The sequence below is a fragment of the Actinomadura verrucosospora genome, assembly GCF_039540335.1.
GTDB lineage: Bacteria > Actinomycetota > Actinomycetes > Streptosporangiales > Streptosporangiaceae > Spirillospora > Spirillospora verrucosospora.
This window is the reverse complement of sequence record NZ_BAABEV010000007.1, coordinates 113,436-169,646: the sequence shown is the minus strand read 5'-3', so window position 1 is coordinate 169,646 and position 56,211 is coordinate 113,436. Positions and strand designations below refer to the sequence as shown.

The window sequence follows — 56,211 nt, the reverse complement described above, 5'->3', positions numbered from 1 at the left end:
GAGCATGGCCCCGACGGTCGGGGTCTCGGAGCGTCCCGCAAGGGGCGACCGGCAGTTCACCGTTCTGAGCACGGTCGGGATGAGCCGCCAGCGAATGCCTACGGTCGAACTGTACGAGGACGACGTCGCCCCATACGGACGCATAGAACTGGCCGTCGCCAGCACGCTGCCCAGTCAGCGGTCAGGCAGCATCTTCCCGTGGCTGGCGCAGTACCCGTGGCGGTCGGTGACGTGGTTCGCGCCTGGGGACGTCGTCAAGTGGTACCACGAGGCTCGCACGTTCCCCCTCGGCAACGGCGAGTCGTCCTGGGAGGGTGTGCTTCTTCTGGACGACCCGAACCGTCTCGCGGGTCCTGAGGCGCCTGGCATGACCGGACTGACACTCGCCGGCGACGCCGTCCGATGGCTGTGGCTCGTGCCCATCACGGGCGAGGAGCACCGGTTCGCCAAGAGCGAGGGGTCGGACGCGCTCATCCGGCGTCTGGCCCAGCAGGGCCGTTCCTGGGTCGTTTCCTAAGGCGGCCTGTCTCTCAGGGGCGGTCCGCAGTCGAGCCGCGGAACGCCCCCAGGACGTCCTAGCTGGGGACGAACAGTTCCAGCAGCAGCCAGACGACGGGGGCCGTCGCGACGAGGGAGTCGAGGCGGTCCATCACTCCCCCGTGGCCGGGCAGGAGCGTTCCCATGTCCTTGATCCCGAGATCCCGCTTGATCATCGATTCGACGAGGTCGCCTGCGGTCGCGGTGACCACGGCGGCGAGTCCGATGATCACGCCCTGCCAGATGTGACCGCCGTCCAGAAGCCACCACACCAGCCACCCGCCCACGATCATGCAGGTGACGGCGGACCCGGTGACGCCCTCCCAGGTCTTCTTCGGGCTGATCGTGGGCGCGAGCTTGTGCCGGCCCAGGAAGGACCCGGCGAAATACCCGCCGATGTCGCTGGCGACGGTCGTGGCGATGAAGATGACGATGCGGTGGTCGCCGTCGTCGGGACGCATCAGCAGCGCGACGATCCCGCCCATCAGCACCAGGTAGCCGGCCACCAGCGACCCGGCGGTGACGTCCCGCACGTATCCGGAGGCGCCCTCGGTCAGGCGCGTCATCAGCAGCGCGAGGACCGTCAGCGAGACCGCGGCGATGGTGGCGGTGGAGCCCCACACGTAGGCGACGACCGGCGTTCCGACCATTCCCGTCGCGACAGGGATGAACGGGACACGGATGTCGCGGCTCTTGAAAGCCTCGGTCAGTTCCCGCATACCGAGGAACAGGAACACGACCATCACGCCAAGGAAGATCTCCTTGATCGTGTACAGCGAGAGCAGCACGAGAGCGCCGAGCGCGACGCCCACGCCTATGGCGAGCGGGAGGTTTCGCCCCGTCTTGCTCTCGGGCTTCCCAGCGGGCGTCGCGCCGCCGGAAGGCGAGGGGCCATCGGAAGACGGGGGGTCGCCGGAGCCGTCCCGCCCCTGCCCAGGGGGCGAGGCCAGTGCTTCTCCGGGGGGTGGGCCGGCCATGTCGACCTCCGGCTCGTCCGGGGAGCCCGAGGGCTCCCCGGCGTCGTCAAGTCTCATCAAACTTCGAGCAGTTCGGCCTTCTTGTGCTCAAGGAGCTCGTCGATCTGCGCCACGTAGCGGTGCGTCGTGTCGTCGAGATCCTTCTCGGCACGCCTGACGTCGTCCTCGCCGACCTCGCCGTCCTTGGCGAGCTTGTCGAGGGCGTCCTTCGCGCGGCGCCGGATGTTGCGGATGGAGACCCGGCTCTCCTCCGCCTTGGTGCCGGCGACCTTGATGAACTCCTTGCGGCGCTCTTCCGACAGGTCCGGGAAGACGACCCGGATGACGTTGCCGTCGTTGGTGGGGTTCACACCGAGGTCGCTGTCGCGAATGGCCCTCTCCACCGCCTGCATGGACGACTTGTCGAAGACCTGGACGACGACCATCCGCGGCTCGGGGAGCGTGAAGGACGCGAGCTGGTTGATCGGCGTCGGCGTCCCGTAGTACTCGGCCGTGATCTTGTTGAACATCGCGGGGGTGACCCGGCCCGTGCGGATGGCCTGGAAGTCCTCCTTGGCGACCGCGACCGCCTTCTCCATCTTCTCCTCGGCTTCGAGGAGGGTCTCGTCGATCACTGTGACTCCCGTGTCATCTGGTCGGCCCTGATCCTGCGGTTCCGCGCCGCGTCCGGCGCGGCCGTGGGCTGCGGTCAGCCCTCCGCCGGGCTGACCAGCGTGCCGATCTTCTCACCCCGGACGGCCCGGACGATGTTGCCCTGCCCCATGAGGTCGAAGACCACGATGGGGAGCGCGTTGTCCATGCAGAGGCTGATGGCCGTGGCGTCCATGACCTTCAGGCTCCGCTGTAGAACTTCACCGTATTCCAAACGGTCGAACTTGACCGCGTCTGGATTCTTTCGGGGATCGGCATCGTAGACACCGTCCACTTGCGTGGCCTTCAGGACCGCCTCCGCACCGATCTCCAGCGCGCGCTGGGCGGCGGTGGTGTCCGTGGAGAAGAACGGCTGACCGAGCCCGGCACCGAAGATGACCACGCGGCCCTTCTCCAGGTGCCGCATGGCGCGGCGCGGGATGTAGGGCTCGGCCACCTGGCTCATGGTGATGGCGGTCTGCACCCGCGTGTCGAGCCCGAGCTTCTCCAGGAAGTCCTGCAGGGCCAGGCAGTTGATGACGGTGCCGATCATCCCCATGTAGTCGGCGCGCCCGCGGTCCATGCCGCGCTCCGCCATGACGGCGCCGCGGAACATGTTCCCGCCGCCGCACACGACCGCCACCTGCACGCCGTCCCGGACGGCTTCGGCGATCGCCTCGGCGACGTGCTGGACGACCTCCGGGTCGATGCCGAGCGGGTCGCGTCCGGCGAAGGCCTCGCCCGAGAGCTTCAGGAGCACCCTCTTCCAGCCCGCGCGCGGCGCGTGCTGGCCGGACGACGAGGCCGCCGTCGCGCTACTGGTCGTCTTGTCCGGCACGTCGGCGGCCTCCTCGTTGCGTTCGCTATGTCTCGGGTACTCGTCTCCAGAGTGCCCTTAAGCCTGCCCGACCTTGAAGCGGGCGAAGCGGACGACCTTCACGCCGGCCTCGTCGAGGACCTTCGCGATCGTCTTCTTGTTGTCCTTCACGAACGCCTGCTCCACGAGCACGAAGTCGCGGAAGTAGGCGTTCACCCGGCCCTCGACGATCTTCGGGATCGCCTGCTCGGGCTTGCCCTCGTCGCGGGTGAGCTGCTCGGCGAGCGCCCGCTCCTTCTCGATCGCCTCGGCGGGGATCTCCTCGCGGGTGAGGTACTTCGGAGCCATCGCCGCGATCTGCTGGGCGACGTCCTTGGCGACCTCGGCGTTCTCGCTGTCCAGCTCGACCAGCACGCCGGTGGTCGGCGGCAGCGACGGGTCGGACTTGTGCAGGTAGCTGGCCACGTAGGCGCCCTGGAAGTGGGCGAACCGGCGCAGCTCCAGCTTCTCGCCGATCTTGGCGCTGTTCTCCTCGATCAGGGCCTGGACGGTCTTGCCGGGCTCGATCTCGGTGGTCAGCAGGCCGGCGGCGTCCGTGACGCCGTTGGCGGCCGCGAACTCGACCAGGCGCTGGGCGAGCTCGATGAACTGCGCGTTCTTGGCGACGAAGTCGGTCTCGCAGTTGAGCTCCAGGAGCGCCCCGTCACCGGAGTTCGCAAAGTGCTCGGCGACCAGGCCGTTGGCGGCGGTGCGCTCAGCGCGCTTGCCGACGTCCTTGGCGCCCTTGAGACGCAGCAGCTCGGTCGCCTTCTCGAAGTCGCCGTCCGCCTCGGTGAGGGCGTTCTTCACGGCCATCATGCCGGAGCCGGTCAGGTCGCGCAGCCGCTTGACGTCAGCGGCGGTGAAGTTGGCCATCGCTCTCTTCGCTTCTCTCGTCGTTGGTCGTGTGACCCGCGACGGTCCCGGCGGCGTCCGCGCGGACGCCGCCGGGACCGCGGGATCAAGCCTGCTCGGCCTCGGCGGCCTTCGGGGCCTCCTCGGCCGGAGCGGCCTCGGTGTCCGCGGCGGCCTCCGCCGGAGCTTCGGCCGGAGCCTCGGACGGCGCCTCGGCGGGGGCCTCGGACGGAGCTTCGGCGGCGGCCTCGGCGGGAGCCTCGGTCTCGGCCGGGGCCTCCGCGGCGCCGTCGGCCTCGCCGGGCTTCAGCAGGTTGCGCTCCCACTCGGCCAGGGGCTCGCTGCCGGCGGCCGCCGCACCCTCCGCGGGCTTCTCGTCGCCACCGGGCGCGGCGCCCGCACGGGCGATGAGGCCGTCCGCGACGGAGTCGGCCACGACGCGGGTCAGCAGGCTGACGCTGCGGATGGCGTCGTCGTTGCCCGGGACCGGGTAGTCGACCTCGTCGGGGTCGCAGTTGGTGTCGAGGATGGCCACGACCGGGATGCCGAGCTTCTTGGCCTCGTTGACCGCGATGTGCTCCTTCTTGGTGTCCACGATCCAGATGGCGCTGGGAACCTTCGCCATGTCGCGGATACCGCCGAGGGTGCGCTCCAGCTTGTCCTTCTCGCGGCGCAGGCCGAGGAGCTCCTTCTTGGTCATGCCGGAACCGGCCACGTCGTCGTAGTTGATCTCCTCCAGCTCCTTGAGCCGGGTGAGCCGCTTGTGGACGGTGGAGAAGTTCGTGAGCATGCCGCCCAGCCAGCGCTGGTTGACGTAGGGCATGCCGACCCGGGTCGCCTGCTCGGCGATGGACTCCTGGGCCTGCTTCTTGGTGCCGACGAACAGGATCGTCCCGCCGTGGGCGACCGTGGCCTTGACGAACTCGAACGCGCGGTCGATGTAGGACAGCGACTGCTGCAGGTCGATGATGTAGATGCCGTTGCGCTCGGTGAGGATGAAGCGCTTCATCTTCGGGTTCCACCGGCGGGTCTGGTGGCCGAAGTGGACGCCGCTCTCGAGGAGCTGCCGCATGGTGACGACGGGTGCCATTGCCCGTGTTCTCCTTCTCTGACCCTGTCGGGCCACATTTGGTTGTCTGCCTGCGCCCGGGTGCTGCCCCACCGTCGCCGAGGCGACGGACCGAGGGACTGCGCCCCACCAGTTCGCGGTGGCATGCGGACGCGTGAAATCAGCCGCCGGGATACCTCCAGGCGGCTGTGACCCGTTGCCGAGTCTGGGTCCGTTCCGCTCTGGGAGCGGCTTCTCGCCGCCCGCCCTAGAGCGGAACGACGACGGCCTGGCCCTGACCGGTGCCCTCTCGGACACACCTACAGATTATCAGGGCGCGAAGGTGGCCGGGCCTCATCGATTCCCGCGGTTATCCACAGTTGGCGAACCCCGTCGACGAGCGGTGGCGTCGCCGGGCAGGGTTCGGTCCATGACCGTGTTCTCGCTGCTCCTCACGTGCATGATCGCCATCGGGTCGCCCGGCCTGGACGCCTGGCGGTGGCCTTTAGGCCCGCCGGCCCCACGGGTGGTGCGCGCCTTCTCGCCCCCAGCAGTCCCATGGGGCGCGGGCCACCGCGGCGTCGATCTCGCGGCGCGTCCGGGGCAGGCCGTCTACGCCGCCGGGCCCGGTCGCGTCGCGTACGCCGACGATCTGGCGGGCCGAGGCGTCGTGACGATCGACCACGGCGTCCTGCGGACCACGTACCTGCCCGTCCGGCCCAGCGTCCGCACTGGTCGCCGCGTCACGTCCGGCACGCGGATCGGCGTCCTGGAGCGGGGGATGCTCCACTGCCCCGTGACGTGCCTGCACTGGGGTCTGCGCCGTGGTGCCCTGTACCTGAATCCGCTCAACCTCGTCCAGCGCCAGGTACGTCTCCTGCCTCTCTGGCGACCGCCCACACCCACGGCGCCCCCTCCCCTTGCTTCGCCGTCTCCGCAGCCCAGAATGGCTCTGCGCGACGCTGCCACAGCCACGGGCGGAGCACTTTCGGGCATGCTTCTGTCCCTCGCCCTGGCCTTCGTCTGGCGTCGGACCCGCCTCCGCTTCCGACTGCACCGGCGCCGCCGTCAGCCGCCGGGCGTCATCAACCTTTCCCAGGAACGCCACCTACGCCGCGCTCCCTGACCGATCCCGTCCCGCCGCCCGGCTCCCCCCGAGCCGGGCGGCCCCAGGTGTCCCACCCAGGACGATCGACAACTCACAGCAATACACCCGCCTTGCGCTCCGCCGGAGGTGCCGCGCCGGCCCAAGCCCCCCGCCCGGCTCCACGCGTGCCGGGCGGCCAGGCTTCCCTACGTAGGCCGGGCGAAGAGTCGCAGGATCGGCGCCGCACACGCTTTCCCGGAGGTACCGCACCAGCGCTTCCCCGCCGCCGACTCTCCAAGAGGTGGACGCAAGCCGTGCCGCATGGGTGGAAGTGGGACGCAGTGCGCCGCCTGCTCGAGTTGCTAGTCGGAGCGGGAGCCGCGGGGGTGGGCTTGGCGGTGGACTTGCTTCAGGCGTTCGGCTGATACGTGCGTGTAGATCTGGGTCGTCTGCAAGGACGCGTGACCGAGGATCTCTTGCACGCTGCGCAGATCGGCGCCGCCTTCGAGAAGGTGGGTGGCGGCCGAGTGGCGTAGGCCGTGCGGAGCGAGGTCGGGAATCTGCCCTACCTCGGAGATCCGCGTGTGGACGATTCGCCGGGCGCTCGTGGGATGCAAGCGGCCTCCGCGTGCCCCAAGGAAGAGGGCGGGGCCGCTGTTCTGGGTCACCAGCTCCGGTCGTCCGGCGCGTAGCCAATCCTGAACGGCGCGGACGGCGGGCTCTCCTAGAGGAACCGTGCGCTCACGTCCGCCTTTACCCAGCACTCGAACGGTCCTGCGCCCGGTGTCCAGGTCGTCGACATCGAGCCCGCACAGTTCGCTCACACGGACTCCCGTGCCATAGAGAACCTCTAGGACGGCCAGGTCACGAAGCCCCATGGGCCCTTCGGCATCCACTGTGTCCAGAAGATGCGCCGCATCGTCCTGGGTGAGGACGGTAGGCAGATCACGCCGTCGTTTAGGCGTGCCCAGCAGCAAACCGGGGTCGTTTTCAAGAAGCCGCCGCCGGTGCAGATGGCGGGTGAACGCGCGGACTGCCGCCGTCCGTCGGGCCAGGGTCGCCCGGGATCGGCCAAGCGCATGCTGACGGGCGAGCCATGCCCGCAGCACCGAGACATCAAGTTCGGTCGGCTCCGTCAGGCCGGCAAGGGCGGCGTAAGCGCAGAAGTCCGCGAGATCCCCGAGATAAGCCCGCAGGGTATGGGGCGAGACGTCCCGCTCGGAGCGCAGGTGACGGCCGAACTCGGCGACGGCGTCCTCCAGCGCGTTGGTCACAGGCGTCACGCTGCGGTAAGGCCCCGTCCGAAGCAAGCACCGAACCCCGGTTTCGAGCGAATCACCCGGAAGCTCCCCCGTGTTATCCACAGAACGTCATTCTCTGACTACGCTCCGCGAGACTCCGGCACTGTCGAAGTCCGGAGGTGAGGCTTATGACTGCCCACATCAACCTCGGCCGCCGCGGCGAGGACGCCGCCGTCCGGTACCTGACCGGACTCGGCTGGACGATCCTCGACCGCAACTGGCGGTGCCCCGAAGGGGAACTGGACATCATCGCCCATGACGGCCGACGGCACGTCGTGTGCGAGGTGAAGACCCGCCGGTCGGCCCGCTTCGGTGATCCCTTCGACGCGATCACCGTCGACAAGGCCGCCCGGTTACGGCGGCTGGCCTGGCGGTGGGCCGCAGCGCACGGCGTCAGCGGCGCCCCCATGCGGGTGGACGCGCTCGGCCTGATCGGCGACGGCGACGACTTCGCGATCGATCATCTGAAGGAGGTGTGCTAGATGACGCTGGCCAGAACGCGCTCGGTCTCCCTCGTCGGCGTGGACGGGTTCGTCGTGGACGTCGAGGCGGCCATCACCAGCGGCGTCCCGGGCCTGCACCTCGTCGGCCTTCCGGACACGGCCCTCAGCGAGGCCCGCGACCGCGTCAGGGCGGCGATCTTCAACTCCGGCGAGGACTGGCCCAACCGCCACGTCACCGTCTCGCTGTTCCCGGCGAGCATGCCGAAGAAAGGAGCGACCTTCGATCTGGCCATCGCGATAGCGCTGCTCGGGGCGGCGGAGGTGGTCCCTCCGCGCAGCTGCGCGGAGATGGTGCTGATCGGCGAGCTGGGCCTGGACGGGCGCGTACGCCCCGCCCAAGGCGTGCTGCCCGCGGTGCTGGCCGCCGTGAACGGCGGGTACCGCACGGTCGTCGTCCCGCGCGCCAACGCCGAGGAGGCCGAACTCGTCCCTGACACGAAGGTGGTCCCCGCGAGCACGCTCCGCGGGCTGCTGTGCTTACTGCGCGACGAGCCACCGCCCTTCGAGGAGGAAGAGGAGGACTCCCCCTCACCTCCCAAAGGCTTCGGCCTTCGGCAACAGGACATCCCGCCCGATCTGGATCTGGCCGATGTCCGGGGTCAGGCCGAGGCCCGCCGCGCCCTGGAGATCAGCGCCGCGGGAGGGCACCACCTGTTCTTCGCCGGCCCGCCGGGCTGCGGGAAGACGATGCTCGCGGAGCGGCTCCCGACGCTGATGCCGCCCCTCGAACCGGAGGTCGCCCTGGAGGTCACCGCGATCCACTCCGTCGCCGGGACCCTCCGGCCAGGCCAGCCCTTGATCACGCAACCCCCGTTCTACGCACCGCACCACACGGCCTCCCGAGCCTCGATGGTCGGCGGAGGCTCGGGCCGCGTGCTCCAACCGGGCGCGGTCTCCCTGGCCCACCGGGGAATCCTCTTTCTGGACGAGGCGCCGGAGTTCATCGCCGGGACACTCGACGCCCTGCGGCAACCGCTCGAAGAAGGCGAGGTGCGAATCAGCCGCATCGAGGGCATCGCACACTTCCCCGCCCGGTTCACCCTCGTCCTCGCGGCGAATCCGTGCCCGTGCGCCGCGGCGAAACAGATCGACTGCTCCTGCGCCCCAGGGGTCCGCCGCAAGTACGCCAGCCGGGTGTCCGGCCCGCTGCTCGACCGCATCGACCTCAAACTGGAGCTCACCCCGGCCAGCCGCGCCGAACTCCGCTACGACCTGGAGTTCGCCGAGTCGAGCAAGGTGGTGGCCGAACGGGTCATGCTGGCCCGCGAACGGACGATGAGACGCCTGGCCGGCACCCCATGGCGGTCCAACTCCGAGGTCCCCGGCCCGGAACTGCGCCGCCGCTTCACGCCACCTCAGGAGGCGATGCACGGCGCCGACGAAGCCCTCCAACGCGGCACGCTCAGCGCACGCGGCCTCGACCGGATCCTCCGGGTGGCCTGGACCATCGCCGACCTGGCAGGCCACGACGAGCCCGGGCCGGACGACGTCGGCGGCGCGCTCACCCTCTGGTCCGCGGGGCGCCAATGAGCGACGAGCGAACCGCCCGCGCCACCCTGACCGCGGTCGCGGAACCCGGCGACGACTTCCTCAACCGGATGATCGACCACTGCGGCCCCGAGGGCGCGCTGGAGGCCATCCGGACCACCCGGCTCCCCCAGGGCATGTCAGCCACCCCTCAGGAGGTCCGGCGTCTGGACAACTGGCGGATCCGGCTCATCGCAGCGGAGCCCGATCAGGACATGGCCGTCTGCGCACGGTTCCGCGGCCGCCTCATCTGCCCGGGAGACCCCGAATGGCCGACGACCCTCTACGATCTCGGCGCCGGCCGCCCGTACGCCCTGTGGCTGCACGGCCCCGGCGACCTGCGGTACAGCTGCCTGCGTTCGGTCGCCATCGTCGGTTCCCGCGCCGCGTCCCCCTACGGGCTGCGCGCCGCCGCCGACTTCGCCTCCGAACTCGCCGACCAGGGCTGGTCGGTGATCTCCGGCGGCGCCCTCGGCATCGACGCGGCGGCCCACCGCGGCTCCCTGGCCGCCGACGGCCCGACCGTCGCGGTCCTGGCGAACGGCGTGGACGTCCCCTACCCGGCGTCCAATGAGGGGCTCTTCGCCGAGATGGCGCGGCGCTCTCTCCTCGTGAGCGAGTCGCCGCCGGGCACCCACCCGCATCGCCTCCGCTTCCTCGTCCGCAACCGGGTGATCGCGGCCCTCTCCCGGGGCACGGTCGTCGTCGAGGCGGAGGCGCGCAGCGGCGCCCTCAACACGGCCGGATGGGCGGCCAAACTCGGCCGTGTGGTCATGGCGGTGCCGGGCCCGATCACCTCTCGCTCCTCGATCGGCTGCCACCGTCTTCTGCGTGAGGAGGGCGCCACCCTCGTGACCCGCCCCGAGGAGATCGTGGAGGCCGTCGGCCGCATCGGCACCGACCTGGCCCCGCCGCCGGCCACTCCCGTCCTGCCTCGCGACCGTCTGGAACGGGTCACCCGCTCCGTCCTGGAGGCGTTTCCAGCCCGCGGCGCGGCCGGACCCGCCCAGCTCGCCGTCAAGGCGGGTGTTGACCTGAACACCGTCAACGCCAAGCTCGGCCTGCTCGCCGCAGGCGGATTCATAGAGCGCACGTCCGCCGGCTGGCGCCTGACGAAGTCCGGCAGGTCGAACAGCCCGCCACCCACACAGGCGGTCGACCCTCCCGACCTCCCCCGCATCGGAAACGACCATCCACTGGAGCCCCGATGACTCTGACCTCCGGCCGCGTTGCCTCCACCCTTCAGCGAAGACCAAATCCCCTGAAGCGCGTCCCGCGCCGCGCCTCAGCGAAAGGCACAAAGCGCCTGCACGGCGACAAGGGCGTGGTGGTGCGGTCCCCCGCCAGCGTGCTCCCGACGGTCACCGGCGAGGCCGGGTCGGGCAACAGGCGGACCTGCAACTCCGGCTCCTCACCAACCGGCCACCGCAGTGCCCGGGGTGCCTGCGGTGTCAGCGCTGTCGCCGACCCTGGCGGCCTCGCCGGTGGCGGCGGTGACGACGGCTCGCCAGCATCGACAGCCTCGGCAGTGTCGGCGCTGTCGACGGCCTCGGCGGTATCGGCGACCTCGGTGGTATCGACGACCTCGGTGGTATCGACGACCTCGGTGGTATGGCGACCTCGGTGATGCGACGACCTCGACGGTGTCGGCGACTTCGGCGATGCCGGCGACCTCGGCGGCCTCGCCGGTGGCGGCGGTATCGACGGCCTCGCCAGCATCGACAGCCTCGGCAGTGTCGGCAGTGTCGGCAGTGTCGACGGCCTCGGCGATATCGGCGACCTCGGCGGTATCGACGGTCTCGGTGGTATCGGCGACCTCGGTGATGTCGACGACCTCGACGGTGTCGGCGACTTCGGCGATGCCGGCGACCTCGGCGGCCTCGGCGGTGGCGGCGGTGGCGGCGACCTCGGCGGCCTCGCCGGTGGCGGCGGTGGCGGACGGCGACCGCGTCTGGGGCGGCCTCGGGAAGTGGAAGGGGTGCTTGCGCGGCTTGTTATGCCAGGGCGGCCAGGCGACGGCTTTTCGTGGGTCAAGACCCGCCGGGGGTCGGCCGTTCCCACCCGCGGCGATGTTTCCGAGGGGTGTCGGCGATCGCACGGTGAGGCGTCGACCTGGCTGGACGAGGGCGTCCTCTTGCTCCAGCGATCACCAACTCAGCGGAAGCGGTCGTGCTTGTGGGTGGCTACTGCTCGGCGGGGAGTTCGAACTCGCTCTTCGCCAACTCCTCGACGTTGACGTCCTTGAACGTCACGACTCGAACGTTCTTGACGAAGCGGGCCGGGCGGTACATGTCCCAGACCCACGCGTCCTGCATGGTGACCTCGAAGAAGACCTCGCCGTTGTCGACGCTGCGCACCTGGAGGTCGACCGAGTTCGTGAGGTAGAACCGCCGCTCGGTCTCGACGACGTAGCTGAACAGCCCGAGGACGTCGCGGTACTCGCGATAGAGCTGCAACTCCATCTCGGTCTCGTACTTCTCGAGATCCTCCGCGCTCACGCTCGTGCCCCTTCCGTGCGGTCCTCATCGGGGAGCTCCCCCTCGGTCTCCTCCTCCAGGACCACCTCTCCATTGTTGCGCAAGGCACGCCCGACATTGACGTAGGAGAAACGATGCTCCGGACACGGACCGTGCACTTCCAGCGCCCTGCCGTGCGCACGGGTCACGTAGCCCTTGTGAACATCGAAGCCGTACTCGGGATAACGCTCATGGAGCTCCACCATGATCCGGTCCCTGGTGACCTTCGCGATGATGGAGGCCGCCGCGACGCAGGCCGCGACCTGGTCGCCTTTGATCATGGGGAGGCCGGGCACGTCCAGCCCCGGCACCGCGAATCCGTCGCTGATCACGTAGGCGGGCCGCTTGTCGAGGGCGGCCAGCGCCCGCCGCATCCCGGTGATGTTGCACCGGTGCAGGCCCAACCGGTCGATGTCATGGCATGGGATGACGATCGCGCTCCACGCGTACGCACGCTCGGTGATCTCCGCGTACAGCCGCTCCCGGCGCGCCGGTGTGAGCAGCTTGGAATCCGTGAGGCCGTCGATCTTCCCTCGTCCGCCCTGGAGGATCACCGCGCCGACGACCATCGGCCCCGCGCAGGCCCCCCGACCCGCCTCGTCGACGCCGGCGACAGGGCTGAAGCCCGCGTGGGCGAGAGCCCGCTCGTACGCGAACAGTCCTGCGTCCCGGCGCGGCGTGAAGCGGAGTGGACGACCGTTCATGCTCCGCAGCGTACGTCCCACCGAGCCCCGGCCGCTCCCCGAACGCCACGCTTACTGCCGTATGCCGCACCACACCGGAAACCACCCAAGTCAGAAAGCAGCCCCCGCGTTCTCTCCGCCCCAATGGCGCACCATCCCCACCCGGTCAGGCTGAGGGACATGGGCGGCAAAGGGCCCGGCAGCCTGAAGGGGTTTGCTGGTCCAGCCACCGCAGCATCGCCATCAGCGGCCCCGACCGGCTTGAGCGGTCAGGGGGTGATTGATGCCGGGGTTTGGTCAGGGTTTGTGGTGGTGGCGGCGTCTGAGGTAGGCGAGAGGCAGGGAGCAGAGGATGCCCAGGGCGTAGGGGGCAGCAGGGAGAGCGGCTGCGCCGGCCTTTTCCAGGGCGGGTTGTTTGAAGGTGGCCGGGATCGGCAGGGTGCCCAGGCGGTCCAGAGGCCAGACGATGACGAAGGCGCGGCCGATGACGCGGTCGATCGGGATGGTGCCGCCGCCCGGGTCGCCGCGGTGGGAGCGCGAGTCGTAGGACAGTTCGCGGTGGTCGCCCATCACCCAGAGCTGACCCGGCTTCACAGTGACGTCGAAGGGGTCGTTGGAGGGCTTGTTCTGCTCATGGGTGATCGGGTCAGTGAAGATGTAGGACTTCTCGTCCAGGGGGACCCCGTTGACGGTGACGCGGCCTTGCGCGTCGCAGCACTTGACGTGGTCGCCGGGGATGCCGATGACGCGCTTGATGTAGTCCTTCTCGTTGGGCGCGACGCCGAAGGCGGTGCCGACGGCGCGCAGGGCCTTGGAGACGGGATTGCTGGGCTCGTTGACCTGGACCTCGGGGTCCCAGGAGTCGAGGCCGTTGAAAACGATGACGTCACCGCGGGCGATGTCCCGGGTGTGGTAGACGATCTTGTTGACCAGGACGCGGTCGCCGACCTGGAGGGTGTTCTCCATGGAGCCGGACGGGATGTAGAACGCCTGGACCGCGAACGCCTTGATGACGAGGGCCAGCACGACGGCGACCACGATGAGGACGGGAAGCTCTTTCCAGAAGGAGCCCTGCTTCTTCTTTCGCTTGCCGTCTTCTTCGGAGTCGTCGGCCGTTTCATCGGCCGAGTCCACGGGCTCCTTCTCTTCGGGCACCGCGCCCTCGGCTTCGGATCGCACGTCTCTCCGATCGTCCTCGTCAGTCATCAGAGCGAAAGCCTAGCGGCGCGATGCCCGTGGGACGCCGCGCGTGGGCGTGTCGCCGACGGCCAAGCCGATCATCTCCGTCCAGAACGGGCAACGCCCCGGGCACCGTCGCCGGTTCCCGGGGCATCGTGGTCCATCGGCTCAGTGCTCGCGCTTCTCCTTGATGCGCGCGGCCTTGCCGCGCAGGTTGCGCAGGTAGTAGAGCTTGGCGCGGCGCACGTCGCCGCGGGTGACGACCTCGATCTTGTCGATCGAGGGGCTGTTCAGCGGGAACGTCCGCTCGACGCCGACGCTGTAGCTGACCTTCCGGACGGTGAAGGTCTCGCGGGCGCCGCCGCCCTGCCGCCGGATCACCACGCCCTGGAAGACCTGGATTCGGCTCCGGTTGCCCTCCGTGACGCGCACGTGCACCTTCAGCGTGTCGCCCGGACGGAAGTCCGGGACGTCGGCGCGCATCGCGGCCTTCTCGATCTCCTGGATCAGGGTGTGCATCGCAGCGGTTCCTCGTGGTCGAACGCGGGCGTCGAGAGGCCCCGGTGGGTCTTTCGTGGGGGCGTCGCGCCGCGGAAAGTGGTCTTGGGGTGCCGTGCGGTATGGACGCACGGACGCCTTAGTCTGCCATATCTTCGCCGTCAACCGGAAAACCGGCCTCGCGCAGCACGGCGCGGTCGTGCTTGTCGAGAGCCTCCGGCGCGAGGCGGGAGAGCAGTTCGGGGCGGTGGCGGGCCGTCCGGCGCAGCGCCTCGTCGCGCCGCCAGCGGGCGATCGCACCATGGTGTCCCGAGAGAAGAATGTCCGGAACAGGCCGCTCCCGCCAGACGGGAGGCTTGGTGTAGACGGGCCCTTCGAGGAGCGACTCCATCGCGCCTGGGGCGAAGGAGTCGTCGGCGACGGAGTCGGCGTTGCCGAGGACGCCGGGCAGAAGGCGGCCGATCGCCTCCACCATGACGAGGACGGCGACCTCCCCGCCGGCGAGGACGAAGTCGCCGAGGCTGACCTCGTCCACCGGCATGCGAGTGCGTGCCTCCTCGGCTACCCGGGAGTCGATGCCCTCGTAGCGGCCGCAGGCGAAGATCAGCCACGGCTCCGCCGCGTACCGCACCGCGTCCGCCTGCGTGAACGGCCGCCCGCTCGGCGTCGGAATGATCAGCCGCGGCACCGCCCCGGCGGCGGCGGACGTCTCGGCTTCCCCACCGGCCGATTCCAGACCGGGCGCGGGAGGCGCGCCCGTTCCGGCGATGCCTGGCGAACCCGTTCTGGACGCGCTGAGTGAGCCCGCCTCCGGCTTCGCTGACGGGTCCGTCGCGGAAGCGCGAGCGGTTTCAGCCCTGTACGCGCCGGGCTGCGGCTCCAATGCGTCCGGGGAAGCCGGTTCGGACGCTCCCGGCTGGCCTGGAGCGAGTCGGCCTCTTGTGGACGGGTCTCCCCCGCCGTGCGAACCGGCGTCGGTCGCACCGCTGGAAGATGTCGCGCTGGAGGCGTTTCCTGGCCCACCCGGGGGCGTCTCGCCCAACATGGGTGGAGTGGAAGGGCCACCGCCGCCCGGCCTGGGCGCGGTCGTCCCGGGCAGGGCGCCCGAAACGCGGGGCACCAGGGCGTCGAGGGCCTCGCCCCAGGGGTCGGGCTTCATGACCATGCCGGGACCGCCGCCGTAGGGGGTGTCGTCGACGGTGCGGTGCCGGTCGTGAGTCCATTCGCGCAGGTCGTGGACGCGGACGTCCAGCAGACCGGCGCGCCGGGCCTTGCCCAGGAGGGAGATGTCCAGGGGGGCGAAGTACTCGGGGAAGATCGTGACTATGTCGAGTCTCATGATTCGTCGAGCAGTCCGGGGGGCGGATCGATGACGAGCCGCCCCCCGGGAACGTCCACCTCGGGGACGAGCGCGGCCACGAACGGGACCAGCTTCTCGCCCCCGGCCCCGCGTACGACCAGGAGATCCTGGCCGTGGTGCAGGACGTCCGCGACCTGGCCGACCTCGGTCCCGTCCGTGGTGACCACGGCGAGTCCGAGCAGTTCCTGGTCGTGGAAGTCGTCCGGGTCGGCGGACGTGGTGATGTCACCGGGGTCGACGACGAGCCACGTGCCGCGCAGTTCCTCCGCGGCATCGCGGTCGCCGACCCCGGCGAAGCGCACGAGCAGGCGTCCCGAATGCCAGCGTTTCCGCTCGATGGTGAGCGGACCGACGGTGACGGGGTCGGTGGCGATCGCCGTGCCCGGGGCGAACCGGGACTCCGGCTCGTCCGTGCGGACGTCGACGGCGACCTCACCGCGAATCCCGTGCGGCCGTCCGATCCGTCCCACCACGAGCGGTTCGCTCATCGGGACACCACTCAGCGGACCTCGTTGACGTCGAGCAGGTCGACACGCACGTAACGGCCTCCGGAGAGGGCGCTGATCACCGTGCGAAGGGCCTTGGCGGTGCGACCGCTTCGGCCGATGACCTTCCCGAGGTCCTCGGGGTGCACGCGCACCTCCAGGACCCGGCCGCCCCTGATCCTGCGGGCGCGAACCCGGACGTCGTCCGGGTTCTCGACGATCCCGCGGACCAGGTGCTCGAGCGCTTCTTCGAGCACGTCAGCCCTCGCTCTTGGCTTCGTCGGTCTCGGTGGCCTTCGCCTCGGTCTTCTTCGGCTCGGCCTTCTTCTTGCCGCGGGTCGCGGTGCCGGCGGCCTCGTCGTCGCCCAGGGACTCCTTGACGGCGGCCTCGAACGCGGCCTTCTTGTCGGCCTTCGGCTCGGCGACCTTGAGGGTGCCCTCGGCGCCCGGCTCGCCCTTGAACTTCTGCCAGTCGCCGGTGATCTTCAGCAGGTTGAGCACGGGCTCGGTCGGCTGCGCGCCGACACCCAGCCAGTACTGCGCACGCTCAGAGTCGATCTTGATGAGCGAGGGCTCCTGCTTGGGCTGGTAGAGCCCGATCTCCTCGATGGCCCGCCCGTCCCGCTTGGTGCGGGCGTCGGCGACGACGATCCGGTACTGCGGGTTCCGGATCTTCCCCAGACGCTTGAGCTTGATCTTGACTGCCACGGGTGTGGTGTACTCCAACTTCATCACTGGATGGGCGGGCCCGCGCCAGGTGGGGAACACCGGCTCACGGCCGCCCGATGGACTCCGGCCGCGCAGGACGAGAGAGGGCGCCTCGCGATTCCGGGTTTCCAGCCTGTCATTCTGCCAGACGTTCGCCGCGAAAGCGCAATCGCGCCGCCCGGGTGTCGCCCCTCCGCCTCGACGCCCAGGCCACCCGCAAGCCACACCCCTTCTCAACGCCCCCGTGCGCCCCACCAGGTGACCGACTCCGGACGCCGCACATCAACGCGTCCACCGCCGCCAAGCAGGTAAGGCCACAGTTGCGAGCCCGCGCACCAGGAAAGCGCCCCTGGTCAGGCTCCCAAGGAGGGCCGCTGAGCGAGAGCCGCGCTCCCAACAAGTACCCCAGCCCAGCCCCCAGAAGGAGCGTCCCAGGCCAAGCTCCCAAGGAGGGCCCGCTGAGCGAGAGCCGCGCTGCCGACAAGTACCCCAGGCCAGACCCCAGAGAGAACGCCCCTGGCCAGACCCCCACAAGGGCCACCGTGCGAGAGTCGCGCATCAGAACAAGCCACCCCAGGCCAGACCCTCAGAAGAGCGCCGCTGGCCAGGCGTCAGAAAGACCGCCGCGCGAGAGCCGCGTACCCGACAAGCACCCCCAGGCCGAGCCCCCAGAAGAGCGCCCCTGGCCACACCCCCACAAAGGCCGCTGCGCGAAAGTCGCGCACCAGGACAAGCCCCCTGGTCAGGGTCCCAAGGAGGGCCGCTGAGCGGGAGCCGCGCTCCCGACAAGTACCCCAGGCCAGGCCCCCGGAAGGAGCGTCCCAGGCCAGGCCCCAAAAGAACGTCTCTGGTCAGGCGCTCAGGAACGGCCGCTGCGCGAGAGGCGCGCAGCGGGACGAACACCCCAGGTCGGGCTCCAGGAAGGTCGGTGTGGGAGAGACGGGCATTGGGACGAGCGTCCCTGGCTAGGTTCCGGGAGTGCCGGGGTGCGTTCGTTGGTAGATCTTTGTTTCATCTTGTGGGCGACCACGCTGGGAATTTCCACGCGTCACGGTTCTTAGTGCGGCGTATCAGCCGGGGGTGTCCGTGGGGTGTGGGGCGGGTCTGGTTGGGGCGGGCCGGGCGTGCGGCTTGGGCGTCAGCCTCTTTGGCTTGGCGTGGCGGCGGAGGCTTGAGGGCCCCGCCGCAGGGGGTTGGGTCTGCGGCGGGGCCTTCGGGGACGGGCTACTTCTTTTTGCGGCTCTGGAGCTTGTTCAGGTCGGGCATCTGGAAGCCGGGCGGGAGCTGGCCGCCGCCCAGGCCGGGCGGGAGCTGGCCGCCGCCGAGGCCGGGCGGGAGGCCCTTCGGCATGCCCTCGGCCGCGGGGGCCTGCTCCTGCGAGGGCTTGCCCGCGGCGCGCTTGCGGGGGTCGCCGCTGCGCTGCTTGCCCTTCTTGTTCTTGGCCGCCTTCGCCGCCTTGGCCGCCTTGCGGCGGCCGCCGGGCATGCCGGGCAGGCCCATGCCGCCGGCCATCTGGCGCATCATCTTCTGCGCGTCGAAGAACCGGGTGACCAGGCTGCTGACCTCGCCGACGCCGACGCCGGAGCCCTTGGCGATGCGGGCCCGCCGCGAGCCGTTGATGATCTTCGGCTGGGCGCGCTCCTGCGGGGTCATCGAGCGGATGATCGCGGCGATGCGGTCCAGGTCCCGGTCGTCGATCTGGCTGATCTGGTCGCGGACCTGGCCCATGCCCGGCATCATCCCGAGCAGGTTCCCGATCGGGCCGAGCTTGCGGATCATCATCATCTGCTCGAGGAAGTCCTCGAGCGTGAAGTCCTCGCCCGAGGCGAACTTGCTGGACATCTTCTCGGCCTGCTCGGCGTCGAACGCCTGCTCGGCCTGCTCGATCAGGGTGAGGATGTCGCCCATGTCGAGGATCCGGCCCGCCATGCGGTCCGGGTGGAAGACGCTGAAGTCCTCGAGCTTCTCGCCCGTGGAGGCGAACATGATGGGGCGTCCGGTGATGTGCCGGACGGACAGGGCCGCGCCGCCGCGCGCGTCGCCGTCGAGCTTGGTGAGGACGACGCCGTCGAAGCCGACGCCGTCCATGAAGGCCTGGGCGGTGTTGACCGCGTCCTGGCCGACCATGGCGTCGACGACGAACAGGATGTCGTCGGGCTGGACGGCGTCGCGGATGTCGATGGCCTGCTGCATCATCTCGGCGTCGATGCCGAGGCGGCCGGCGGTGTCGATGACGACGACGTCGTGCTGGGCGTGCCGGGCCTGGTCGATCGAGCGGCGCGCCACGTCGACGGGGTCGCCGACGCCGCTGCCCGGCTCGGGCGCGAACACCGGGACCCCGGCCCGCTCGCCGACGACCTGGAGCTGCTGGACGGCGTTGGGCCGCTGGAGGTCGGCCGCCACCAGCATCGGCGTGTGGCCCTCCTGCTTCAGCCAGCGGGCCAGCTTGCCGGCGAGGGTGGTCTTGCCGGCGCCCTGCAGGCCCGCGAGCATGATCACGGTCGGCGGGGTCTTGGCCAGCCGGATCCGCCGGGTCTCGCCACCGAGGATGGTGATGAGCTCCTCGTTGACGATCTTGACGACCTGCTGCGCCGGGTTCAGCGCCTGCGAGACCTCCGAGCCCTGCGCCCGCTCCTTGATCTGCGCGATGAAGTCCTTGACCACGGGGAGCGCGACGTCGGCCTCGAGGAGCGCGATCCGGATCTCGCGGGCCGTCGCGTTGATGTCGGCCTCGGAGAGCCGGCCCTTGCTGCGCAGCGACGAGAAGACCGTCGTCAACCGGTCGGAGAGCGTCTCGAACACGTGTCTGGACCGTCCTTGGAAAGCTTCTGGGATCGCCTATCAGCGTATCGGGTCACCGGGCGAGCCCTGCCCCCTCCGGAAACCCCTTCAGTGGAGGGTTCTCAGAACCCGGGCCCGGACGGCCGCCAGAGCGTCGGGATCGTCGAGCGGGCGGCCCTGGTCGTCGACCACGTAGAAGACGTCCACGGCCTCGGCGCCGAGGGTGTCCACCTGGGCCGCGCGGACCTGCAGGCCGCAGGATCCGAGCGCCTGCCCGACGCGCCACAGCAGTCCGGGGCGGTCGTGCGCCCGGACCTCGACGACGGTGGCGGTCCGCGACGCGTCGTCCACGATCATGACGCGCGGGGGCGGCACCGTGACGCCGGGCCGGATCCGGACCGACCGCGCCCGCCGTTCGAGGCGCTCGGCCACGTCGAGGCGCCCGGCGAGCATCCTGCGCAGGTCCGCCTCCAGGCCGGCCGGGTCCGGCGGGGTCCCGTACTCGGGGACGGCCGTGAAGTCCAGAACCGCCGTCTGGGCCGGCGAGGCCGCCGGGGAGGAGATCACGCGCGCGGTCTTGACGGCCAGGCGGTGCAGGGCGAGGACGCCGGCGGCGCGCCAGAGCAGTCCCGGACGGTCGGGGGCGGCGATGGTGATCCGGGAGCCCGTCACGCGGACGGCGGCGCCGTCGTGGCGGGCCAGGGCGAGGTGGTCGGCGGTGAGCGCGGGAGCGGGCGGGGGCGTGCCGCCGGAGAGCACGGCGGCGGCGCGGCGGGCGAGTTCGGCGACCAGGCCGGCCTTCCAGGCGCCCCAGGCGGCGGGGCCGGTGGCGCCGCCGTCGGCGACGGCGAGGGCGGCGAGGAGGTCGACGACCTCGCGCTCGCGACCGGGCGCCCCGGACACGGCGGCGGTGACGGTCTGGACGGTCACCGGGTCGTCGATGTCGCGGCGGGTCGCGGTCTCGGGGAGCAGCAGGTGGTGGCGGACGAGCGTTTCGAGGACGCGGACGTCGTCCTCCGGGAGGCCGAGGCGGGCGCCGATGTCGCGGGCGATGACGGCGCCGGAGGTGGAGTGGTCGCCCGGCCCGCCCTTGCCGATGTCGTGCAGGAGGGCGCCGATCAGGAGCAGGTCGGGACGGGCCACCTCGCGGGTCAGGGCGGCGGCGCCGGCGGCGGTCTCGACGAGGTGGCGGTCGACGGTGAAGCGGTGGACGGGGTTGCGTTGGGGGCGGTTGCGGACGCGCTCCCAGTCGGGCAGCAGCCGGACGATCAGCCCGGCCTGGTCGAGGGCCTCCCAGACGGCGATGGCGGGGGGACCGGCGCCGAGCAGGGAGACGAGCGCGTCGCGGGCCTCGGCGGGCCAGGGGACGGGCGGGAGGGCGGCGTGCTCGGCGAGGCGGGCGACCGTGGCGGGGGCGAGGGGCAGGCCCGTCTGGGCGGCGGCAGCGGCGACGCGCAGGATGAGGGCCGGGTCGTTCAGATCGGCGTTCCGCGCGAGGACGACCTCCCCCTCGTGCTCGACGGCGCCGTCCCCGACCGGCCTGCGCTCCACACCGCGCCGGCCAGCGGTCTGCGGGACACCGGGAGGCTGCCGGTGCTTGGCCCTGGTGAAGTTGTCGACGCGGCGCCACAGGTGGGACGCCCCATAGGTGACGGTGCGGGCGGCCTCGACGATCGAGCGCTGCAGGACGTCGGCGTCCGGCAGACCGAGGGTGCGGGCCACGGCCTCCTGCTCCTGGAGGACGAGGCGGTCGGTGGAGCGACCGGTGACCTGGTGGAGCGCGTGCCGGACGTCGAGGAGGAGGTCGTGGGCGGCGCGGACCCGGGCGTCCGGGGCGGAGGCCACCCAGGACGCGGCGACGGCGTGCATGACGTGGACGTCCCGCAGCCCGCCGTGGGCCTCTTTCAGGTCGGGTTCGAGCAGGAACGCCAGTTCGCCGTGGGTCTCCCAGCGCTCGCGGCACATCGCCGACAGCTCGGCCAGCCGGGTGGGCGCGTCCGCGCGCCAGTCGGTGAGGACGGCGGCGCGCAACTCGTCGACGAGGGCGCTGTCTCCGGCGATGCGGCGCGCCGACAGCAGGCCGAGGGCGGCCTTCATGTCGCCTCGCGCCACGGTCTGGGCTTCGGCGACGGTGCGGACGGAGTGGTCGAGCCGCTGCCCGGAGTCCCAGATCGGGTACCAGACGCGGTCGGCGATCTCCGCGACGCCGGCCAGGCCGCGGTGCAGCAGGACGAGGTCGAGGTCGCCGCCGGGCGTCAGTTCGCGGCGGGCGTGGCTCCCGACCGCGACGAGCGCCACCCCCTCCGCGGGCGGCGCGGAGGCCAGGAGGGAGGCCAGCCAGCTGTCGAGGGCGTCGGCGCGGGAGGCGCGGGCGGCGGCCAGGGCGGCGCGGGCCGGGTCCGGAGCGGCGCCGCCGGCCGGAGCGGGCGCGGGGGCCCGGTCTCCGGCCGGCGGGTGGGCGAGGGTCACCGTGCTCCCTAGAGCGCTTCCGGTCCGGTCTCGCCGGTGCGGACGCGGACGACGGTGTCGACCGGCACGGCCCACACCTTCCCGTCACCGATCTTGTCCGTGCGGGCCGCCTTGACGATCACGTCGATGATGTCGTCGGCGTCCTCGGCGTCGACCAGGACCTCGACGCGGAGCTTGGGCACCAGGTCGACCTGGTACTCGGCGCCCCGGTAGACCTCGGTGTGGCCCTTCTGCCGCCCGTAGCCGCTGGCCTCGCTGACGGTCATCCCCTTGACCCCGAAGGCCTCCAGGGCCTTCTTCACCTCGTCCAGCTTGAACGGCTTGATGACCGCCGTGATGAGCTTCATCCCTTCGCCTCCACCTTCTTCGCCGGGGCCGCCGGGGCGGGCGCCGCCGCGGTCGCCCCGGAACCGATGCCCGCCCCGGAGCCGATGCCCGCACGGATCGTGCCGAAGTCGTAGGCGGTCTCCGCGTGCGCCGTGCTGTCGATGCCGGCGGCCTCGTCGTCCTCGCTGATCCGGAAGCCCATCACCAGGTCGATCACCTTGGCGATCACGTAGGTGACGACGAAGGAGTAGGCGAGCGTCGCCAGGACGGCGACGGCCTGCTTGCCGAGCAGCGCGAACCCGCCGCCGGCGAACAGCCCGTCGGCGCCGGCGTCGTTGACGGCGGTGGTCGCCAGGAACCCGATCAGCAGGGCGCCGACGATGCCGCCGACCATGTGGACGCCGACGACGTCGAGCGAGTCGTCGTAGCCGAGCTTGTACTTCAGGCCGACCGCGAACGCGCACACCGCGCCGGCGACCAGGCCGAGGACGATCGCGCCGAGGGGGGTGATGAACGCGCAGGCCGGGGTGATCGCGACCAGTCCGGCCACCACGCCCGAGGCGATGCCGAGGGTGGTGGACGCGCCGTCGCGCAGCTTCTCCACGACGATCCAGGCGAACGCGGCGGCGCAGGTGGCGACGAGCGTGTTGATGAACGCGACGGCCGCGGTGGAGCCGGCCGACAGCGCGGACCCGGCGTTGAACCCGAACCAGCCGAACCACAGCAGCCCGGCGCCGAGCAGGACGAACGGCAGGTTGTGCGGCCGCATCGGCTCCTTCGGCCAGCCCTTGCGCTTGCCGAGCACCAGCACCAGGGCGAGCGCGGCGACGCCGGCGTTGATGTGGACGACGGTCCCGCCCGCGAAGTCGAGCGCGCCGAGGTGGAACAGCCAGCCGGACTTGCCGCCGTCCTGGCCGTCGGACCACCACACCCAGTGGGCGATCGGGAAGTACACCAGCGTCGCCCAGACCAGGGTGAACACCACCCAGGCCCCGAACTTGGCACGGTCCGCGACCGCGCCGCTGATCAGCGCGACGGTGATGATGGCGAACGTCGCCTGGAACGCCACGAAGACCAGCTGCGGGATGCCCGTCCCGTCGTCGGCCGTGGCCGCGTTCTCCAGGCCGACGAGCCCCCAGTCTCCGAAACCGCCGATGAACGAGCTGAGCCCGCCGCCGTCGCCGAAGGTGAGGGAGTAGCCGTAGACGACCCACGCCATGCCCACCACGGCGATGCTGACGAAGCTCATCATCATCATGTTGAGCACGCTCTTGGCCCGGCTCATGCCTCCGTAGAAGAAGGCCAGGCCCGGTGTCATCAGCAGGACGAGCGCGGTGCTCGTCAGCATCCAGGCGGTACTACCGCTATCGATCTTCATCTCTGAGCGCGTCCCTCCTCGCCAGGAACTTCGAACTGCTCAGAGACTCTGGCGCGGCCGTTTCGCCCGGTATGCCGCTACGTTTCCGCCATGTGAAACCCGACTTCAGCGTGTTTCGCCGCTGTTTCCAAGTCCTCACATGCCGTATTTACGCGGTATCCGGGCCGATTCGAGGGCCGGTTCAGTCGCCGAGGATCGCGTCCACGAACGCCTCGGGCTCGAAGGGCGCGAGGTCGTCCGGCCCCTCGCCCAGGCCCACCAGCTTCACCGGGACGCCGAGCTCGCGCTGCACCTGGACGACGATGCCGCCCTTGGCGGTGCCGTCCAGCTTGGTGAGCACCACGCCGGTGATGTTGACCACCTCGGCGAAGACCCGGGCCTGCTGCATGCCGTTCTGGCCGGTCGTCGCGTCCAGGACGAGCAGGACCTCGTCGACCGTGGCCTGCTTCTCCACCACCCGCTTGACCTTGCCGAGCTCGTCCATCAGCCCGGTCTTGGTGTGCAGCCGGCCCGCCGTGTCGACGATCACCACGTCGACCTTGGTGTCGATGCCCTGCTTGACGGCGTCGAACGCCACGCTGGCGGGGTCGGCGCCCTCGTCCTTGCGGACGACCTGCGCGCCCACCCGCGTGCCCCACGTCTCCAGCTGGTCGGCGGCGGCGGCGCGGAAGGTGTCGGCGGCGCCGAGCAGCACGGTGTTGCCGTCGCCGACGAGGACGCGGCCGAGCTTGCCGCACGTGGTGGTCTTGCCGGTGCCGTTCACGCCGACGACCATGAGGACGGCGGGACGGTCGCCGTGCGCCTCGGTGTGCAGCGAGCGGTCGATGTCCGGGCCGATCTGCTTGATCAGCTCGTCCTTGAGCATCGCCCGGACCTCCTCCGGGCTGCGCGTTCCGAGGACCTGGACGCGCGTCCGCAGGTCGTCGGTGACCTGCCGGGCCACCGCCGTGCCCATGTCGGCGGCGATCAGGGTGTCCTCGATCTCCTCCCAGGCGTCCTCGTCGAGCGTGTCGCGCGACAGCAGCACCAGGAGGGTCTTGCCGAAGGCGTTCTGGGAGCGGGCGAGGCGGGCCCGCAACCGCACGAGCCGCCCCGCGCCGGGCGGCGGCCGCTCGATCTCGACGGCGGGCCGCGGCGGCGCGGCCTCCGTCGGCGGCGCCTTCTCGATCGTGGGGGCCTCGGCCTCCGCCACGTCGGCGGCGGTGGCGCCGCCGGTGCGTTCGGACGGGCGCTCGACCGGCGGGCGGGGCCGGCGCGGCCGCAGCAGCGTGACGCCGCCGATGATCAGCGCGATCACGGCCAGCACGGCGATGACGATCACATATTCCATAACGCCCCCAGTTTTCCAGACGAGCACTCCCGCGCGAACACGCTGCGCCGGGCCCGCCGATCATGCGGCGAGCCCGGCCGGGCGCGCAACCGCGCGGGACTCCCGAACGTCCCGGCGCCCGCGCCGGGACGGTAGATCAGGCATTACCCCCAGGGAGGGATGCCCGTTCGGAGGACTCCCACTCGTCGACGTTGCGGAGCAGTGCCTCCAGGTAGGAGCGCAGGTGGGTCCGGTAGACGTCGCTGTAGGTCCGCAGGTAGGCGATCTCGCGCTCCAGGGCGAGGCGCTCTCCGTCCGGGAGGGTCCCGGGGCTCGGCGAGGGCGCGGGCTGCGGCGGGGCCGTGCGGACGGCCGCCTCGGCGACGGCGGCCGCCTTGCGGTGGGCGTCCTCCAGCATCTGCTCCGCGCGGCCCTTGGCGTCCGACAGGATCGCCTCGCGGTGCAGCCTCGCCTCGTGCGCCAGTTCCCTGGTGTAGCGCTCGGCGTCCGCCACGTACAGGTCGGCGGTCTGCTGGGCCTGCGACAGGATGCGGACGGCCTGGAAGTGGGCGTCCTCGGGCGCCATCACGCCGCGGGAGCCCGAGGACGCCTGGGCGCGCAGCCGGTTCACCTCGTCGGCCAGGGCGGCCTTGTCGGTGAAGATCTTGACGAGTTCCCGCTCCACGTACTGCAGGAAGTTGCGGACCTGCTCCTCGTCGTATCCGCGGCGCCCGAGGGCGGCCCGGGCGAACACCACAGACTGGAGTTCGCCCGGGGTCAACCGCGACCCCTCGGAGACGACCGGAAGGTTCGGGGAGTTCAACGCGCTCACCTCTGTGCGTCGGCGAAGGTTTCGAGGCGGATCCGGTCACGGGCGACGCCGAGCCGCGCCAGCTGCTCGACGGTGTGCCCGACCATGACGGACGGCCCGCACACGTAGGCGTCGTGACCGTCCCAGGGGCCGCGCCTGGCGACCACGTCGGACAGGTTGCCGTGCTCGACGCCGTCGTCCCCCGAATAGAGCAGCGAGGAGAACCCGTGCCCGCCCGGCTCGTCCGACACGGCCGGGACGACGGTGAGCCAGGGGAACCCCTCCGCCAGTTTGGTCAGGTCCTCCAGGTCGTAGAGGCCGTCGCGGCTGCGGGCGCCGAAGAACAGGTGCACGCGCGGCGGGACGGCACGGCGGGATATCTGCTCCAAGATCGCCTTGAGCGGGGCCAGGCCGGTGCTGCCCGCGACGAGCAGAACGTCCCGCGGGGAGCTCTCGTCCAGCGTGAGCGTGCCGATGGGGGCGCCCATGCGGACGCGGTCGCCGATCTGGGTCCCGCGGACCAGCACCGGGCTCACGGGGCCGCCGTCCACCAGCCGGACGTGGAAGTCGACGGAATGGTCGGGTCGCGGCGCGTTCGCCATCGAGTAGTACCGCCAGTGCCGCAGCCGGGACGGCACTTCCAGCGCCACGGACTGGCCCGGCGTGTACGGCAGGGGCCGGTCGGGCTGGATCCGGAGGACGCTGATGTCGAACCGGCGGCGCTCGACCGCGATGACCTGGCCGTTCCACCAGGCGGGGCTGTTGAGGGCGTTCTCGTCGGCCGCCTCCAGCATGACCTTGGCGACGAGGCCGTAGGCGGCGCTCCAGTCGCGTTCGAGGTCGTCGGTCCAGGCCGCCCCGGAGAAGTGCCGCAGGGTCGCCAGGAGGCTGGCCCCGACGTGCGGGTAGTGCTCGGCCACGATGCCGAACCTGCGGTGGTCACGGCCGAGCTGCTGCAGGAACGGGACGAGGACGGCCAGGTCGTCCACCTGGGACACGATGTGGCCGAGGGCGCGCAGCAGCTTGTCGCGCTGCCCGCTCATCCCGATGGGGAACATGTCGCGCAGGTGGGGATTGCGGACGAAGAGGTCGGAGTAGAAGAACAGCGCCACGGCGTCGCCCTTCTCGGCGACCTGCGCGAAGCTGGTCTTGAGTCGCTGGGAGTCCACGGATCAGGCGACGGGCTCCGCCGCGGCCTCCGACATGACCTTCGCGACGACGCCGTAGGCGGCCGTCCAGTCGCGTTCGAGGTCGGCGTTCCAGTCCGGACCGCTGAAGTAGGCGAGGGTGGCGAGCAGGCTGGCGCCGACGGGCGCGTAGTGCTCGGCGACGACGCCGAAGTCGTTGTGGCGGCGGCCGAGGTCGCTGAGGAAGGGGACGAGCGCGTCGGGGTCGTCCACGGTCGAGACGATCTGGGACAGCGCCGCGAGCAGCACCTCGTGCTGCTTGGCCATCGACGCGGGGAACATCCGTCTGAGCTGCGGATCCCGCGCGAAAAGGTCGGCGTAGAAATATTCGGCGACGTCCAGGCCGTTCGCGGCCACCAGGCCGAAATTGTCTTTGAGTTTCTGGGGATCCATGCGTCGCACCTCTCCGGCGGTTCTCCGTACCGGACGGGGGGAGTCCGGTGAAGGAGCCGGAGAACCGCAGGGCCATATGGGTAGTGGATGACCCCAGGTCACACAAGCCCGCCAGCGTCGCCGGGTCATCACGGTCGGTGCACGCCGATCCCCTCCGAATACGCGTCACCGGCGCGGACGTGAAGTCTCCAAACGGTTATAGGCGGGGGGAAGACGGCGGAGACCGCACCCGCCGCCCCGCCCGAAATGGTGAGCGCTGGGCGGTGTCACGTTCCAAGAGAAATGTGACGCGCGTCACGCGCCCGCGGAAGCAGCGCCCTCCCGCCCGATCGGAGGCACTGGGTGCCGCGGGCCCCTGTGACCGCGGCACCCAGCCGTCCTCCGCGAGCGGACTCCTGCGACCCGCTCCGGCCGCTCCCCGATCTCGCCGGACCTCACCGATGGCGGCGAGGCCGCCGACCTCCCTGGTCGCCCCCGAAACGGTGGCCGCCGAAACGGTGGCCGCCGAAACGGTGGCCGCCGAGTTCGTCCGTCAAGACGAGAGGGCACTCGACCCGGCGCACAACGGAGCGCCGCCCATAACGGTGGCAACGTCCCGCCGGCCGACCTTTCCTGCTTCTTCTCATGGGATAATCGCGCCCTAACCCTCCGCACCCGTTCGGTGCGATCCGAGTGGGCCGGCCCCGCATTTCCTGTCCGGGCGTCTCGGGCAGCCCATAAGAGAAAAGGAGCCGCGGCGGTGTGAGCCGTCCCGGCGGGCGCACACCACCCCTGACCTGGCGATCTTGCGACCGCTGGCCGTTCCCCCGGTGAAGGCGTTAATCTTCGGCTGCCGCCTGATCATCCGGAAAGGCGGCGTTCGGACAATGGGCCGACATCCCCGCCCCGAGGAAGGCACACCATGGCTCTTCGGTTCACCTCCCGCGCCGTCGGCGCCCTCGCCGTCACGGCGCTCGCGACGACAATTCTCACGTCGGGATGCGGCGGTGACGACAAAGACGGCGGTGATGACGTGTTCCGAGCTCCGTCCCAGTCGCCCTCGGCTACCGCACAGGAGGACACCGACCCCGGCACTCGGGAGGGGATCGAGGGCGCGCGGGCCGCGCTCCAGGCGTTCCTGCGCGGCCAGGCCGCCGGGGACCAGGGAGTGTGCCGCTACGTCGCGAAGGACGGCGACTTCCTCCGGGGCCCCGCGCTCCGCGGCGACTGCCCGGCCGGTGTCCGCAACACGCCGCACCTCCTCCGGCCGCAGGAGCGGCAGGCTCTCCGGACCGTGTCCGTGAAGGGCGGCCGGCTGGTGGACGAGGAGGCGGTCATCCCGTTCTCCGCCCTGCACTCGCAGAGCGGGTCCATGACCGAGCGCACCCTCCAGGACGAGTTCACCCTGCGCCACAACGGGGAGATCTGGCAGATCGTGAAGTGACACCGGACGCCCCGCCGCTCAGGGCCGGTACATGTTGATCCAGTCGACCGAGAGGGTCACGTCGGCCTTCCGGCTGACCCCCTTGGTCGTCAGCTTGGTCATCTGCGGGAACCAGTCGAGCTGGATGGCCTGCCCCATCTTCCCGGGCGGCAGGGCCTCCCGCTTCGAGGTGTGGAACCACCTGCGCCCGTCCACGTAGCCCGTGATGCCCCTGGAGTTCCACTCCACCGCGAAGGCGTGCCACTTGGTCAGGTCGATGCGCAGGTGGGAGTTCAGGCGCTGGGACTCCTTCTCGGGTCCGTAGTGCAGGAAGAAGTTGGTCCCGTTGCGCAGCCCCTCGTCGCCGTAGGTCTCCATCCAGTCGATCTCCCCGCCGCCGTTCTGCGGGTCGGTGCCGCCACCGCCGCCGACCGGCCACAGCAGCAGGTTGGCGTTGTAGCAGGCGCAACCGCGGCTCACCTTGACGCGGGCCTCCCAGCGGCCCTCCTTCTGGGCGCCCTTCATCCAGGCGACGCCCCCGGTGTCGCCGTTGCGCTTGCCGGTGATGCGCAGGACGCCGTTCCGGACGGTCACCGCCTTGGCGACGCGGCGGCCGCGGCCGCCGTTGCCCGGTCCGGTGTAGACCTCCCAGGCGCGCCGGTCGAAAGTGCGGAAGCCGTCGAAGGCGATCGGGCGTCCCCACCCGTAGCGCCGCGCAGCGGTCGCGGTGGGCCGCTTCTTCTTCGCGTGCTCGGAGTCCCAGGTGTCCTCGTGAGCCCGCGGGCCCGGCTTCCCGTAGGCGATGGCGGGCGCGGACCTCTCCAGGGCTCCGACGGCGCGGGCGGGAGCCGGGTCCGGGCCCGTCCCCGAGGCGCCGGCGAGCGCGAGCGAGCAGCCGGCGGCCAGGACCCCGCCGGTGATCATGGCCATTCTGTTTCGGGTCGGCAAAAGCATGGCGTTCCTCCGGGCGGCGAAATAGGCGAAGGCCCGGCCATAAAGGCGCCGTCCTTCATGCGCTTCGTTCACCGGAACGCTATGCGGGGCCGGCGGGCGCCCCTAGGGCCCTAGGGCCCTAGCGGCGGGGGTCGCGGGCCCCAATCGCGGAGGCCCTGCTCAGCCGCCCGGAGGCATGCCGAGCCAGGTCACGATGGCCGTGGCCCGGTTCGGCGCGCCGAGTTTCGCATAAATGCGATTGATGTAGTTCTTGACGGTTTTCTCGGTGAGAAATAGCTTGGCCGCGATGTCGTGATTCGCATGACCGCGCACGATCAGATCCATGACCTGGACCTCGCGGGCGGAAAGGCCGAAACGCGCGCGCTGCTCGGCCGGATCGGCCGCGGGCGCCGCCGGCCGGCCCGTCCGCGCGGCGTCGATGAGCGCGGCGCTGGCCGCGTGCGAGAGGGGGTGGGCCCGGTGCCGGACGGTGTCCCGGATCGCCGCGGCGAGCTCGTCCACCGTGAAGGTGTTGTGCACGAGGTAGCCGACGGCGCCGTTGCGGACGGCCGACAGGATCACCTCCGGCTCCTCCACCTGGGTGAGCATGATCACGCGGCTGGTCCGGCTCAGCGCGGCGGCGGCGCTCACCCCGTCGACGCGCGGCATCCGGACGTCGAGCAGCACCACGTCGGGCACCAGCCGCCAGGCCATCTCCTCGGCCTCGCGCCCGTCGCCCGCCTCGCCCACCACCTCGATGTCGTCGGTGGCCTCCAGCGCGGAGGTGAGGCCGGCGCGGATGAAGGCGTTGTCGTCCACGACCATGACGCGGTACCGCAAGGGCTCGTCCATCACCGGCTCCCTAGCGCGGCCCGCGCGGGCTCGGACTCCGGCCCCGCCGGCATCGACGCGGTGACCTCGGTGCCGCCTCCCGGGACGGAGCGCACGGCCAGCCGGCCGCCCGCCCTTCGGGCCCGCTCGTGCATGCCCACGAGGCCGTAATGGCCGCCGCGGGCGAGCTCGTCCAGCCAGCCGGGGTCGTCCGGCCGTCTGGACATGCCCTTACCGTCGTCCCGCACGCGCACCTCCAGGTCGCCGTCGTTGACGGCCGTGACGATGTCGACGCGGGACGCCTCCGCGTGCCGTCCCACGTTCTCCAGCGCCTCCCGCACGATCGTGATCATCTCGCGCCGCGCCGGCGCCGGGAGGTCCGCGCCCGCCTCGGCGTCCACCCGCACCGGGACGCCGGTGCGGCCCTCCCACTCCCCCGCCAGCACCCGCACGGCGTCGCCCAGCGGGACGCCGGCGGAGTCGTCGCGCAGCTCGGCGATGAGCGAGCGCGCCTCGCGGGTGGCGACCTGGGCCGCCGTGGCGATGCGCCGCGCCTCCCGCTCGGCGCGGTCGGGGGACTTGCGGACCCAGCCGGGCAGGCCGTTCGCCGACAGGGCGATGCCCGACAGCGTCGCGGTCAGCGAGTCGTGCATCTCGCGGGCCAGCCGGGTGCGCTCCTCGGCGGCCATCGCCTCCGCCTCCATCCGCCAGCGCGTCTCCTCGGCGGAGGCGTGCTCGTCGAACAGGCGGCGCAGCACCGTGCCGACGAGCGCCGCGACCCCGTAGAAGACGGGCAGCATGACGAGCAGCGGCATGGCGATGTCGCCGCCGTCGTCGGAGGGCGCGTTGCGGTAGAGCGCCGCGTAGTACAGGACGGCCTGCTGCGCGCACAGCAGCGCGGTGACCGGCCACCGGTACAGCAGCCCCGCGAGACCGGCGGTCACCACCGTCACGAGGAAGTAGGGGCCGAAGATCCCGCCCACCTGCAGCACCGCGTAGCCGATGAGGACGTCGAAGGCCAGGAGCGCGGGCTGCTCGAACAGCCGCAGCACGACCTTCTCCCAGCCCGCCAGCACCACGCCGGAGACCACGGCCGCGAGGACGAGCACGCCGAGCGCCCAGGGGTCGCCGCGCACCTGCCCGTCCACCACCACGGTCACCCCGATGACCAGCACGCGCAGCTGCATCAGCAGGACGAACGTGGTCCCGACCCTGGTCTCAACAGAACGCCGCAAGGCAGACGGAACGGATGCACCGGAGCGCGGCATCGCGAGGGCCCCTCCAGTTGACGAGCGCCGAGTCATGACGCCATTGATCTTGTCAAAGACCGCATAGCGAACATTAGTCATTCCGGACGAGGAGATCGCTACGATGCCTACGAGAACAGGCGTTCCCGTTCGCGGGAGGACACCGGTGACGGCTCCGAGAGCGGTCCCGCAGCCGGAGGAGGCGCATGATCCGGCTGATCTGCTCGACCTCATGCGCCACCTGCAGCAATGGTCCGGTCTGCCCCTTTCCGAGCTTGAGGAGCGAATGAACGCCGACGGCGTGGTCGTCCCCTCCGGGCTTGACGCGCTCCTCAGCGGGCACACGCTGCCGAGCCGGGGGCTGGTGACCTCCTTCGTGGCCACATGCGGCCTCGTGCCGGACGAGCGCAAGCGGTGGCTGCGGGTCTACGACCGCCTGTGCGGCCCCGCCGTCATGGAAGGCGACCGGCGCGGCGCGGAAGGCGACCGGCGCGTCGCAGGACGGCCGGCGCTGAACCTCGGCCCCGCGGCGCCTCCGCCGCCGACCCCGGCTCCCCGCCCCGCCCCGGCTCCCGCCCCGGCTCCCGCCCCGGCTCCCGTCATGGCCTCCGCCCCGCCTTCCGGGAGCGGCTCATCCGGCAGCCGATCCTCCGGGAGCGGCTCCTCCGGGCGGCACGCGGCGACGCCGCCGGGCCCGCGGCACCGCAAGAAGTCCTCGCGCGGGCAGGCCGACCGCCGGCCGGTGTCGCTCATGGTGGCGGCGCCCGCGATCATCACGCTCGGCGTGGTGGTCACGACGCTGGCGGGGGTGTTCGGCGGTGGAGGCGGAGGCAAGCCCCACCGGCCGCAGGCCTCGCCGGGCGCGTCCGCCAAGTCGGCGGCGCCCCCGGCCGGGTGGTACACGATCATGCCCATCACCGGCGAGCGGACCGGCGACTGCCTGTCGATCCTCCCGGACGAAGAACTCCTCCCGCAGCTGGCGCAGGACAAGTGCGTGGCGGACGACAGGCTCCAGCGGATACGGCTCGCCTCCGTCCCCGGCAGCGCCGGGACGTTCCAGCTGAAGGCGTGGACGCCGAAGGGCAAGCTGTGGTGCGCGACGCTCGACGAGAAGACCGAGCGGGCCACGCTGCACATGAAGGAGTGCGGAGACGACGATCCGCTGCAGCGGTTCGGGCTGACGCCGGCGGGCAAGCCGGTGAAGGGCGGGCAGCTGTTCGACATCGTGCCGGAGGCGACCCGGGACCACCGCATGTGCATGGGCGTCGACATCCGGATCAGCGGGGGGCTGGAGACGATCCTCGCCTCGTGCGGCAACACCGGAGTGCGCGGCTACCTCTTCACGCCCGCCTCCGAACCGTGACCGGGGCCGGTCAGTCGAGGTCGCGCAGGCGCTGGCTGACGACCTGGGTGACGCCGTCGCCGCGCATGCTGACGCCGTAGAGGGCGTCGGCGCCCTCCATGGTGCGCTTCTGGTGCGTGATCACGATCAGCTGTGACGACTCGCGCAGCTCCTCGAAGACCGTGATGAGCCGCTGGGTGTTGGTGTCGTCGAGCGCGGCCTCGACCTCGTCCAGCACGTAGAACGGGGACGGGCGCGCCTTGAACACCGCGACGAGGAACGCGATGGCCACCAGGGACCGCTCGCCGCCCGACAGCAGCGACAGCCGCTTCACCTTCTTGCCGGGCGGGCGCGCCGCGACCTCGACGCCCGTGGTGAGCATGTCGCCCGGCTCGGTCAGCGACAGGCTGCCCTCGCCGCCGGGGAACAGCCGGGCGAAGATCCGCTCGAACTCGCGGGCGGTGTCCTCGTAGGCGGTGCCGAACACCTGCTGGACGCGGTCGTCGACCTCCTTCACGAGGCCGAGCAGCTCGCGCTGGGTCTTCTTCAGGTCCTCCAGCTGGGAGGTGAGGAACGCGTGCCGCTCCTCCAAGGCGGCGAACTCCTCCAGCGCGAGCGGGTTGACCTTGCCGAGCTGGTTGAGCTGCCGCTCGGCGGCCTTGGCGCGCTTCTCCTGGACGGCCCGCTCGTACGGGACGGGACGCGCGTCCTCGCCCTTGTCCGGGTCGGCCGGGACGGGCTGGTCGGGCCCGTACTCCGACACCAGCGCCTCGACCTCCAGGCCGAACTCCTCCAGGGCCCGCTGCTCGAACTGCTCCAGCCGCAGCCGCTGCTCCGCGCGGGCGACCTCGTTGCCGTGCACGACGTTGACGAGGCGTTCGAGCGCCGAGGACAGCTCGCGCACCTGCCCGCGGACCACCTTCAGCTCCGCCTCGCGCGCCGCCTTGGCCTGCTCCGCGGCCTCGCGGCGGCGCACCGCCGCGGCGAGCGAGTGCTCGATGCGCTCCAGGGCCGCGCGGGCGCCCCGCAGGACGGCCTTGGCGACCCGGGCCTGCTCCTCCCGGCGGGCGCGGCGCTGGGCGGCGCGGGACCGCTCCTCGCGCTCGCGCTGGGCGCCGCGTTCGAGGGCGTCGGCGCGTCCGGCGATGGCCTGGACGCGCTCCTCGGCGGTGCGGACCGCGAGCCGCGCCTCCATCTCCGCGGTGCGCAGCTCCTGGCAGCGGGCGTTCAGCTCGTCGCGCGCCTCGGTGTCGTGCCCGGCCTCCTCGGCGACCTCGGCGGCCTCCTCGGCCTCGGCGAGCCGCACCGCCAGCTCCTCGGCCGCCTCGGTGTCGCGTTCGAGGGACTCCCCGGCCGCGTCGAGGGCCTTGGTCAGCCGCTCGGCCTCGCCCCGCGCGGCCCGGACGTCGGCCTCCAGGCGGGCGGCGCGCTTGGCCTCCAGCGCCGCCTGCGCGTCGTGCTCCCGCAGCCGCGCGCGGACGCGGTCGAGCTCGGACTGCGCGCGGTCGACCCCCGCCCGGGCGTCACCGGCCGCGGCCGCGGCCGCCGCGGCGGCGGCCTGCGCGGCGTGCTCGCCCTCCACCGCCTCGGCGAGCCCGTCGGCGGCGGCGGCAGCGGCGGTCTCGGCCGCGGCGAGATCCTCGGTGGCCTGGTCGAGCGTCGCGCGCATCTGCAGGAGGCCCTGCCCCCCGCCCGCGCCGCCGCCCTGCGCCCAGTGCGCCCCGACGAGCTCCCCGTCCCGCGTGACGGCCCGCAGCGACGCCTCCCCGCGCACGAGCGCGGCCGCGGCGGGAACGTCATCGACCACGACCACGTCCCGCAGCAGATGCTCGAACGCGGGACGCACGGAGTCAGGGACGCTGACCGCGTCGATCGCGTAGTCGGCCCCCGCGACCCGCTCCCCCAGCACGGGCGCCCCGCCGCCGATGACCAGCCCGGCGCGCCCGGCGTCGCGGGAGCGCAGCAGCGCGAGCGCGGCCTCCGCGGTCTCCAGCGACCCGACCGCGACGGCCTCGGCGGCGCCGCCGAGCGCGGCGGCGACGGCGGTCTCGTACCCGGGCCGGACGTTCAGCAGCGACGCGACCGTGCCCAGCACCCCGCCGAGCGACCCGTCGGCGCCCGCCGACAGCAGCGCCTCCCCGCCGTCGGCGGCGCTGGCGAGCGTCAGGTTCAGAGCCTCGATCCGCGCCTGGAGGGCCGCGACCTTCTTCTGCGCCGTCTGGTCGGCGGTGCGGGCCGCGCCCGCCGCCGACCGCGCCTCCTTCAGCGCGCGGCGCGGGCCGTCCACGGCGGCGCGGGCCGTCTCGGCGGCGTCCTTGGCCGCGGCGAGCGCCTCCTGCACCGCCTCGTGCTCGGCGGCGAGCGCCGGGTCCTCGACGACCTCCGCCTCGAACGCCTCGAACTCGGCCTGCGCGGACTCGGCGCGCTGGTCGGCCTCCTCCCGCGCGTCCGCGAGCCGGCCGATCTCCGACCTTCCCGCCTGCGCCTTGCTGCGCAGCGCCTCCACCCGGCCGCGCAGCCGGGCCAGTTCCTCGCGGCGGTCCGCGGCGGCGCGGGCGGCGGACTGGAGCCGCCGCTCCTCCACGGCCAGGGCCTCCTCGGCCGCCGACCGCTCCTCCACGGCGCCGGAGAGCCCGTCCCGGGCCTCGTCCAGCGCCTCGCGGAGCATCTCCTCCTGCTCGCGGATCTCGGCGGCCTCGCGCTCCATGTCCTCGGGATCGCGGCCGCGCCGCTCCTCCTCGCGCGCCTCGGCGGCGTTGCGGTGCCGCTCGGCCGCGAGGTCGGCGACGCCGCGGAGCCGCTCCTTCAGCGCCGACAACCGGAACCAGGTGTCCTGCACCTGCGCGAGCCTCGGCGCCTGCTCCGCCTCCTCGGCCTCCAGGACCGCCTCGCGCTCCTGCGCCCCCGCCAGCGCCCGCTCGGTCTCCGTGCGCCGCTCCCGGATGGCGGCCTCGTCGGCCGCCTCCTGCTCCAGCCTCGTCCGCAGCGTGACCAGGTCGTCGGCGAGCAGCCGCAGCCGGGCGTCCCGCAGATCCGCCTGGATCACCGCGGCCCGGCGCGCGATCTCCGCCTGCCGGCCGAGGGGCTTCAACTGCCGCCGCAGCTCACCCGTCAGGTCCTGCACGCGCGTCAGATTGCCCTGCATCGCGTCCAGCTTGCGGAGCGCCTTCTCCTTGCGCTTGCGGTGCTTGAGGACGCCGGCCGCCTCCTCGATCACCGCCCGCCGCCCCTCCGGCCCCGAGTGCAGGACCCGGTCGAGCTGCCCCTGCCCGATGATCACGTGCATCTCGCGGCCGATGCCGGAGTCCGACAGCAGCTCCTGGATGTCCAGCAGCCGGCACGCGTCCCCGTTGATCGCGTACTCGCTCGACCCCGACCGGAACATCAACCGGCTGATGGTGACCTCGGAGTAGTCGATCGGCAGCGCACCATCGGAGTTGTCGATCGTCAGCACGACCTCGGCACGCCCCAGCGGCGCCCGGTTCGACGTCCCGGCGAAGATGACGTCCTCCATCTTGCCGCCGCGCAGCGACTTGGCGCCCTGCTCCCCCATCACCCAGGCCAGCGCGTCCACGACGTTCGACTTGCCCGACCCGTTGGGCCCCACCACAGCCGTGATCCCCGGCTCGAACTTGAGCGTGGTGGAGGACGCGAAGGACTTGAACCCGCGCAACGTCAAAGTCTTCAGATACACGCGCCAGGAGCCCCCCTCCTACGACACCCACACCCCGAACATCCGAAGCACGATACTGGTTTTCTGGCTTCTTTCTCCTCCTTCGGGCCTGGCGGCCCTCCATCGTCGAAAAAAGCGGGGCGATCGCTGGCATCGCTCCGACTCGCCTTGGCGGCTCGCTGCGCGATCAGGTTCTTGCTTCGCTCGAACCTGCCTTCGGACGCGATCGCAACCATTGAGGTTGTTGCGTGGTTGCGGTGGGGGCTGAGGTCGGCGCGTCCGTTGTGATCCGGGTCGCCCTTCGGGCCTGGCGGCCCTGGGGCTTGCGTCCGGTGAGTGGGTTGCGGGCTCGCACCCTTCGGGCGCGGTCGCAACTCTTAGGGTCGTCGCTCGGTCGCCGGGGGGCGGGGCGTGGATCGCAGTGGTGGGGCCGAGGGCGGGTGCGCTGGGCGCGACGGGACGAGGGCTGGCACAAGCCCGGGGGACTCCATGGTGTAGCAGGGAGCTGACGCGACGGGTGGTCCTCACGATCGTCCGATCGTCCACACGCCGCCACTGGCGGTACACCTCAGGGTGCGGGCGAGAAGGGATGCTGAGGCGAGCACCGGACCCGTGGTGGCGTCAGGGGTGCGAGCGCGTTCGATTGCGCGTTCGAAGTTGGGAGGCCTGATCGCGCAGCACCCTCAGGGGAGACGAAAGATCTCCATCGTCGACCCCCGGTTGGCCCGGTGGGGAGGCTGGAGGTCGCCCTGGGGACGCGAGGTCGGCCGGCCGGGCGCTGCTACGAGCGCTCGGCACTTGCGACAACCCTCAACGGCTGGGTAGCGTCCGGTAACCGGTGGTACCCGCGCACCTGAGGACGTAGCGAGCCGCCAAGGCGAGCCGTGTCCACAGCCTCCGGCCGACTACTGCGACGGCCTCAACCACCGCCGCAACCCCGCGACGACCTGGGGGGCCGCGATCGCGTCCGAAGGCAGGTTCGAGCGAAGCAAGAACCTGATCGCGCAGCGAGCCGCCAAGGCGAGACGGAGCGATGCCAGCGATCGCACGCGTTTATCGACGATGGAGGGCCGCCAGGCCCGAAGGAGGAGAAAAACGCATTAAGTAAGAACCGGTTCGCGGTCCTTCACCGGGAGCGACATCACTTCGTCGTCCGTCGCCGTCGCGAGCGCGTCGTTCTCTGCCTGGAGCCGTACGAGTTCGGCCTCCAGGTCACGTACGCGCTGCTGCAGGCGCCGCATCTCCGCGACCATCCGGGGGTCGGGACCGCCGACGTGGCCGAGTAGAGCCTTCGCCATGACTAAGGGTCCTCCACGCTGAGTAACCAGCAGGGATCGCGCACGGGAAACTGCTGAAAGCGGTGCGCGTACCGTCTAGAGTCGCACCGGCCGGTGTCCTGGTCAAGCCGCACATCACAGGCCGGTAACAACCTTCCTCTACTAGTTTAGCAGGTACAAACCGGTACTCCCTACCCGGTCAGCGTTCCCGGAACCCGGAGGCCTCCCCGCGGGGCGGGCCCCAGCGGTCGACGACGCCGGTCACAGCGCCGGGACGTCCGGGAACGCCGCCCGGAACGTCGCCGTCGAGCATCTCCAAGAGGCGCCGGCAGCCGGCGCGCGGGCCCTCGGCCACGACCTCGACGCGGCCGTCGCTGAGGTTGGTCGCGCTGCCGGCGAGGCCCAGTTCGAGCGCCCGCGACCTGACCCACCAGCGGAACCCGACGCCCTGGACGCGTCCCCGCACCCAGGCCGTGAGCCGCACGATCTCGTCGTCCTCGCTCATCGCTCCCCTCTCGGTCCCGCTAGTACCGTGCCCGCCTGGGGCGGGGCTGGCACACCGGGCAGCTGTAGGACGAGCGGTTCATGAACTCGTCGCGGCGGATCGGCGAGCCGCAGCGGCGGCAGGGCTCGTCCCGCCGCCCGTAGGCGTCCAGGGACCGCTCGAAGTAGCCGCTCTCACCGTTGACGTTCACGTAGAGGCTGTCGAAGGAGGTGCCGCCGACCTCCAGGGCGGCCGTCATGACCTCTCGTGCGGCCTCCAGGACGCGCGCGGCGTCCGCCCGGGTCATCGTCTCGGTCGGCCGCGCCCAGTGCAGCCTGGCGCGCCACAGGGCCTCGTCGGCGTAGATGTTGCCGACCCCGCTGACGAGGGACTGGTCGAGCAGGGCCCGCTTGATCCCGGTCTTGCGGCGGCGCAGGGCGCGGTAGAAGGCCTCCGCGTCGAAGGCGTCCTCCAGCGGGTCGGCGGCGATGTGCCCGATCGGCTCGGGGACGAGCGCGCCCGCGGCGAAGGCGTCGGGGACGAGGTCGGCGACCATGAGGTGCCCGAAGGTGCGCTGGTCGACGAAGCGCAGGTCGAGGCCGTCGTCGTCGAACTCGACGCGGACCCGCAGGTGCTTCTCGCGTTCCCGGCCGGGCTCGCCGACGAGCAGCTGCCCGCTCATGCCGAGGTGCGCGAGCAGCGCCTCGCCGGGGGCGCCGTCGTCCTCGGCCTGGAGCGGGATCCACAGGTACTTGCCGCGGCGCCGGGGGGCCAGCATGGTGCGCTTGGCGAGACGCCCGGCGAAGTCGGCGGGGCCCTCGGCGTGGCGGCGGACCGACCGCGGGTGCAGGACCTCGGCGGACGCGACGGTGCGGCCGGTCGTCCAGCTTTCCAGGCCCCGCCGGACGACCTCGACCTCGGGAAGCTCAGGCACCGGCCTGCGCCGCCTGCCCGGCCTCCCTGGCCGGGTCCTCGCCCTGCGGCGGGCCGGCCTGCGCCGCCTCGCGCTCGACGACGAGCTCGCGGATGGCGTTCCAGGCGGCCTCGGCGGCGTGCTGCTCGGCCTCCTTCTTGCTGCGGCCCTCGCCGGACCCGTAGGTCTGGCCGCCGACCCGCACGGAGGCGCGGAACGTCTTCTGGTGGTCGGGACCGCTCTCGGCGACGTGGTACTCGGGGACGCCGAGCTCCTCGACGGCGGTGAGCTCCTGCAGCGAGGTCTTCCAGTCCAGGCCGGCGCCGAGGCCCGCCGAGCGCTTGATCAGCGCGTCGAAGAGCCGGTGCACCAGGGCGGACGCCTCGCCGAGGCCCCGGTCGAGGTAGACGGCGCCGATCAGCGCCTCCAGCGTGTCGGCGAGGATCGAGGCCTTGTCGCGGCCCCCGGTGCCCTCCTCGCCGCGGCCGAGCCGGATGTGGGCCCCGACGCCGAGGCCGCGGGCGACTCCGGCGAGGGCGCGCATGTTGACCACGGCGGCGCGCAGCTTGGCGAGCTGCCCCTCGGGCAGGTCGGGGTGGCCGCGGAACAGGGTGTCGGTGACGACGAGGCCCAGCACCGAGTCGCCGAGGAACTCCAGGCGCTCGTTGGTGGGCAGGCCGCCGTTCTCGTAGGCGTAGGAACGGTGTGTCAGGGCGCGTTCGAGCAGCTCGTCGTCCACGTCGACGCCGAGCGCGCCGGTCAGTTCCGCGCGCTCCGGCGCGGGGTCGTTCTTCTTAGCGCTCACAGGCCCTCCTCGCAGGCCGTGCACCGCGCGGCGCGCGGTCGCCTCTGCGGCGCGCGGCCGATGGGCCGGACGGCGAGGACGCTCGGCGGGGAGGGTCCGCGAAGACGAGGTGCGCGCCGGTCGGTCTGATCCCGGCGTGCACCACGGCTCCGGGCGCAGTCTCCGCGCCGGTCACCACGCCGACGTCACGCGCCGGGTGGTCGGGGTGCGTGTCCTTCCGCACCGTGAGGGGCGGGCCGCATGCGCGGATCCGCCCCCCAGGATGCGAGAAGACTCAGGCCGACGGGGCGATGACCTGCCGCCGGTCGTAGGTTCCGCACGTCGCGCACGCAGTGTGCGGCAGCTTGTGGTCGCGGCACGTCGGGCACTCGACCAGGTTCGGCGCGGCGGTCTTCCACTGCGAGCGCCGGTGCCGCGTGTTGCTGCGCGACTTCTTCCGCTTCGGGACGGCCACGTCAGCCCTCCTGCTTTCCTTCTCGATCCGATGAATCACGGGTGCCGGAGCTCCCGTTCCCCCGGTCGGGGGCTGCCGGCGCGTTGTCGCCGGCAAGGTCCCGCAGCGCCGCCCACCGGGGGTCGGCGACGTCGTGTCGGTGGCCCGGCTCGACGTCGGCGAGCCGCGCACCGCAGTCCGGGCACAGGCCCGGGCAGTCGTCCCGGCACAGCGGGGAGAGCGGCAGTGCGAGCACCACCGCGTCCCGCAGGACCGGTTCGAGGTCGATCAGGTCGCCCTCGAGGCGGAGCTCGTCGTCGTCGGCGTTCCCGCCTGAGCGGGTGTCGTCGTAGACGTACAGCTCCTGGAAGTCCGCCTCGAAGGTCGAGGCGATCGGGTCGAGGCAGCGGGAGCACTCCCCCTTGAGAGGGACCGTCGCCGTGCCGGTGACGAGCACCCCCTCAAGGACCGCTTCGAGCCGGAGGTCCAGCTCGATCGCGGCGCCCTCGGGGACGCCCACCATCTCGACGCCGAAATTCTCCGGTGCCGGCACGGTCAGGTGCTCCTCCCGCGACGACCCGGGTTGCCTGCTCAGAGCTCGGGTGTCGAGCTTGAACGGGGCATTGGGATCGTTGCGTGTCAGCGGAATCCTGCTTTCGTGAGGCATGGTGGAACGGCGGCCGCCTGTGATGGCCGAGGTCCCAGGGTACCGAACACCGGCCGCTGACCCAACTCGCGGCCCGTCCACCAGGAGCAGGCCGGTCAGCCGTCCTTCTGGAGCCGCTGCACCAGCCGGTCGTGGACGCTGTCGGGAACGAGGCCGGAGACGTCCCCGCCGAATCTCACGACCTCCTTCATCAGGCTGGAGGACAGGAACGCGTACTCGGGGTTGGTCGCCATGAACAGCGTCTCCACGCCGGCGATCCGGTGGTTCATCTGGGCCATCTGCAGCTCGTACTCGTAGTCGCTGACGGCCCGGAGCCCCCGGACGATCACCGGGATGTCCTGCTCCTTGCAGTAGTCGACGGTGAGCCCGTAGAAGGTGTCGACCGACACGTTGCCGTACTCCCGGGTGACCTCGGAGATCATGTCGGCACGCTCGTCCACGGTGAACAGGCTCTTCTTGCTCTTGTTGATCAGCACGGCGACGACCACCTCGTCGTAGAGGCGGGAGGCGCGGCTGATGATGTCGAGATGCCCGTTGGTGACGGGGTCGAACGATCCCGGACAGACGACACGGCGCACGGCGCGAACCCCTTCGGTCCCGGTTTCTGACCTGCGGCGTGAACGTACCAAATCGCATTCGGCCGGGTTTCCACCGGGCTCGCCGGGGCCGTCCTCAGCCGCGCAGCGCGTCGATGATCCTGGCGGCGACGGGGCCCGACTCGATGCCGTAGCCGGACGCCTCGGTCATCACCGCGACGGCGTACCGGGGGTCGCTGCGCGGGCCGAACCCGATGAACCAGCGGTCGTTGTAGGAAGCGCCCTCGACGTCGGCGGTCCCGGTCTTGCCGCCGAGGATGGACGTCCCCCGCAGCGACTTGCCGGTGCCCCGCTCGACCACGGCCTCCATCATGTCCCGCAACTGCTTCGCCTGGTCCGCCGTCAGCGCGCGCGACATCCGCTGGGACGAGATCTTGTCGACCGTCGACCCGTCCGGGGCGCGCAGCCTGTCCACCAGCCGGGGCCGCATGACCTCCCCGTCGTCGAGGACCGCGGCGGCGACCATGGCCATCTGCAGCGGCGAGGCGACCGTGCTGCCCTGCCCGATGGAGCCGAGCGCGCTGAGCGACGGCTGGTCGGTCAACGGGAAGGAACTGGAGGCGCTCTTCAGGCCGTGCGCGAACTCGATCCGGTCATCGAACCCGAACCTGCCCGCCTGCGCGTTCACGGCGTCGTTGCCCGGTTTCTGGGCGCCCATATAGGCGAACGTGGTGTTGCACGACTGCGCGTACGCCTCGATGAGAGGGATCCGGGAGAGGTCGCAGGAGCCGCCGATGTCGCCCGCGTCGTTGTTGATCGCCTGCCCGGCGCCCGGAGGCCTGTAGCTGCGCCCGGCCCTGACCCGCGTGTCCTCGCTCGTGCCCGACCTCAGCGCCGCCGCGGCGACCACGGTCTTGAACGTGGAGCCGGGCGGGAACAGCTCGTAGGCGGCCTTGTTGAGCAGCGGCTTGCGCGGCTGGTCGCCGAGCCGGTCGAACGCCTCGGTGGCCCGTTTCCGGTCGAGCGTCGACACCTCGTTCGGGTCGTAGGACGGCGTGGAGGCCATCACCCGGATCGCGCCGGTGCGCGCGTCGAGGACGACCGCCGCGCCCCGGCCCGCGCCGCTGGACTTCAGCGCCTCGTAGGCGGCGCGCTGCGCGTCCGGATCGATGGTGGACTCCACCGTCCCGCCGGGGACGTGCTTGCCGATCAGTTTGTCGACGAGGTTGGAGGTGGCGAGACGGGCGTCGGTCCCGTCCAGGAAATGGTTCTCGGCCTCCTCCAGACCGGTCTGGGAGAACACCGAGAAGTAGCCGGTGACCGGCGCGAACGCGGCGCCGTCCTTGTAGCGGCGCTGGAACCGGTCGTCGCCGACCTGCTCGGACCACGCGAGCCGTTCGCCGCCCGCCACGATCGGCCCCCGGTCGATCTTGAACCGGTCCTCGAACTGCCGGGCGTTGAGCGAGTCGTCCCGCAGGCTCTGCGCCTGGAAGCCCTGTACGTAGGTGACGTTCACCATCAGCGCCAGAAAAAAGAGCAGGGTGATGACCCAGGTACGCGCCACCGCGCGGTCGATCCCGGGCTTCATGGGCGTTCCCCTACCCGAACCACCGGAATGTCAACGGGCGACCGCACGGCCGTACCAGAACACCGCCTCGCCGTAACGCCGCTCCCGCTCCGCCTCATACCCGTCGGGCCACTCCAGCGCCGGGCCCCGCGCGGCGCGTTCCACCACGACCAGCGCATCCGGGGACGCCCACCCGTTGTCGCGCAGCTCCTCCAGCAGAGAGGTCACGGACACGTCCGCCAGCGCGTAAGGCGGGTCGGCGAAAATCAGGTCGTAGGGCTCGTCCGGCGCCTTGCGGACGAGCCGCTCCACCTTGTCGGCGCAGGGGACGGCACCCGGCAACCCGAGCGTCTCGGCGTTCTGCCGGATCACCTTCATCGCCCGCGGATGCGACTCGACCAGCAGCGCATGCCCGGCCCCCCGCGACAGCGCTTCAAGCCCCACCGCCCCCGACCCCGCGTACAGATCGGCGACACGCAGCCCGTCCAGCGGCCCGAGCAACGCCAGAACCGTGGAGAAAAGCCCCTCCCGCGCCCGATCGCTGGTCGGCCGGGTCTCCCGCCCCGCCGGCACGGCCAACCGCCGCCCCCCAGCACTACCCGCAATAACCCGACTCACGGTCTTAGTATCGGCCCACCAAGGCGCACCCACCGCATTGCCGTCACCCCGAGAGCCCCCACCTGCAACAACCCCAGCCGTCTCCCAACCCCGCAACGACCCCAGCAGCCGCGATCGCGTCCGAAGGCAGGTTCGAGCGAAGCGAGAACCTGATCGCGCAGCGAGCCGCCAGGCGAGACGAAGCGATGCCAGCGATCGCCCGCCTTTATCGACGATGGAGGGCCGCCAGGCCCGAAGGAGGAGAAAAAGGCAATAAATACAGCGGGCCGCCAGCGCCGTGCCACGCTGACGGCCCGCTCGCGGCCGGTACCAACTCCGGACCGAAGGACCGGCCACGTCACTCTCGCGACCGCCCACGAAGCCGAGTTCGAGCGAGCGCGAGAACTCTCAGCGCCTAGCGAGCCGCCAGGCGAGCCGTGCAAGACAACAGAAACCCACTACTACGACGGCCTCAGCCACCGCAGCAACCCCGCAACGACCTCCCGGTTGCGATCGCGTCCGAAGGCAGATTCAAGCGAAGCAAGAATCTGATCGCGCAGCGAGCCGCCAGGCGAGACGAAGCGATGCCAGCGATCGCCCGCCTTTATCGACGATGGAGGGCCGCCAGGCCCGAAGGAGGAGAAAAAGGCCAAAATTACGCCAAACTCCAGCGGGCTTGGGTTCGGACGCCTGGGTCGGGGTCGGCGAGGGTTTCGGTCAGGGCGGTCACTACCTCCGGGTTGTCGGTGGCCCACTGTTCGAGGGCCTGGACGGCGGCTCTGCGGACGTCGACCGTGCGGTCGTGCAGGGCCTTGATGAGGGGTTGGACGGCGACGTCGGGGCGGGCCTGGGCGAGGGCGCGGACGGCGTGGCAGCGGACCTGCCAGTTGGTGTGGGCGATCGCGGTGACGACGCGTCCTTCGAGGGGTTCGGGGATGCCGAGTTCGGCGGCGGCGGTGAGGGCGGCGATGCGGACGACGGGGTCGTGGTCGGTGAGGAGGTGTTCGAGCGCGGGGAGGCCGGAGGGGTGGGCGAGGCGGCCGAGGCCTTCGGCGACGGCGACGCGGACCTCGCGGGAGGGGTCGTCGGCGGCCTCGGCGACTCGGGCGGTCTCGCGCAGCGCGATGAGGCCGAGGACGGCCTGGATGCGGACCTGCGGTTCGTCGTCCTCGAAGCCCTGGGTGTACAGTTCGCCGGCGCCTTTGGCGAGGATGCCGATGAGGTCGGCGGCGGTGTCGCGGACGGCGGTGTCGCGACCGCGGGCCGCGGCGAGGAGCAGGGCGTCGACGCCGTCGTCGCCGAAGTAGAGTTCGGGCAGGTCGCGCAGGGCGTCGGCGGCGACGCGGCGGACGTCTTCGTGTTCGTCGGCGAGCGCCCAGGCGAAGGTGTCGCCGGTGCCGCGGGGCGCTTCTCCGGCGCGGGCGGCGCGGGCGAGCGCCGTGAGGGCGCCGGCGCGGGTCGCGGGGTCGGGGTCGCGGAGGGACGCCTCCGCCTGGTCGAGCCGGATGCTTCGAGTCATGGGGGTGGCCTCCTGGTCGGCCGTCGGATCCGGAGGCGGGCAGGGGCCCGCCGGGGGCTCGGGATCAGCGACGGGAACACAGGGCGCTCGCCTGGCGCCGGAGGTCGACGTGGAGGCGGGCGATCAGCGCACGACTCGGGTTCACGCGTTCATCGTGTCCCGCCCGGGCGCTGTTGTCAACCAAATAGGTCGGCAATACCGGTTATGTCTTCTCCAGGAAGTCCGCGCGCTCCTCGTCCAGCAGGGACGCCAGGACGGTGGCCAGGCCGGGATGCTCCGACAGGTCCGGATCGGCCTCGACGAGCGCGGTGGCCTCCTCGCGGGCGTCGCGGATGACGTCCTCGTCGCGCTGGAGCGTGAGCAGCCGCAGGCTGGACGAGCGGCCGGCCTGCGCGGCGCCGAGCACGTCGCCCTCGCGGCGCTGCTCCAGGTCGAGCCGGGACAGCTTGAACCCGTCGGTGGTGGAGGCGACCGCGTCCAGCCGCTCGCGGGCCTTGCTGCCCGGCGCGGCGTCGGTGACGAGCAGGCAGAGGCCGTGCAGGGAGCCGCGGCCGACGCGCCCGCGCAGCTGGTGGAGCTGGGAGACGCCGAACCGGTCCGCATCCATGATCACCATGACGGTGGCGTTGGGCACGTCCACGCCGACCTCGATGACCGTGGTGGCGAGCAGGACGTCGAGCTCCCGCGCGGTGAAGCGGCGCATCACCGCGTCCTTCTCGTCCGGGTGCAGCTTGCCGTGCAGGACGCCGATGCGCAGCCCGTCGAGGAGCTCCTCCAACTTCGGCAGCACCTCCATGATCCCCAGCGGGGACCGGCGCTCGCCCTCCTCGGCGACGACGGCGTCGCCCTCGTCGCCCTCCTGCTCGCCGATGCGCGGGCAGACGATGTAGATCTGCCGGCCGTTCGCCGCCTCCTCCTTGATGCGCTCCCAGGTGCGGGCGAGGAACGCGGGCTTCTCCGGCGGGACGACGTGCGTCTGGATCTGCGACCGGCCCGCCGGGAGCTGCCCGAGCACCGAAGTCTCCAGATCGCCGAAGACGGTCATGGCCACGGTGCGCGGAATCGGCGTCGCCGTCATGACCAGCACGTGGGGACGGCCGCCGTCGACCTTCTCGCGCAGGGCGTCGCGCTGCTCGACGCCGAACCTGTGCTGCTCGTCGACCACGACGAGCCCGAGGTCGGCGAACTGGACGGTTTCCTGCAGCAGCGCGTGGGTGCCGACGACGATCCCGGCCGCGCCGGACGCCGCCTCCAGCAGCGCCTCCTTGCGCGCCTTCGCCCCCTGCGACCCGGTCAGCAGCGCCACCCGGGTGGCGTGCTCGGCGCCGCCGATCTGCCCCGCCTGCGCCAGGTCGCCGAGCATCCCGGTGATCGACCGGTAGTGCTGCTGCGCGAGCACCTCGGTCGGCGCCAGCAGCGCCGCCTGCCCTCCCCCGTCCACCACCTGCAACATCGCCCGCAACGCGACCACCGTCTTTCCGGCGCCGACGTCGCCTTGGAGGAGGCGGTGCATCGGGTGGTGTTCAGCCAGGTCGGCGGCTATCTCGTCGCCCACCTGGCGCTGGCCCTCGGTGAGTTCGAAGGGCAGGCGCGCGTCGAACTCCGACTGGACGCCCTCGAAGGACGGGGGGCGGGGCTTGGCGGGCAGGGACGCGGCGGCGACGCGGCGCTGGGCCAGGGCCACCTGGACGACGAAGGCCTCGTCCCACTTGAGGCGGGCCTTGGCGCGGCCCAGCTCGTCCCAGGTGCGGGGGCGGTGGATGCCCTCGTACGCCTCCCGCAGGCCGATCAGGTGGCGGCGGCGCAGGAGCGCGGCGGGCATGGGGTCGTCCGGCAGGTCGAGCTGGCCGAGGACGGTCTCGACGGACGTGCTGATCGCCTCGATGGGCAGCGACTTGGCGGACGGGTAGATCGGGATGATCTCGTCGGCCCACTCCTGCGCGGCCTCCTCGGCGCCCTTCTCGTGGACGACCTTGTACTGCGGGTGGGTCAGCTGCCGGACGGTCCTGCCGCTGCGGGGCACGTAGGTGCTGATCTTCCCGGCGAACAGGCCGCGGGTGCCCGGGGACAGCTCCTTCTCGGGACGGTAGGAGCCCTTGCGGCCGAAGAAGCTGAGCTTGAGCTCGCCGGTCCCGTCGGTGACGGTGATCTCCAGGACGTACCCGGGGCTGCGGGTGAGGGAGCGGCCCTGCACCTTCACGACCTCGGCCATGACCGTCACGTGCTCGCCGTCCTGCAGGCCGCTGAGCTGCGTCAGCTCGCCGCGGTGGGCGTAGCGGCGCGGGTAGTGGTGCAGCAGGTCGCCGACCGTGTGCAGGTCGAGGCCCTTCTTCAGCGCGTTGGCCGTCTTGTCGCCGAGGACCTTGCGCAACGGCTCGTCGAGAGTTGCCACGGGTCTTTTCTAGCCGATGGGGACGACGGGAATCACTCGACGCCGATGAGGAGGGGGTAGCGTTCCTGGTCGCCGGCGTAGACGCCGACCTCCGCGTCGGGGCGCCGCCGGCGCAGATGGTCCTCCAGGCCGGCGGCGAGGCCGGGCGGGGCGTGCCGGCCGGGGATCAGCGTGACCAGCTCGCCGCCGCCCGACAGCATCCGGTCGAGGACGTCGCGGGCCACCGCGGCGAGGTCCGCGCCGATCGTCGCGACGTCGCCCTCGATCAGGCCGAGGACGTCGCCGGGCTGGCAGAGGCCGGCGCTCGTCACCGCCTCCTGCGCGGCGACCTCCAGGTGGCCGAAGCGGGTGGCGCCGGCGGCGCGGGTCATCTCGATCACGTCCTCGGCGAAGCGGCGCAGCGGGTCGTGCACGGCGAGCGCCGCCATGCCCTGGACGGACGCCTTCGTCGGGACCACCGCGATCCGCGCGCCGCCGTCCCTCGCGCGCTCCGCGGCGGCCTCGGCGAGGGCGAGGACCTCCGGCTCGTTCGGCAGCACGGCCACCTCGTCGCCCGCGGCGAGGATGGCCTCGGCGAGCACCGCGAGGGGCGGGACGGCTCCGGGCTCGCGCCGCACGACCCGGGCCCCGCTCTCCTCGAACAGCGCGGCCAGCCCGTCGGCGGCGGTGACGGCAACCACCGCGCGGCCGGTGTGCGGCGCGTGCGGTCCGCCTTCGGCGGCGTCCAGGTAGGTGACGCGGATCCGGTGCGGGCGTCCCGCCGCCATGCCCGCCTCGACGGCGGCCCCGGCGTCGTCGACGTGGACGTGCACGTTCCACAGCCCGTCGCCGCCGACGACGACGAGGGAGTCGCCGAGGACGTCGAGGCGTTCGCGCAGGGTGTGGACGGCGCCGTCGGGCGCGTCCAGCAGGTACATCACCTCGTAGCCGAAGCCCTGCGGCGCCCGGGTCCGGCCCGCGGGCGCGGGCGTCCCGGCGGTGCGGGGCGGGACGTCGTACCGCTCGGGGTACTCGTCGGTGATCACGGCGGCGAGGGTGTCGAGCACCACGCAGAGCCCGGCCGCGCCGGCGTCCACGACGCCGCTGCGGGCCAGCACCTCCAGCTGGCCGGGGGTGCGGCGCAGCGCCTGCCGGGCGCCCGCGGCGGCGGCCCGCGCGGCCTCCGGGAGCGCGGTTCCGGGGGCCGCCGCGCAGGCCGCGGCGGCTTCGGCGAGGACGCTCAGGATCGTGCCCTCGACGGGGTGCTCGACGGCGCCGCGGGCCAGGACGGACGCGTGGTCGAGGGCGGCCGCGAGGGACGCGCCGTCCGGGGGCGCCTCCAGCGGGCCGAGGACGTCGGCGAGGCCCCGGAACACCTGGCTGAGGATCACACCGGAGTTGCCCCGGGCGCCGAGCAGCGCGCCCTGCGCCAGGGTCCGCCACGGGTCCGCGCCGCCCGGCGGCTCGTCGAGGGCGTCGGCCGCCGCGACGACGGTCAGGTGCAGGTTGGTGCCGGTGTCGCCGTCCGGGACGGGGAACACGTTGAGGGCGTCGATCTCGGCTCTCGTCCGCCCGAGGGCCTCCGCCGCGAGCCTGCACCACCGCCGCACCGCCGCATGGTCGAGGGCCACCGTGCTCCCTTCCGCGCCGCCGGGTCGCGGCGCCGCCGATTCGCTAACCCGTCGCGCTGTCGGCTAGTCTGGTCCACGCGCCACGTTCGTGGCGCTCATCAGTGAGCGTCCATGATGCCCGGCCCGCCCGAGGCGGCAGCCGGGTGGCGCTCCGATCAGAGCATCGACACCACTTGGAGTTTCCCGTGGCTTCCGTCTGCGACGTCTGCGGCAAGGGACCCGGTTTCGGCATGCGCGTCTCCCACTCGCACCGCCGCACCCCGCGCCGCTGGAACCCCAACATCCAGCGCGTGCGCGCCGTCGTGAACGGCAGCACCAAGCGGATCAACGCCTGCACGTCCTGCATCAAGGCCGGCAAGATCGTCAAGCCGACGGTCTGAGCCCGGCCGGGCCGCCCCGGCGGGGCGGTCCGCTTCACGGCTTCGGTCGGCTCATCGGGATTCCCGGTGAGCCGACTTTCGCGTTCCCGGGGGTCGCGGCGCCGTTCAGTCGCGGTACCGCCAGGCGTGGTCGACGGGGCCGATGCCGGCGCCGAGCGGGAAGCCCGCCGCGATCGCGCCCGTCACGTACTCCTTGGCCTTGGCCACCGCCGCCGGGACGTCGTCGCCGAGCGCCAGGTGCGAGGCGATGGCGGACGCGAGCGTGCAGCCGGTCCCGTGGGTGTGCCGGTTGTCGTGCCTGGGGGCGGTGAAGCGGTGCTCGCGCTCGCCGTCGAACAGCAGGTCGGCGGGCTCGCCCGGCAGGTGGCCGCCCTTGATCAGCACCCAGGCGGGGCCGAGCGCCTTGACCGCCTCGGCGGCCTCGCGCAGCCCGGACTCGTCCACGACCTTGACGCCGGTGAGCTGTTCCACCTCGTACAGGTTGGGCGTGACGACGGTCGCGGCCGGCAGCAGCACCGAGCGGACGGCGTCCACGGCCTCCGGCGCGAGCAGGGAGTCGCCGTGCTTGGAGACGCCGACCGGGTCGACGACGGCGGGGGCGCCGGACGCGGCGAGCGCCTCGGCGACGACCTCGACGAGGGCGGTCGACGCGAGCATGCCGGTCTTGATCGCGTGGACGCCGATGTCGGACAGGACCGAGTCGAGCTGGGCGCGCACGGCCTCGGGGGGCAGTTCCCAGTAGCCCTGGACGCCGAGGGAGTTCTGCGCGGTGACGGCGGCGACGACGCTCATCCCGTGGACGCCGAGCGCGAGCATGGTCTTCAGGTCCGCCTGGATGCCGGCGCCGCCGCCGGAGTCCGAGCCCGCGATGGTGAGCACGAGGGGCGGGGCGGAGGCAGTGCGCGTCATACAGCCCACTTTATGGTGATCTGTGGGAAGCGGCGATCCGGCGGAGGGCGTCTCCCGGAGTGCGCCTCAGACCAGCGTGCAGGGCAGCTTGTTGAGGACGCAGGCGGACGGCCTGGACGGAGCGCCCAGCGCGGCGAAAACGATCCGCACGGAGCCGCCGGGCGCGATCGCGGTGCGGCCGCGGACGAAGGGGACCCGGCCGGTCCGCACGACGGTGGCGCCCTGCACGGCCGTGACCGAGACGTTCGGGATCTTGAAGGCCAGCGCCCACGCGCTGACGGGCCGCTGCCCCTTGTTGGCGATGGTGGCGGTCGCCTTGAACCCGCCGGGGGTGCGGGAGGCGACGCGGAACCCGATGACGAGGCCGTCGGGGCGTCCCGCGCCGCGGCTGGCGCGCCCGCCGGGGCCGCGCTGGGTGATCTGGTTGTCGCGGGGGTCGGTCTGGGAGGTCTTCGGGGAGCCGCCCGCGAAGTTGAGGGAGATCTGCTGGGTGCTCAGCGCGTAGGAGACGATCCCCACGGCGATGACGAGCGCGACGATCGGGAGCAGCGGGAGCGGGAGCACGGAGACGATCTTCGTCCAGCCGCTCCTGCCGGAGCCGTCCGCGGCGGAGTCGCCGGACTCCGGGGCGCCGGGCGTGCCGCCGGGTTCGGGCGGCAGCTCGCGCGGCTGCTCGGGGAACGCCGCCGCGGGAGCGCCCGGGTAGTCGCCGGGGTAGTCCCCGGGGAGCGGGGCGAAGCGGTACGGGTCGGGCGGCGGGTCGTGCTGACGCTCGGTGACCGGCGGCGTGCCCGCCCTGACCTGTTCGTGCGGCGAGACGTACACGCGGTCGTCGGTCGGCCCGGAGAAGAGGTCGTAAGAGGGGTCGACCGGAGCCCCGAAGTACGGCCCTCGCGACGCTTCCGCGCCCGGTACGGGGTCGTCGTCCGGTTGCTCAAACCTGGAGTGTCGTCCCATCCCATCCCTCTTCGATCACAGGATGTATACCAAACCCGTCCCAAGCATGCCTACCGGATGTGTCAACGCACACGGCTGTACGCGCTGACTCCGCCGGGGTGTTCAGCCTGGGAAATGATCCCATGCTCCGGGGGGCGGCGGGTGCCCGTCCACGCGCACCCCGGCCCCTTCGGCGACGGTCCCGATCCGCCTCCAGGAGGGCGGCAGGACGGCGTCCGCCGGGTACGTCCCGGCGAACGCGTGGTCCTCACCGCCGGTGAGCGCGCGGCGCAGCCCGTCCGGCCCGAGGATCTCCGGGACGGGCACGGAGGCGGAGTCGAGGTCGATCCGGACGCCGCTCGCGGCGGCGATGTGCCCGAGGTCCTGGACGAGCCCGTCGCTGACGTCGAGAAGCGCGGTGGCGCCGTGGGTCCGCGCCTCCTCCCCGGCGGTGTAGGGCGGCTCGGGACGCCGGTGCGCCGCGATCAGCTCCTCGGGCCCGTCCCGCCCGGCCTCCAGGAGCGCGAGCCCGGCGGCGGCGAAGCCCAGCCTGCCCCGGACGGCCACGACGTCGCCCGGGCGCGCCCCGGACCGGGTGAGGGGCGCCGCCCCGCCGAGGTCGCCGAGCGCGGTGATCGCGAGCGTGACCCGCGGCGCGGCCACGACGTCGCCGCCCGCGACGGACGCCCCCGCCGCGCGGCACTCGTCGGCGAGGCCGTCGTAGAGCCGCTCGGCCCAGTCGGCGCGGGTCGCGGGCGGGGCGGCGAAGCCGACGAGCAGCGCCGTGGGGTTCGCGCCCATGGCGACGACGTCGGCGAGGTTCTGCGCGGCGGCCTTGCGCCCGATGTCGTAGGGGCCGGACCAGTCGAGGCGGAAGTGCCGCCCCTCCACGAGCAGATCGGTGGTGGCGACGACGCGGCCGTCCGGCGCGGCGATCACCGCGGCGTCGTCGCCGGGGCCGAGCCGGACCGCCGGGCCCTGGGGCAGCCGCCGGGTCAGGCGGCCGATCAGGCCGAACTCGCCCAGCTCCCCGATCGTGCCCATTTGCGCCGTTCCCCCGCTTTCCCGGTTTTCTCCCGGTTCGTACCGGGCACGCCGTACCCCGACCGCCCGCGGCGGCGCGTAACACGATACGGTGAACCTTCCGACGGTTGATTCTCCGCTTGGGGAGGACGTGATGGTGCAGGCCTACATCCTCATCCAGACCGAAGTCGGCAAGGCCGCCGAGGTGGCGGACCACATCTCCGGCATCACCGGCGTGACCCGGGCGGAGGACGTCACCGGACCCTATGACGTGATCGTCCGAGCGGAGGCGCGGAATGTGGACGAGCTGGGCAAGCTCGTCGTCGCGCAGATCCAGGGCGTCGAGGGCATCACGCGGACCCTCACGTGCCCGATCGTCCATATCTGAACGTTCCGCGGCAGCGCACCGCTCCCTCGCCGTCCTCGGCTGCCTGGCGCTGTTCGCCGCGGCGTGCGGAGACGGGACCGTGCAGGTTCCGGTTCCGAACCCGGACGCGGCGACCCGGCGGCTCTGCCAGGGGCTGCGGCTGCCCGAGAAGGTGCACGGGCAGAAGCGCCGCGACACCTCCCCTGACTCGCCGCTGACCGCCGCATGGGGCTCCCCCGCGATCGCGCTGCGCTGCGGAGTCCCCCTGCCCGCCACGCTCCGCCAGACCTCGGAGCTGGTGACCATCAACGGGATCGACTGGTTCGGGCAGCCCTCGGAGCGGCCGGTGACCTTCACCGCCGTGGGGCGGCAGGCCTACGTCGAGGTGACGGTGCCGCCGAAGTACAACCCGGCCGGCGACGTGCTGATCGAGCTCGGGCCGGCGATCAAGGCGACGATCCCGGCGAAGCCCGAGGGCCAGATCTGACCGGCGGCCCCCCGGGTCACCAGATCGGGACGGGGCTCTCCCCCCGCGGGTAGTAGCCGGGGATCGGCTCGCCGGACGCCGCCCGCTCCAGCCGCCGCTTCATCCCGTCCGACAGCACCCCGGCCTTCATCATCTCGACGAACACCGAGGTGACGTTGCCGAGGTCGAACCAGTCGCGCTGCCACGACCACCGCCGGTCCCCCGCGTAGCGGAACCAGGACCCGCCGATGCCGAGCACCTCGTAGGGGGTCCCGTCGGGGCGGCTCGCGTCGGCGACCTGCTTCCAGAACCCGACGACCTCGCCCTTGCGCTCGTCGATCAGGATGCTCTGGTACGGATACGTCCAGCCGTCCAGGCCGCCCATCTCCGAGCCGAGCGCGATGTCGCGGATCTCGTCCCGGCCGACGGCCATGAAGTCCTGGTCGGGGCCGATGTTCCAGCCGTAGGTGGCGTCCTCGGTGTAGAGGTCGGCGAGCGGGCGCCAGTCGCCGGCCTCCTCGCAGCGGCGGTTGGCCTCCAGCCAGTGCTCGACCATCGCGTCGAGCTCTTCACGGGGGAACGCGGGCATCATGTCTCCAGCAGTCTGAGGGCCTGGGTCGGGCAGTAGCGGACCGCGGAGGCCACCTCGGCGCGCATGCCCTCGGGCGGCTCCGCGTCCAGGACGCGGACCTTGCCCTTGGGCGGCACCTCGAAGACGTCGGGGGCCTCCAGCTCGCACATGGCGTGTCCCTGGCACAGGTCCAGGTCGGCCTCGATCCTCACCGGCGCCTCCGGCGGTAGCGGACGGCGCAGGGCTGGGCGAGCTGGACGACCATCTTCGAGTGGTCGTCGCGGTAGCTCTCCGGCGGCTGGGCGGGCTCGAACTCCCAGTCCCGCAGCAGCACCGAGAAGATGGCCTTGAGCTGCATCATCGCGAAGTTCGCGCCGACGCAGCGGTGCCGGCCCGCGCCGAACGGCACCCACGTCCAGCGGTGGAGCACGTCCTCCTCGCGGGGCGCGGCGTAGCGCTCGGGGTGGAAGGCGTCGGCGTCGGGGAAGTCGGCCTCGATCCGGTTGGACACGGCGAGGCCGCAGCCGACCATGGTGCCCGCCGGGATGCGGTGCCCGACCACCTCCTGGTCGGACTGCGCGACCCGCAGCAGCAGGATCAGCGGCGGATGCAGCCGCAGCGCCTCCTTGATCGCCGACTCCAGGTTCGGGATGGCGCGCAGCGCCTGGAAGGAGACCTCGCGGCCGTCGGCGTACAGCTCGTCCAGCTCGCGGACCACGCCGTCCAGGACGCCGGGGTGGCGGAGCAGCTCGATGAGCGTCCAGGCGGCGGTGCCGGACGTGGTGTGGTGCCCGGCGAACATCATCGAGATGAACATGCCGGTGACCTGGTCGGCGTCGAACTTGAGCGTGCCGTCCGCGTCCCGGATAGACATCAGCACGTCGAGCAGGTCGCGGTCCTGCCTGGGCGGGTTCGGCGACCGCGAGTCCATGATCTGCTGGACGAGCTCCACCAGCGCCGCGCGCGCCGCGTCCCGCCGCCGGAAGCTCTCGATGTCGGCGTGGGGGTCGACGTAGGCGATCGCGTCGGTGCCGCGTTCGAGGTCGTGGTACAGGTCGGCGAACCGGCGGTCGAGCTGCTCGCGGAACTTGCGCCCGATCAGGCACGCGGACGAGGTGTAGATCGTCAGCTCGGCGAAGAAGTCGAGCAGGTCGATCTCGCCCTCCTCGCCCCAGCCGGCGACCATCCGGTCGACCTCGGCGGAGATCGTCGCGGCGTGCCCCTTCATGAACGAGCCCTTGAGGGCCTGGTTGTGCAGGGCCTCGCGGCGCTGCTCCGGCGTGGCGTCGAACACCACGCCCTCGCCGAAGATCGGCGTCATGAAGGGGTAGGCCTCGGCCTGGTCGAGCTCCTCGTCGGGGGCGCGGAAGAAGAACTCGTTGGCCTCCGCGCCCGACAGCAGCACGACGCGGCGTCCGGCGAGGCGGAACTCGCCGACGTCGCCGCACTCCTCCCGGACCCGCCGCATCAGCCCGATCGGGTCCGAGCGCAGCTCCTCCAGGTGGTCGGGCCCGCCCGACACGACGCGCGGCTCCACCAGTGCGGTCACGACTCCTCCAACGGTGCTTCGGGCTGGACCTCGACGAGCCGGAGATGGGCGCCGCGCGGGGTCGCGACGATCGCGGCGACGGCGGCGGCGACGTCGGACGGGCGCAGGAAGTAGGGGTGGCGGGCGTGGCCCCACCTGGCCCAGTCCTCCAGGACGGCGCCGGTGGTCTCCGCGTCCCAGCTCATGCCCATGCCGGTCGCGGTCGGCCCCGGCCGGACGACGGACGCCCGCACGCCCGTCCCCTCCAGCTCCATCTGCATGGTGCGGGCCATCCCCTCGACGCCGTTCTTGGCCGCGACGTAGGCGCCCGTCCAGGAGCGCGGCGCGGGGACGGTGTCGGAGGAGACGAACACGATGTCGCCGCGCCGCCGCGCCAC

General features: G+C 72.0%; 56 protein-coding genes and 2 pseudogenes (2 of these 58 running past the window's edge). 10 read left to right on the top strand and 48 right to left on the bottom strand.

What is annotated here, in order from left to right; genetic code table 11:
* Positions 1-517, top strand: the end of a protein-coding gene (locus ABD944_RS11055; protein ID WP_345175028.1) for a suppressor of fused domain protein. It extends 629 nt beyond the left edge of the window; the window shows 517 of its 1,146 coding nt (coding positions 630-1,146); its start codon lies off the left edge, out of view; it ends in the stop codon at positions 515-517.
* A gap of 58 nt (positions 518-575) precedes the next feature.
* Here ABD944_RS11055 and ABD944_RS11050 read toward each other — a convergent pair whose 3' ends face one another.
* The 5 genes from ABD944_RS11050 to rpsB form a co-directional block, all read right to left on the bottom strand.
* Positions 576-1,349 carry a phosphatidate cytidylyltransferase gene (locus ABD944_RS11050; RefSeq protein WP_345175026.1) on the bottom strand — a complete coding sequence of 258 codons (774 nt, stop codon included), beginning with the start codon at positions 1,347-1,349 and terminating at the stop codon, positions 576-578.
* 221 nt (positions 1,350-1,570) lie between these two features.
* Positions 1,571-2,128, bottom strand: coding sequence for a ribosome recycling factor (gene frr, locus ABD944_RS11045; protein WP_345175023.1), 558 nt, complete (start codon positions 2,126-2,128; stop codon positions 1,571-1,573).
* A gap of 74 nt (positions 2,129-2,202) precedes the next feature.
* Complete coding sequence (gene pyrH / locus ABD944_RS11040) at positions 2,203-2,904, bottom strand: UMP kinase (RefSeq protein WP_378189359.1); 702 nt, start codon at positions 2,902-2,904, stop codon at positions 2,203-2,205.
* A gap of 135 nt (positions 2,905-3,039) precedes the next feature.
* Positions 3,040-3,876, bottom strand: a complete 837-nt coding sequence (tsf, locus tag ABD944_RS11035) for a translation elongation factor Ts (RefSeq protein ID WP_345175019.1) — start codon at positions 3,874-3,876, stop codon at positions 3,040-3,042.
* An 85-nt stretch (positions 3,877-3,961) separates the two neighbouring features.
* Positions 3,962-4,945, bottom strand: coding sequence for a 30S ribosomal protein S2 (gene rpsB / locus ABD944_RS11030; RefSeq protein ID WP_345175017.1), 984 nt, complete (start codon positions 4,943-4,945; stop codon positions 3,962-3,964).
* A gap of 388 nt (positions 4,946-5,333) precedes the next feature.
* Between rpsB and ABD944_RS11025 the strand changes: the two genes are divergently transcribed.
* Complete coding sequence (locus ABD944_RS11025; RefSeq protein WP_345175015.1) at positions 5,334-6,029, top strand: murein hydrolase activator EnvC family protein; 696 nt, start codon at positions 5,334-5,336, stop codon at positions 6,027-6,029.
* Positions 6,030-6,352: 323 nt separating this feature from the next.
* On the opposite strand, the gene ABD944_RS11020 is transcribed toward ABD944_RS11025, so the two are convergent.
* On the bottom strand, positions 6,353-7,264 hold the full coding sequence (locus tag ABD944_RS11020) for a tyrosine recombinase XerC (protein WP_345175013.1): 912 nt from the start codon (positions 7,262-7,264) through the stop codon (positions 6,353-6,355).
* Between the two features lie 155 nt (positions 7,265-7,419).
* Between ABD944_RS11020 and ABD944_RS11015 the strand changes: the two genes are divergently transcribed.
* From ABD944_RS11015 to dprA, 3 genes are read left to right on the top strand one after another with little or no spacing between them, the layout of a single operon-like run.
* Entirely contained in the window at positions 7,420-7,773 is a 354-nt protein-coding gene (locus ABD944_RS11015) for a YraN family protein (RefSeq protein WP_345175011.1), read from the top strand.
* Positions 7,774-9,324, top strand: coding sequence for a YifB family Mg chelatase-like AAA ATPase (locus tag ABD944_RS11010; protein ID WP_345175009.1), 1,551 nt, complete (start codon positions 7,774-7,776; stop codon positions 9,322-9,324).
* Positions 9,321-10,532 (top strand): DNA-processing protein DprA, encoded by a 1,212-nt coding sequence (dprA, locus tag ABD944_RS11005; RefSeq protein WP_345175007.1) that lies wholly within the window; start codon positions 9,321-9,323, stop codon positions 10,530-10,532. The genes ABD944_RS11010 and dprA overlap by 4 nt, the downstream gene beginning before the upstream one ends.
* Positions 10,533-10,732: 200 nt before the next feature.
* Here dprA and ABD944_RS11000 read toward each other — a convergent pair whose 3' ends face one another.
* The 18 genes and pseudogenes from ABD944_RS11000 to ABD944_RS10915 form a co-directional block, all read right to left on the bottom strand.
* On the bottom strand, positions 10,733-11,419 hold the full coding sequence (locus tag ABD944_RS11000; protein ID WP_345175005.1) for a hypothetical protein: 687 nt from the start codon (positions 11,417-11,419) through the stop codon (positions 10,733-10,735).
* A gap of 85 nt (positions 11,420-11,504) precedes the next feature.
* The gene (locus tag ABD944_RS10995; RefSeq protein ID WP_185023091.1) at positions 11,505-11,819 is read right to left on the bottom strand and encodes a DUF2469 domain-containing protein; all 315 of its coding nucleotides are present in this window, start codon (positions 11,817-11,819) and stop codon (positions 11,505-11,507) included.
* Positions 11,816-12,541, bottom strand: a complete 726-nt coding sequence (locus ABD944_RS10990; RefSeq protein ID WP_345175000.1) for a ribonuclease HII — start codon at positions 12,539-12,541, stop codon at positions 11,816-11,818. Before ABD944_RS10990 ends, ABD944_RS10995 begins: the two co-directional genes overlap by 4 nt.
* Before the next feature lie 276 nt (positions 12,542-12,817).
* Complete coding sequence (gene lepB, locus ABD944_RS10985; RefSeq protein WP_345174998.1) at positions 12,818-13,699, bottom strand: signal peptidase I; 882 nt, start codon at positions 13,697-13,699, stop codon at positions 12,818-12,820.
* Between the two features lie 168 nt (positions 13,700-13,867).
* Positions 13,868-14,218, bottom strand: coding sequence for a 50S ribosomal protein L19 (gene rplS / locus ABD944_RS10980; protein WP_149257798.1), 351 nt, complete (start codon positions 14,216-14,218; stop codon positions 13,868-13,870).
* A gap of 118 nt (positions 14,219-14,336) precedes the next feature.
* A pseudogene (gene trmD, locus ABD944_RS10975) lies at positions 14,337-14,978 on the bottom strand (tRNA (guanine(37)-N(1))-methyltransferase); the annotation flags it as partial.
* Positions 14,979-15,263: 285 nt separating this feature from the next.
* Positions 15,264-15,536, bottom strand: a pseudogene (locus ABD944_RS10970) (tRNA (guanosine(37)-N1)-methyltransferase TrmD); the annotation flags it as partial.
* Positions 15,533-16,045, bottom strand: a complete 513-nt coding sequence (rimM, locus tag ABD944_RS10965) for a ribosome maturation factor RimM (RefSeq protein ID WP_345174995.1) — start codon at positions 16,043-16,045, stop codon at positions 15,533-15,535. The pseudogene ABD944_RS10970 and the gene rimM, both read right to left, overlap by 4 nt.
* An 11-nt stretch (positions 16,046-16,056) precedes the next feature.
* A complete protein-coding gene (locus tag ABD944_RS10960) occupies positions 16,057-16,299 on the bottom strand; it encodes an RNA-binding protein (protein ID WP_021598307.1) in 243 nt (80 codons plus the stop codon).
* Position 16,300: 1 nt separating this feature from the next.
* Complete coding sequence (gene rpsP / locus ABD944_RS10955) at positions 16,301-16,750, bottom strand: 30S ribosomal protein S16 (protein ID WP_345174994.1); 450 nt, start codon at positions 16,748-16,750, stop codon at positions 16,301-16,303.
* A 1,224-nt stretch (positions 16,751-17,974) separates the two neighbouring features.
* Positions 17,975-19,552 carry a signal recognition particle protein gene (gene ffh, locus ABD944_RS10950; RefSeq protein WP_345174992.1) on the bottom strand — a complete coding sequence of 526 codons (1,578 nt, stop codon included), beginning with the start codon at positions 19,550-19,552 and terminating at the stop codon, positions 17,975-17,977.
* Between the two features lie 87 nt (positions 19,553-19,639).
* The gene (locus ABD944_RS10945) at positions 19,640-22,000 is read right to left on the bottom strand and encodes a [protein-PII] uridylyltransferase (RefSeq protein WP_345174990.1); all 2,361 of its coding nucleotides are present in this window, start codon (positions 21,998-22,000) and stop codon (positions 19,640-19,642) included.
* A gap of 8 nt (positions 22,001-22,008) precedes the next feature.
* Positions 22,009-22,347 (bottom strand): P-II family nitrogen regulator, encoded by a 339-nt coding sequence (locus ABD944_RS10940; RefSeq protein WP_141577570.1) that lies wholly within the window; start codon positions 22,345-22,347, stop codon positions 22,009-22,011.
* A complete protein-coding gene (locus tag ABD944_RS10935; protein ID WP_345174984.1) occupies positions 22,344-23,705 on the bottom strand; it encodes an ammonium transporter in 1,362 nt (453 codons plus the stop codon). Before ABD944_RS10935 ends, ABD944_RS10940 begins: the two co-directional genes overlap by 4 nt.
* Before the next feature lie 181 nt (positions 23,706-23,886).
* On the bottom strand, positions 23,887-25,035 hold the full coding sequence (gene ftsY, locus ABD944_RS10930; protein ID WP_345174982.1) for a signal recognition particle-docking protein FtsY: 1,149 nt from the start codon (positions 25,033-25,035) through the stop codon (positions 23,887-23,889).
* A gap of 136 nt (positions 25,036-25,171) precedes the next feature.
* Positions 25,172-25,837, bottom strand: coding sequence for a DivIVA domain-containing protein (locus ABD944_RS10925; RefSeq protein ID WP_345174979.1), 666 nt, complete (start codon positions 25,835-25,837; stop codon positions 25,172-25,174).
* Positions 25,838-25,842: 5 nt separating this feature from the next.
* A complete protein-coding gene (locus ABD944_RS10920; RefSeq protein ID WP_345174977.1) occupies positions 25,843-26,994 on the bottom strand; it encodes a globin domain-containing protein in 1,152 nt (383 codons plus the stop codon).
* 3 nt (positions 26,995-26,997) lie between these two features.
* The gene (locus tag ABD944_RS10915; protein WP_345174975.1) at positions 26,998-27,405 is read right to left on the bottom strand and encodes a globin domain-containing protein; all 408 of its coding nucleotides are present in this window, start codon (positions 27,403-27,405) and stop codon (positions 26,998-27,000) included.
* 901 nt (positions 27,406-28,306) lie between these two features.
* On the opposite strand from ABD944_RS10915, the gene ABD944_RS10910 reads away from it, so the two are divergent.
* Positions 28,307-28,828, top strand: coding sequence for a hypothetical protein (locus ABD944_RS10910; RefSeq protein WP_345174974.1), 522 nt, complete (start codon positions 28,307-28,309; stop codon positions 28,826-28,828).
* Between the two features lie 18 nt (positions 28,829-28,846).
* Here ABD944_RS10910 and ABD944_RS10905 read toward each other — a convergent pair whose 3' ends face one another.
* From ABD944_RS10905 to ABD944_RS10895, 3 genes are all read right to left on the bottom strand, one after another.
* Positions 28,847-29,731, bottom strand: a complete 885-nt coding sequence (locus ABD944_RS10905; RefSeq protein WP_345174972.1) for a glycoside hydrolase family 16 protein — start codon at positions 29,729-29,731, stop codon at positions 28,847-28,849.
* Between the two features lie 189 nt (positions 29,732-29,920).
* Entirely contained in the window at positions 29,921-30,592 is a 672-nt protein-coding gene (locus ABD944_RS10900) for a response regulator transcription factor (RefSeq protein WP_345174971.1), read from the bottom strand.
* Positions 30,592-31,806 carry a sensor histidine kinase gene (locus ABD944_RS10895; protein ID WP_345174970.1) on the bottom strand — a complete coding sequence of 405 codons (1,215 nt, stop codon included), beginning with the start codon at positions 31,804-31,806 and terminating at the stop codon, positions 30,592-30,594. The genes ABD944_RS10900 and ABD944_RS10895 overlap by 1 nt, the downstream gene beginning before the upstream one ends.
* Before the next feature lie 178 nt (positions 31,807-31,984).
* Here ABD944_RS10895 and ABD944_RS10890 point away from each other — a divergent pair, with 178 nt between their 5' ends.
* A complete protein-coding gene (locus ABD944_RS10890; protein WP_345174968.1) occupies positions 31,985-33,181 on the top strand; it encodes a hypothetical protein in 1,197 nt (398 codons plus the stop codon).
* Between the two features lie 10 nt (positions 33,182-33,191).
* On the opposite strand, the gene smc is transcribed toward ABD944_RS10890, so the two are convergent.
* The 14 genes from smc to ABD944_RS10825 all read right to left on the bottom strand — a co-directional run bounded on the left by smc (position 33,192) and on the right by ABD944_RS10825 (position 49,633).
* Positions 33,192-36,854: a chromosome segregation protein SMC gene (gene smc / locus ABD944_RS10885; protein ID WP_345174965.1), complete on the bottom strand. Its 3,663-nt coding sequence runs from the start codon at positions 36,852-36,854 to the stop codon at positions 33,192-33,194.
* Between the two features lie 1,079 nt (positions 36,855-37,933).
* Positions 37,934-38,131 carry a hypothetical protein gene (locus ABD944_RS10880; RefSeq protein WP_173398374.1) on the bottom strand — a complete coding sequence of 66 codons (198 nt, stop codon included), beginning with the start codon at positions 38,129-38,131 and terminating at the stop codon, positions 37,934-37,936.
* Between the two features lie 178 nt (positions 38,132-38,309).
* A complete protein-coding gene (locus tag ABD944_RS10875) occupies positions 38,310-38,615 on the bottom strand; it encodes an acylphosphatase (RefSeq protein ID WP_345174960.1) in 306 nt (101 codons plus the stop codon).
* 19 nt (positions 38,616-38,634) lie between these two features.
* Positions 38,635-39,528, bottom strand: a complete 894-nt coding sequence (gene mutM, locus ABD944_RS10870; RefSeq protein WP_345174958.1) for a bifunctional DNA-formamidopyrimidine glycosylase/DNA-(apurinic or apyrimidinic site) lyase — start codon at positions 39,526-39,528, stop codon at positions 38,635-38,637.
* Positions 39,521-40,312, bottom strand: coding sequence for a ribonuclease III (gene rnc / locus ABD944_RS10865; RefSeq protein ID WP_345174956.1), 792 nt, complete (start codon positions 40,310-40,312; stop codon positions 39,521-39,523). Before rnc ends, mutM begins: the two co-directional genes overlap by 8 nt.
* Positions 40,313-40,586: 274 nt before the next feature.
* Entirely contained in the window at positions 40,587-40,766 is a 180-nt protein-coding gene (gene rpmF / locus ABD944_RS10860) for a 50S ribosomal protein L32 (RefSeq protein WP_067632153.1), read from the bottom strand.
* 1 nt (position 40,767) lies between these two features.
* On the bottom strand, positions 40,768-41,412 hold the full coding sequence (locus ABD944_RS10855) for a YceD family protein (RefSeq protein WP_345174952.1): 645 nt from the start codon (positions 41,410-41,412) through the stop codon (positions 40,768-40,770).
* Positions 41,413-41,507: 95 nt separating this feature from the next.
* A complete protein-coding gene (gene coaD / locus ABD944_RS10850; RefSeq protein WP_179843344.1) occupies positions 41,508-41,990 on the bottom strand; it encodes a pantetheine-phosphate adenylyltransferase in 483 nt (160 codons plus the stop codon).
* A 94-nt stretch (positions 41,991-42,084) separates the two neighbouring features.
* Positions 42,085-43,536: a penicillin-binding transpeptidase domain-containing protein gene (locus ABD944_RS10845; RefSeq protein WP_345174949.1), complete on the bottom strand. Its 1,452-nt coding sequence runs from the start codon at positions 43,534-43,536 to the stop codon at positions 42,085-42,087.
* Positions 43,537-43,566: 30 nt separating this feature from the next.
* Positions 43,567-44,133: a 16S rRNA (guanine(966)-N(2))-methyltransferase RsmD gene (rsmD, locus tag ABD944_RS10840; protein WP_345174947.1), complete on the bottom strand. Its 567-nt coding sequence runs from the start codon at positions 44,131-44,133 to the stop codon at positions 43,567-43,569.
* Positions 44,134-44,767: 634 nt separating this feature from the next.
* On the bottom strand, positions 44,768-45,631 hold the full coding sequence (locus ABD944_RS10835) for a HEAT repeat domain-containing protein (RefSeq protein WP_345174943.1): 864 nt from the start codon (positions 45,629-45,631) through the stop codon (positions 44,768-44,770).
* A 64-nt stretch (positions 45,632-45,695) separates the two neighbouring features.
* Positions 45,696-45,776, bottom strand: a complete 81-nt coding sequence (locus tag ABD944_RS42415; protein ID WP_143227168.1) for a putative leader peptide — start codon at positions 45,774-45,776, stop codon at positions 45,696-45,698.
* A 57-nt stretch (positions 45,777-45,833) separates the two neighbouring features.
* Complete coding sequence (gene recG / locus ABD944_RS10830; protein ID WP_345174941.1) at positions 45,834-48,023, bottom strand: ATP-dependent DNA helicase RecG; 2,190 nt, start codon at positions 48,021-48,023, stop codon at positions 45,834-45,836.
* 32 nt (positions 48,024-48,055) lie between these two features.
* Positions 48,056-49,633 carry a DAK2 domain-containing protein gene (locus tag ABD944_RS10825; protein ID WP_345174940.1) on the bottom strand — a complete coding sequence of 526 codons (1,578 nt, stop codon included), beginning with the start codon at positions 49,631-49,633 and terminating at the stop codon, positions 48,056-48,058.
* Positions 49,634-49,818: 185 nt separating this feature from the next.
* On the opposite strand from ABD944_RS10825, the gene rpmB reads away from it, so the two are divergent.
* Positions 49,819-50,013, top strand: coding sequence for a 50S ribosomal protein L28 (rpmB, locus tag ABD944_RS10820; RefSeq protein ID WP_067632165.1), 195 nt, complete (start codon positions 49,819-49,821; stop codon positions 50,011-50,013).
* A 105-nt stretch (positions 50,014-50,118) separates the two neighbouring features.
* On the opposite strand, the gene thiD is transcribed toward rpmB, so the two are convergent.
* From thiD to ABD944_RS10805, 3 genes are all read right to left on the bottom strand, one after another.
* Entirely contained in the window at positions 50,119-50,922 is an 804-nt protein-coding gene (gene thiD, locus ABD944_RS10815) for a bifunctional hydroxymethylpyrimidine kinase/phosphomethylpyrimidine kinase (protein ID WP_345174937.1), read from the bottom strand.
* A gap of 66 nt (positions 50,923-50,988) precedes the next feature.
* Positions 50,989-51,879, bottom strand: a complete 891-nt coding sequence (locus ABD944_RS10810; RefSeq protein WP_345174935.1) for a cellulose binding domain-containing protein — start codon at positions 51,877-51,879, stop codon at positions 50,989-50,991.
* Between the two features lie 102 nt (positions 51,880-51,981).
* Complete coding sequence (locus ABD944_RS10805; RefSeq protein ID WP_345174932.1) at positions 51,982-52,902, bottom strand: thiamine-phosphate kinase; 921 nt, start codon at positions 52,900-52,902, stop codon at positions 51,982-51,984.
* Between the two features lie 133 nt (positions 52,903-53,035).
* Here ABD944_RS10805 and ABD944_RS10800 point away from each other — a divergent pair, with 133 nt between their 5' ends.
* On the top strand, positions 53,036-53,269 hold the full coding sequence (locus ABD944_RS10800) for an Lrp/AsnC family transcriptional regulator (protein WP_345174931.1): 234 nt from the start codon (positions 53,036-53,038) through the stop codon (positions 53,267-53,269).
* Positions 53,262-53,735, top strand: a complete 474-nt coding sequence (locus tag ABD944_RS10795) for a DUF3515 domain-containing protein (protein ID WP_378189363.1) — start codon at positions 53,262-53,264, stop codon at positions 53,733-53,735. Before ABD944_RS10800 ends, ABD944_RS10795 begins: the two co-directional genes overlap by 8 nt.
* Positions 53,736-53,751: 16 nt before the next feature.
* On the opposite strand, the gene ABD944_RS10790 is transcribed toward ABD944_RS10795, so the two are convergent.
* The 4 genes in view from ABD944_RS10790 to ABD944_RS10775 are tightly spaced (each overlapping or abutting the next) and all read right to left on the bottom strand, a layout consistent with a single transcriptional unit that may run on beyond the window.
* Positions 53,752-54,306 (bottom strand): Cif family virulence factor, encoded by a 555-nt coding sequence (locus ABD944_RS10790; RefSeq protein ID WP_345174927.1) that lies wholly within the window; start codon positions 54,304-54,306, stop codon positions 53,752-53,754.
* Positions 54,303-54,497 carry a ferredoxin gene (locus ABD944_RS10785; RefSeq protein WP_345174925.1) on the bottom strand — a complete coding sequence of 65 codons (195 nt, stop codon included), beginning with the start codon at positions 54,495-54,497 and terminating at the stop codon, positions 54,303-54,305. Before ABD944_RS10785 ends, ABD944_RS10790 begins: the two co-directional genes overlap by 4 nt.
* Positions 54,494-55,834 (bottom strand): cytochrome P450, encoded by a 1,341-nt coding sequence (locus ABD944_RS10780; RefSeq protein WP_345174922.1) that lies wholly within the window; start codon positions 55,832-55,834, stop codon positions 54,494-54,496. Before ABD944_RS10780 ends, ABD944_RS10785 begins: the two co-directional genes overlap by 4 nt.
* A protein-coding gene (locus tag ABD944_RS10775; RefSeq protein WP_345174921.1) for an SDR family oxidoreductase crosses the window boundary here: on the bottom strand, positions 55,831-56,211 show its end. 399 nt of this gene lie beyond the right edge of the window; 381 of the gene's 780 nt are visible here — the last part of the coding sequence; the start codon falls outside the window, past its right edge; the stop codon is at positions 55,831-55,833. The genes ABD944_RS10780 and ABD944_RS10775 overlap by 4 nt, the downstream gene beginning before the upstream one ends.

Excerpts from the sequence above, each read along its gene's own strand:
- ABD944_RS10910 (WP_345174974.1), top strand. The coding sequence starts at position 28,307 with ATGGCTCTTCGGTTCACCTCCCGCGCCGTCGGCGCCCTCGCCGTCACG.
- ABD944_RS10810 (WP_345174935.1), bottom strand. The coding sequence starts at position 51,879 with ATGGGACGACACTCCAGGTTTGAGCAACCGGACGACGACCCCGTACCG.
- ABD944_RS10875 (WP_345174960.1), bottom strand. The coding sequence starts at position 38,615 with ATGAGCGAGGACGACGAGATCGTGCGGCTCACGGCCTGGGTGCGGGGA.
- tsf (WP_345175019.1), bottom strand. The coding sequence starts at position 3,876 with ATGGCCAACTTCACCGCCGCTGACGTCAAGCGGCTGCGCGACCTGACC.
- rpsB (WP_345175017.1), bottom strand. The coding sequence starts at position 4,945 with ATGGCACCCGTCGTCACCATGCGGCAGCTCCTCGAGAGCGGCGTCCAC.
- ABD944_RS10855 (WP_345174952.1), bottom strand. The coding sequence starts at position 41,412 with ATGCCTCACGAAAGCAGGATTCCGCTGACACGCAACGATCCCAATGCC.
- ABD944_RS10835 (WP_345174943.1), bottom strand. The coding sequence starts at position 45,631 with ATGACTCGAAGCATCCGGCTCGACCAGGCGGAGGCGTCCCTCCGCGAC.
- rimM (WP_345174995.1), bottom strand. The coding sequence starts at position 16,045 with ATGAGCGAACCGCTCGTGGTGGGACGGATCGGACGGCCGCACGGGATT.
- ABD944_RS10880 (WP_173398374.1), bottom strand. The coding sequence starts at position 38,131 with ATGGCGAAGGCTCTACTCGGCCACGTCGGCGGTCCCGACCCCCGGATG.
- ABD944_RS10990 (WP_345175000.1), bottom strand. The coding sequence starts at position 12,541 with ATGAACGGTCGTCCACTCCGCTTCACGCCGCGCCGGGACGCAGGACTG.
- ABD944_RS10940 (WP_141577570.1), bottom strand. The coding sequence starts at position 22,347 with ATGAAGCTCATCACGGCGGTCATCAAGCCGTTCAAGCTGGACGAGGTG.
- ABD944_RS10900 (WP_345174971.1), bottom strand. The coding sequence starts at position 30,592 with ATGGACGAGCCCTTGCGGTACCGCGTCATGGTCGTGGACGACAACGCC.
- ABD944_RS10790 (WP_345174927.1), bottom strand. The coding sequence starts at position 54,306 with ATGATGCCCGCGTTCCCCCGTGAAGAGCTCGACGCGATGGTCGAGCAC.
- ABD944_RS11025 (WP_345175015.1), top strand. The coding sequence starts at position 5,334 with ATGACCGTGTTCTCGCTGCTCCTCACGTGCATGATCGCCATCGGGTCG.
- ABD944_RS10800 (WP_345174931.1), top strand. The coding sequence starts at position 53,036 with ATGGTGCAGGCCTACATCCTCATCCAGACCGAAGTCGGCAAGGCCGCC.
- ABD944_RS10845 (WP_345174949.1), bottom strand. The coding sequence starts at position 43,536 with ATGAAGCCCGGGATCGACCGCGCGGTGGCGCGTACCTGGGTCATCACC.
- ABD944_RS10935 (WP_345174984.1), bottom strand. The coding sequence starts at position 23,705 with ATGAAGATCGATAGCGGTAGTACCGCCTGGATGCTGACGAGCACCGCG.
- ABD944_RS10915 (WP_345174975.1), bottom strand. The coding sequence starts at position 27,405 with ATGGATCCCCAGAAACTCAAAGACAATTTCGGCCTGGTGGCCGCGAAC.
- thiD (WP_345174937.1), bottom strand. The coding sequence starts at position 50,922 with ATGACGCGCACTGCCTCCGCCCCGCCCCTCGTGCTCACCATCGCGGGC.
- ABD944_RS10805 (WP_345174932.1), bottom strand. The coding sequence starts at position 52,902 with ATGGGCACGATCGGGGAGCTGGGCGAGTTCGGCCTGATCGGCCGCCTG.
- dprA (WP_345175007.1), top strand. The coding sequence starts at position 9,321 with ATGAGCGACGAGCGAACCGCCCGCGCCACCCTGACCGCGGTCGCGGAA.
- ABD944_RS11015 (WP_345175011.1), top strand. The coding sequence starts at position 7,420 with ATGACTGCCCACATCAACCTCGGCCGCCGCGGCGAGGACGCCGCCGTC.
- rplS (WP_149257798.1), bottom strand. The coding sequence starts at position 14,218 with ATGCACACCCTGATCCAGGAGATCGAGAAGGCCGCGATGCGCGCCGAC.
- ABD944_RS11010 (WP_345175009.1), top strand. The coding sequence starts at position 7,774 with ATGACGCTGGCCAGAACGCGCTCGGTCTCCCTCGTCGGCGTGGACGGG.
- ABD944_RS10905 (WP_345174972.1), bottom strand. The coding sequence starts at position 29,731 with ATGATCACCGGCGGGGTCCTGGCCGCCGGCTGCTCGCTCGCGCTCGCC.
- ftsY (WP_345174982.1), bottom strand. The coding sequence starts at position 25,035 with ATGGAATATGTGATCGTCATCGCCGTGCTGGCCGTGATCGCGCTGATC.